38 protein-coding genes and 1 pseudogene (1 of these 39 running past the window's edge) are annotated in these 50659 nt (G+C 32.7%); 23 read left to right on the plus strand and 16 right to left on the minus strand.

The features are described from left to right. The 8 genes from AC1DCD_RS02320 to AC1DCD_RS02355 form a co-directional block, all read left to right on the plus strand. Positions 1-622 carry the final stretch of a ComEC/Rec2 family competence protein gene (locus AC1DCD_RS02320; RefSeq protein WP_353586894.1) on the plus strand. 950 nt of this gene lie to the left of the window's left edge, so the window shows 622 of its 1572 coding nt (coding positions 951-1572); its start codon lies off the left edge, out of view; its stop codon occupies positions 620-622. 22 nt (positions 623-644) lie between these two features. Then, the gene (gene truA, locus AC1DCD_RS02325; protein WP_353586892.1) at positions 645-1412 is read left to right on the plus strand and encodes a tRNA pseudouridine(38-40) synthase TruA; all 768 of its coding nucleotides are present in this window, start codon (positions 645-647) and stop codon (positions 1410-1412) included. Positions 1413-1436: 24 nt separating this feature from the next. Next, positions 1437-2375, plus strand: a complete 939-nt coding sequence (locus AC1DCD_RS02330; protein ID WP_353586890.1) for an EamA family transporter — start codon at positions 1437-1439, stop codon at positions 2373-2375. 55 nt (positions 2376-2430) lie between these two features. After that, positions 2431-3495, plus strand: a complete 1065-nt coding sequence (locus AC1DCD_RS02335; RefSeq protein WP_464639985.1) for a LacI family DNA-binding transcriptional regulator — start codon at positions 2431-2433, stop codon at positions 3493-3495. Between the two features lie 22 nt (positions 3496-3517). Then, complete coding sequence (locus tag AC1DCD_RS02340) at positions 3518-4810, plus strand: Na+/H+ antiporter NhaC family protein (RefSeq protein WP_052044959.1); 1293 nt, start codon at positions 3518-3520, stop codon at positions 4808-4810. Between the two features lie 31 nt (positions 4811-4841). Beyond that, on the plus strand, positions 4842-5693 hold the full coding sequence (locus tag AC1DCD_RS02345; protein ID WP_036854049.1) for a hypothetical protein: 852 nt from the start codon (positions 4842-4844) through the stop codon (positions 5691-5693). A gap of 119 nt (positions 5694-5812) precedes the next feature. Then, a complete protein-coding gene (locus tag AC1DCD_RS02350) occupies positions 5813-6520 on the plus strand; it encodes a glycoside hydrolase family 25 protein (RefSeq protein WP_308533017.1) in 708 nt (235 codons plus the stop codon). Positions 6521-6562: 42 nt separating this feature from the next. Next, positions 6563-7735: a zinc ribbon domain-containing protein gene (locus AC1DCD_RS02355; RefSeq protein ID WP_464639982.1), complete on the plus strand. Its 1173-nt coding sequence runs from the start codon at positions 6563-6565 to the stop codon at positions 7733-7735. A gap of 259 nt (positions 7736-7994) precedes the next feature. On the opposite strand, the gene AC1DCD_RS02360 is transcribed toward AC1DCD_RS02355, so the two are convergent. Then, complete coding sequence (locus AC1DCD_RS02360; RefSeq protein WP_464639980.1) at positions 7995-8957, minus strand: type I phosphomannose isomerase catalytic subunit; 963 nt, start codon at positions 8955-8957, stop codon at positions 7995-7997. Positions 8958-9194: 237 nt separating this feature from the next. Between AC1DCD_RS02360 and AC1DCD_RS02365 the strand changes: the two genes are divergently transcribed. Next, complete coding sequence (locus tag AC1DCD_RS02365) at positions 9195-10349, plus strand: redoxin family protein (protein WP_464639978.1); 1155 nt, start codon at positions 9195-9197, stop codon at positions 10347-10349. Positions 10350-10503: 154 nt separating this feature from the next. Here the strand turns inward: AC1DCD_RS02365 and AC1DCD_RS02370 are convergent, their stop codons facing one another. From AC1DCD_RS02370 to glyA, 6 genes are all read right to left on the minus strand, one after another. Next, complete coding sequence (locus AC1DCD_RS02370) at positions 10504-11793, minus strand: histidine-type phosphatase (RefSeq protein WP_008448734.1); 1290 nt, start codon at positions 11791-11793, stop codon at positions 10504-10506. Between the two features lie 82 nt (positions 11794-11875). Further along, on the minus strand, positions 11876-13030 hold the full coding sequence (locus tag AC1DCD_RS02375) for an OprO/OprP family phosphate-selective porin (RefSeq protein ID WP_464639976.1): 1155 nt from the start codon (positions 13028-13030) through the stop codon (positions 11876-11878). 44 nt (positions 13031-13074) lie between these two features. Continuing rightward, positions 13075-13863 carry an acid phosphatase gene (locus AC1DCD_RS02380; protein ID WP_036854058.1) on the minus strand — a complete coding sequence of 263 codons (789 nt, stop codon included), beginning with the start codon at positions 13861-13863 and terminating at the stop codon, positions 13075-13077. Positions 13864-14006: 143 nt separating this feature from the next. Beyond that, positions 14007-17057 carry a hypothetical protein gene (locus AC1DCD_RS02385; protein WP_464639974.1) on the minus strand — a complete coding sequence of 1017 codons (3051 nt, stop codon included), beginning with the start codon at positions 17055-17057 and terminating at the stop codon, positions 14007-14009. 209 nt (positions 17058-17266) lie between these two features. Continuing rightward, a complete protein-coding gene (locus AC1DCD_RS02390; RefSeq protein WP_464639972.1) occupies positions 17267-20125 on the minus strand; it encodes a putative LPS assembly protein LptD in 2859 nt (952 codons plus the stop codon). 616 nt (positions 20126-20741) lie between these two features. Beyond that, positions 20742-22022, minus strand: coding sequence for a serine hydroxymethyltransferase (glyA, locus tag AC1DCD_RS02395; RefSeq protein ID WP_464639970.1), 1281 nt, complete (start codon positions 22020-22022; stop codon positions 20742-20744). Between the two features lie 192 nt (positions 22023-22214). On the opposite strand from glyA, the gene AC1DCD_RS02400 reads away from it, so the two are divergent. From AC1DCD_RS02400 to AC1DCD_RS02425, 6 genes and pseudogenes are all read left to right on the plus strand, one after another. After that, positions 22215-23456 carry a BaiN/RdsA family NAD(P)/FAD-dependent oxidoreductase gene (locus AC1DCD_RS02400; protein WP_464639968.1) on the plus strand — a complete coding sequence of 414 codons (1242 nt, stop codon included), beginning with the start codon at positions 22215-22217 and terminating at the stop codon, positions 23454-23456. Between the two features lie 26 nt (positions 23457-23482). Continuing rightward, complete coding sequence (locus AC1DCD_RS02405; RefSeq protein WP_008448695.1) at positions 23483-24739, plus strand: Nramp family divalent metal transporter; 1257 nt, start codon at positions 23483-23485, stop codon at positions 24737-24739. A 44-nt stretch (positions 24740-24783) separates the two neighbouring features. Then, positions 24784-26277: an alkaline phosphatase family protein gene (locus AC1DCD_RS02410; RefSeq protein WP_464639966.1), complete on the plus strand. Its 1494-nt coding sequence runs from the start codon at positions 24784-24786 to the stop codon at positions 26275-26277. Between the two features lie 2 nt (positions 26278-26279). Continuing rightward, complete coding sequence (locus AC1DCD_RS02415; protein WP_464639964.1) at positions 26280-26894, plus strand: deoxynucleoside kinase; 615 nt, start codon at positions 26280-26282, stop codon at positions 26892-26894. Between the two features lie 32 nt (positions 26895-26926). Next, a pseudogene (locus AC1DCD_RS02420) lies at positions 26927-27560 on the plus strand (deoxynucleoside kinase). A gap of 340 nt (positions 27561-27900) precedes the next feature. Further along, positions 27901-30060: an FUSC family membrane protein gene (locus AC1DCD_RS02425; RefSeq protein WP_464639962.1), complete on the plus strand. Its 2160-nt coding sequence runs from the start codon at positions 27901-27903 to the stop codon at positions 30058-30060. Between the two features lie 121 nt (positions 30061-30181). On the opposite strand, the gene AC1DCD_RS02430 is transcribed toward AC1DCD_RS02425, so the two are convergent. Both AC1DCD_RS02430 and nth read right to left on the minus strand, forming a co-directional pair. Continuing rightward, positions 30182-30895 carry a DUF2461 domain-containing protein gene (locus AC1DCD_RS02430; RefSeq protein WP_464639960.1) on the minus strand — a complete coding sequence of 238 codons (714 nt, stop codon included), beginning with the start codon at positions 30893-30895 and terminating at the stop codon, positions 30182-30184. Positions 30896-30900: 5 nt separating this feature from the next. After that, a complete protein-coding gene (gene nth, locus AC1DCD_RS02435; RefSeq protein ID WP_464639958.1) occupies positions 30901-31551 on the minus strand; it encodes an endonuclease III in 651 nt (216 codons plus the stop codon). 124 nt (positions 31552-31675) lie between these two features. On the opposite strand from nth, the gene AC1DCD_RS02440 reads away from it, so the two are divergent. Further along, positions 31676-31897, plus strand: a complete 222-nt coding sequence (locus tag AC1DCD_RS02440; RefSeq protein ID WP_464639956.1) for a hypothetical protein — start codon at positions 31676-31678, stop codon at positions 31895-31897. Positions 31898-32027: 130 nt separating this feature from the next. Here the strand turns inward: AC1DCD_RS02440 and AC1DCD_RS02445 are convergent, their stop codons facing one another. The 6 genes from AC1DCD_RS02445 to AC1DCD_RS02470 form a co-directional block, all read right to left on the minus strand. Further along, positions 32028-32903, minus strand: coding sequence for a hypothetical protein (locus tag AC1DCD_RS02445; RefSeq protein WP_019036575.1), 876 nt, complete (start codon positions 32901-32903; stop codon positions 32028-32030). Position 32904: 1 nt separating this feature from the next. Further along, complete coding sequence (locus tag AC1DCD_RS02450; RefSeq protein WP_464639954.1) at positions 32905-33609, minus strand: HmuY family protein; 705 nt, start codon at positions 33607-33609, stop codon at positions 32905-32907. Continuing rightward, entirely contained in the window at positions 33606-35957 is a 2352-nt protein-coding gene (locus tag AC1DCD_RS02455) for a TonB-dependent receptor (RefSeq protein ID WP_464640044.1), read from the minus strand. The genes AC1DCD_RS02450 and AC1DCD_RS02455 overlap by 4 nt, the downstream gene beginning before the upstream one ends. An 81-nt stretch (positions 35958-36038) precedes the next feature. Next, positions 36039-36665, minus strand: a complete 627-nt coding sequence (locus tag AC1DCD_RS02460) for a DUF4903 family protein (protein ID WP_464639952.1) — start codon at positions 36663-36665, stop codon at positions 36039-36041. 30 nt (positions 36666-36695) lie between these two features. After that, complete coding sequence (locus AC1DCD_RS02465) at positions 36696-37157, minus strand: hypothetical protein (protein WP_464639950.1); 462 nt, start codon at positions 37155-37157, stop codon at positions 36696-36698. A 45-nt stretch (positions 37158-37202) separates the two neighbouring features. Continuing rightward, positions 37203-38615 carry a leucine-rich repeat domain-containing protein gene (locus AC1DCD_RS02470; protein ID WP_019036570.1) on the minus strand — a complete coding sequence of 471 codons (1413 nt, stop codon included), beginning with the start codon at positions 38613-38615 and terminating at the stop codon, positions 37203-37205. A 435-nt stretch (positions 38616-39050) separates the two neighbouring features. Here AC1DCD_RS02470 and AC1DCD_RS02475 point away from each other — a divergent pair, with 435 nt between their 5' ends. The 7 genes from AC1DCD_RS02475 to AC1DCD_RS02505 all read left to right on the plus strand — a co-directional run bounded on the left by AC1DCD_RS02475 (position 39051) and on the right by AC1DCD_RS02505 (position 50374). Then, on the plus strand, positions 39051-40025 hold the full coding sequence (locus tag AC1DCD_RS02475; RefSeq protein WP_060932666.1) for a glycoside hydrolase family 130 protein: 975 nt from the start codon (positions 39051-39053) through the stop codon (positions 40023-40025). Positions 40026-40129: 104 nt separating this feature from the next. Beyond that, a complete protein-coding gene (locus AC1DCD_RS02480) occupies positions 40130-42385 on the plus strand; it encodes a GH92 family glycosyl hydrolase (protein WP_464639947.1) in 2256 nt (751 codons plus the stop codon). Positions 42386-42618: 233 nt separating this feature from the next. Beyond that, positions 42619-44739, plus strand: a complete 2121-nt coding sequence (locus AC1DCD_RS02485; protein WP_464639945.1) for a beta-N-acetylhexosaminidase — start codon at positions 42619-42621, stop codon at positions 44737-44739. A 1-nt stretch (position 44740) separates the two neighbouring features. Next, on the plus strand, positions 44741-46399 hold the full coding sequence (locus AC1DCD_RS02490) for a BNR-repeat neuraminidase N-terminal domain-containing protein (protein WP_464639943.1): 1659 nt from the start codon (positions 44741-44743) through the stop codon (positions 46397-46399). 57 nt (positions 46400-46456) lie between these two features. Further along, positions 46457-48607, plus strand: a complete 2151-nt coding sequence (locus tag AC1DCD_RS02495) for a GH92 family glycosyl hydrolase (RefSeq protein WP_464639941.1) — start codon at positions 46457-46459, stop codon at positions 48605-48607. A gap of 16 nt (positions 48608-48623) precedes the next feature. Next, positions 48624-49712: a phosphotransferase enzyme family protein gene (locus AC1DCD_RS02500; RefSeq protein ID WP_019036565.1), complete on the plus strand. Its 1089-nt coding sequence runs from the start codon at positions 48624-48626 to the stop codon at positions 49710-49712. Beyond that, a complete protein-coding gene (locus tag AC1DCD_RS02505) occupies positions 49712-50374 on the plus strand; it encodes a carbohydrate-binding family 9-like protein (protein WP_464639939.1) in 663 nt (220 codons plus the stop codon). Before AC1DCD_RS02500 ends, AC1DCD_RS02505 begins: the two co-directional genes overlap by 1 nt. Positions 50375-50503: 129 nt before the next feature. On the opposite strand, the gene AC1DCD_RS02510 is transcribed toward AC1DCD_RS02505, so the two are convergent. Beyond that, positions 50504-50659 (minus strand): transposase (locus AC1DCD_RS02510; protein ID WP_464640042.1); only part of this gene is annotated, 156 nt, incomplete at its 5' end.

The following is a 50659-nucleotide window of genomic DNA, read 5'->3' on the forward strand; positions in this document are numbered from 1 at the left end:
TTCTATAGTACGTTCTGCTTTAATGTTGTCTATTTATTCTTTTATAGCTTTATTAGGGCGTAAAAAAGTATCTATAAACATTTTATCGGTAGTAGCATTTTGCATACTTCTTTATGATCCATTTGTTTTGTTTGATGTAAGTTTTCAATTGTCGTTTGCTGCTATAATTTCCATTCTTTTATATTATCCGCAAGTTAATAAATTATTAAACAAAGGCTTTTTATGTAAATATAAAATATTTACGAGAATATTCCAAATGTTTACAATAACATTGTCAGCTCAAATAGGCACAGCTCCATTAATAGCGTTCTATTTTTCTAAATTGCCTACTTATTTCTTTTTAAGTAGTTTTATTGCTATTCCATGTACTACTATAATACTTTATGCAGGTGTGTGTTTCTTTGTTTTTATATGGCTAACTCCTTTACAGTGGCTGTCAGGGCAAGTGCTTTATCTTACTACAACCTTTCTTAATAATTCTCTTCATTGGCTTTCATCGTTACCTATGGCTTCTATTTTTGTAGGAAACATAACAGCATATCAAGTAGTGTTAGTATATTTTATGCTTATTATTTTATTGTTAGTTATTAGTTTCTTTAATCGAGAAATAAGATTTAGATAAAAAGTAGTACCTTTGCATGTATATGCAGCGTTATTTTATTACATTATCTTACGATGGCAATAATTATCATGGTTGGCAAATACAGCCTAATGGCTCATCGGTACAAGAAACTTTGGAGAAGGCTTTAACAATTTTATTGCGTCAACCAATATCTATAATAGGAGCAGGACGTACAGATACAGGTGTGCATGCTCGTATGATGGTGGCTCATTTCGATATGAAAAGTAAGTTTGATAGTATTCAAATATCTTATCGTCTTAACCGACTTTTGCCTCATGATATATCAGTAAGCTCTATAATTCCTGTGTCTAATGATATGCATGCTCGATTTTCTGCTATTAAGCGCACGTACCATTATTACCTTCATATGCAAAAAGATATTTATAATAGACAATATTCTTGTTATGTGGGTTATAATCTCAATTTTGATTTAATGAATGAAGCTGCATTATATCTTATCGGCAAAAAAGATTTTAAGTGTTTTTGTAAGGCTGGTGCTGATGTTAAAACTACTATATGTAATATTACTGAAGCATATTGGAAACCTATTTATCCAGAGCTTTCTACATTATCATCGACAGACATAAAGCCTACGAACTGGTGTTTTATTATATCTGCCAATCGCTTTCTTCGTAACATGGTGCGTGCAATAGTAGGGACTTTAATAGCTGTAGGGCGTGGTAAGATGTCTATAACAAAGTTTAAGACCATTGTAGATACTGGCTCTCGTAGCGATGCTGGTGAAAGTATGCCTGGGAATGCATTATTTTTATGGGATATAGAGTATTAAGAGCTATAGGATATTAAGAAAATTATGTGGATTATTTTTGCTTTCATTTCTGCTACCTTATTAGGACTATATGATGCTTCAAAGAAAGTATCATTGCGCAATAATGATGTTATACCTGTTTTATTTTTAAATACTCTTTTTTGTTCATTAATATTTTTACCTTTAATTATTTTATCTTATTATTCTGAAATTCATAAAGATTCTATGTTCTATGTAACTATAGGTTCGTGGGAAGAGCATAGATGGATATTGCTTAAAAGCATTATAGTGTTACTATCATGGTTATTTGGTTATTTTGCAATGGCTCATTTGCCACTTACTATAGTAGGACCTATAAATGCCACTCGTCCAATAATTACCTTGATAGGTGCTATGATAGTATTTGGAGAAGCACTAAATTATTGGCAGTGGATAGGTGTTAGCTTGTCTATATTTTCTTTATTTTTATTGTCTCGTAGTGGAAAAAATGAAGGAATATATTTTAGGCATAATCGTTGGATATTATTTCTTATATTTTCAGCTTTGTTAGGTGCTTGTAGTGGGTTATTAGATAAGTATTTAATGGCAAAACCTGATGATGGTGGAGTGGGGCTTGAACGTATGTTTACGCAAAGTTGGTATAATTTATATCAATGTTTATTGATGGTCATTATTTGGATAATTTACAAAATCAAAAGATTAAAAAACGCATTAGCTTTTACTAAACAAAGAAATGCCTTTCATTGGAAATGGACTATTTTGTTTATTTCAGTATTTTTGTCAGTAGCTGACTTTGCTTATTTTTATGCTTTATCATTACCAGGGGCAATGATTTCTATTGTTTCAATGGTACGGCGTGGCTCTGTTATTGTATCTTTTGTATGTGGAGCTATTATTTTGAGAGAAAGAAATTTAAAAGCTAAAATAATAGATTTAGTTTTTATTTTAGCAGGAATGGTATTTCTTTGGATAGGTTCTTGTTAAGTATTTCTATTTTTTTGTTTACTTTTGTAGAGAGTTTAAAAGATGATTAAACATTATGACGGAAAAAATTAGGATAAAAGATATAGCAAAACGTGCAGGAGTTAGTGTAGGAACAGTAGATCGAGTTATTCATAAACGGCCTAATGTTTCCGTTGGTGCCCTTAAAAAGGTAAAAAAGGTTTTGAAAGAAATGAATTATCAACCTAATGTTTATGCTAGTGCCTTAGCATATAATAAGAGTTATACTTTTTATATACTTTTACCAAAACATGCGAGTGAGGCCTATTGGGACGAAATAGAAGAAGGGGCTATGAAAGCTGTTGAGATGCGTAGGGACTTTAATATTAGTTTGGAAATAATGTATTATAGTCGTCTTAATTCAGAGTCTTTTGTTGAAACTTTTCAAAGTTGTCTTTTAAAAAATCCAGATGGAGTTATTCTTGTACCTTATACATTAGACCTTACACAACAGTTTACTGACGTTCTTCATGAGAAAAATATCCCTTTTGTGCTTCTTGATTCATATATGCCTGATCTTAAACCATTATCCTTTTTTGGGCAAGACTCGTTTCAAAGTGGCTCATTTGCAGCTCACATGCTAATGCTTTTTACACAATCAGAAAAGTCGATTGCAATTATAAAGCAAACAATAGAAGGAAGAATGCCTTCTCGTCAGCAAGAATATAGAGAGAAAGGGCTACGAGCATATATGACAAATAATTATCCTGAAATTAATATTTATGAGGTTAATCTACCTTTAGATGAGGAAAGGAAGCAATATGAATATATTTTAGATGATTTTTTCATAGAGCATCCTGATGTACACCATTGTATTTCGCTTAACTCAAAAGCTCATCTTGTAGGAGAATATTTGTTAAAGAAAAGCAAGAAAGACATTCAAATCGTAGGTTATGATGTGGTATTAAAGAATGTTGAGTGTTTAAAAAAAGGAAGTATTTCTTTTTTAATTGCACAACATGCTTATCAGCAAGGTTTTGCCAGTATCGAAACGCTCTTTAGACATATAGTACTTAAGCGAAAGGTGCAAATTGTTAATTATATGCCAATAGAATTTTTAACTAAAGAAAATATTGACTTTTATCATAGAACACAAATTTAATAGTATTATTTTGAAAAAACAGATTCATACCATTTCTTCAAAGAGAGGATTTTTAGCACTTAGTCCATTAATAGCTTTTATTCTCTTATACTTAGTAACATCTATTATCTTTAATGATTTCTATAAAGTGCCTATAATTGTGGCTTTTATGTTTTCGAGTATATTTGCTATATCTATTTTTAAACATACTCCTCTTAGAGTTCGGATAAAAACGTTTAGTAAAGGTGCAGGCTCTGAAAACATGATGATGATGTTATGGATTTTTGTTCTTGCAGGTGCTTTTGCTAATTCGGCAAAGGTTATGGGTAGTGTCGATGCTATGGTGAACCTTACTCTTTCAGTTTTTCCAAGCAATATGCTTTTTATGGGCTTGTTTATAGCATCTTGTTTTATTTCTATTAGTATAGGAACCAGTGTTGGTACTATTGTAGCTTTAGCTCCTATAGCAGCAGGTATAGCTACTAACACAGGCTGTTCTCTTCCTTTTATTTTGGCTATTGTAGTAGGTGGTTCTTTCTTTGGAGATAATCTTTCTTTCATTAGTGATACAACAGTTATAGCTACTCGAACTCAAGGGTGTAATATGAGTGATAAGTTTAAGGTGAATTTATTTATTGTGGCTCCTGTAGCTTTTATATTATTAATATTATATGTTTTATTAGGTACTCAAACACATGTACCACCTTCTAATTATCCTATAGAATATCTAAAAGTTCTACCTTATATGACAGTATTAGTATGTGCTATTTGTGGGCTTAATGTTATGGTAGTGCTTACTATCGGACTATTTCTAACAGGATTAATAGGTGTTTTTAGTGGTATTTATGATATTTTCGGGTGGTTTTCTTGTGTAAGGGAAGGTATATTAGGTATGGGTGATCTTATAATAATAACTATGATGGCTGGAGGAATTCTTGAGATTATCCGTAAAAATGGAGGTATAGATTTTATTATACAGCATATAACAAAGCATATTAAAGGTAGGATAGGTGCTGAAATAACCATAGCCTTTTTAGTAAGTTTAGTAAATATTTGTACAGCCAATAATACTGTAGCTATTCTTACAGTTGGTGATATTGCTAAACAAATAGGCGATAAATATGGTGTAGATAAACGTAAGGTAGCAAGCATTTTAGATACTTTTTCGTGCTTCATACAAGGTTTGATACCCTATGGAGCGCAGATTTTAATGGCGGCAGGCTTAGCTAAAATAAATCCTATAAGCATTATTCCTTATTTGTATTATCCCATGCTATTAGGGTTAATAGCAACGCTATCGATTATATTTCAATATCCACGGAAATTTTCTAATTAGAATTTATTTAGTTTTTAAATAATCAATCTATATGAAAGTTGCAGACATAAATAATAGAACAATAATTGAGCGTAATTTTTTCAATATATTGAGATATGGTGCTTTTGGAACTCATTCTTTAATAGAGCCGATGTCTTCTTTTAAATGGAAACGACTTTTACAAATGGTAGAAGTGCAAGGTGTTGTGCCAACTTTTGTTTCTGGAATAAATAAGTATTTAAGCGAGGATAAGGTTTTTTTACCAAAAGAAATAAGAACAATAATAAGCAAAAAGACGAAACAGGCATCTATTTCTTCTTTAATAAATATACCTAAAGAAAATATAAGATTAAGTAATACCTTTCTTAATTATAGATTGCAAAATATTATCAAAAACGAGTTGCATTCCATTGATACATCTGTAGAAACTATTGATTTGCTTAAAATTATAATAGCTAATTCTAAGTCTATGCTTAATTGTGGCATGACTCTTGAAGGTATTATTAATTTAGGAAAATATCTTAGAACTCAGGGGAAAGGAGATCGTATAGATTTTGTTAAATTAGAGAAATGGCTTTCTTATATTTTTTTGCAATCAATGGCACAATTACAAGGTAATATATTAATATCTGTTTTTGATTTTGAACAAGATGAAATACCTTTTGTACGAGAGTATAAGATTAAAGCCTATAAATTAACTATGAAAAGTATTTCAGATCTTGCAAAAGACACAGCTCAAGATTGGCATTTTAGACAAAATTCTTTTGGGTTTGTTCAAAATAACAATGCCATTTTACGACGTAATTTGCGACGAAGTTTTAGATATATAAAATACTTTCCTGCTGAGACAATTAGCAATTTTATGAGTAATATTACTAAAAGTTTAAAAGAAATAGAAGAGTAGAGTTTGCTTATTTTACAATGCTTTATTAAAAACCTTTCAAAGATTAATACGCCTAAAAACTTCTTAATATATAGTTTTTCATCTTAATATTGTCATTAGAAAGTTGTATCTTTGCATGTATGAGATTTAAAATATTCTTTTTATTAATTATGATTACATGTGTTTTCGGAAATCTGAAAGCACAGTCGTATATACAATGTGAAGATACTTGTAGGCATATACATGGTATAGACATGAGTCATTACCAAGGTAGTGTATGGTGGGAAACTATTTCACAGAATAGCAATCATAAGATTAATTATGTCTACCTGAAGGCAACAGAAGGCGGAACCAATATAGATAAAACTTATTTGGAAAACATAGAGTCTGCTAAAAGGGTAGGAATGAATGTTGGGTCATATCATTTTTATCGCCCAAAAATTCCTCAAGAAATACAACTTAGAAATTTTATCACCCAGTGTCGCCCACAAGATCAAGACTTAATACCTATGGTAGATATTGAAACAACTGGTGGATTATATACTTATGAGCTGCAGGATAGTTTGCAAAAATTTCTTGTATTAATGACGAAAGCTTATGGTGTTCGTCCTTTAGTGTACACTTATACTAATTTTTATAATCGCTATCTTTTAGGCTCTATAGATGGATATAAACTATTTATAGCACAATATAATGGGCGAGAGCCTGAGCTTAAAGATGGTAGAGATATATTTGCTTGGCAGTATACAGGTAAAGGACATATCGGCGGGGTTAATGGATATATTGACAAGAGTAGATTGTTAGGAAGGCATAGCATACGTGAAATTAGATATAGAAGGCGGCATTAAGTCTACAAAAACGGAGTGTAAATTTAATATTAAAGTCACCTTATGATAATTAAGTGTCCAGAATGTGGTCATCAAGTGAGCGATAAAGCGCCTATTTGCCCAAATTGTGGCGTAGAAATAGCTGGGAACATTATAAAGTGTTTTCATTGTGGAAAGCTTTATATTAAAGAAGAAAAACAATGTCCTTTTTGTCATTATGTAAGAAAAGAAAAAGATTTACAGTCTTCCGTTAATGTCAATGATAAAGAGCAGGAAGATAATATTGAGGTAAAACCAAATATTAATTTAATAGTAAATAGGCGAGAATTAGATATACAGCGAAAAAGAAGTATATCAAAAGAAGTAACAAAAATAAAAAAAACAAAGAAAAATATTCATAAATCGCTTATAATAGCTATTATGATGACTATTATAACAAGTGTTATTTTGTTTTTTATATATACAAATATAAGTAAAACAGCAGATAAACAAGAATACGAGATAGCATTAAAAGAAAAAGATTCTACATTATTTAGGCAATTTCTTGGAAAATACCCAAAATCTTCTATTAAGCAAAAAGAAATAATAAATTCTTCATTCAATAAAGGAAAGTATATTGGTAATAATGAAAAATTAGAGGAGATTATTGACAATAGTACTCGCGAGGAATTATTGAAATATTTAGATGCACATCCTAAATCTCCATATAGAACAGCAATATTATCTAAAATAGATGAAATAGATTGGCAAAAGGCTATATTATTAAATACAAAAAGTGCTTATTTACATTATATGGCTCAGCATCCTAATGGTCTTTATAAATTAGAATCTCATGAGATATTAAATAGAGATTTCGTTAAAATAATTTCGGAAGAAGAAAAGAAGAAAGCATTTTCTTGTGTTAGACAGTTATTAGTAGGCATCAATACCCGTAATAAAAATAAAATTAATAGTGTGGTTGAGACTAAGTTAAAGTTTCAAGGAGCAGCAGGCTCTACTTCTAAAGATATTATTAAATATATGAATGATAAGCTATATCAGGCAGATGTAAAAACAATAAATTGGCATTTAAGTGATTTTAAAAATATAATCTTTAAAGAAGGAAACGATAGTTCTGTACAGCTTAAAATACCTGCAAAACTGATTATTGACAGAAAGGGAGGAAAAGGATTGAAAAGATATTTAATAAAAGCTACGGTAAAGTCGGGGAAGATAAGACAAATAAGCTGGAGTTGAACACATATAATTGTCGGTAGTATAAAGTATCAAATATAATAGCAATAAGAAAAGAGTAAGCACCTCACATCTATTACTTTTGTGTGATATAATTATTTCATTAATTTCGCCTAAAGAACTTACGTTTTCTTAGATAAAATATTCTTCAGATTTTCTTATATTTTTACTGTTATGAGGTGCTTACAAAGCATTTTATATAAAACATACATATATAAAAAATACTTTTACTTTTAAAAGAAAAGATTTTTATAATTTCTTTTTATACAAAAGTTTCTAAGAATTTTATGCTGCCTTCTATTTTAAGATTTTTTGTAGTAGCAGGAATAAGTATTGACTCTCCAGCAGAAAAGGAAACATGTTCGCCGATATCATCTGTAATAACTGCATTGCCATTTAAACCAACAAGAATAACAAAAGAGTCTAAATCGCTATAATCAAGCGTCATGGTATCTGTAAGGTCATAAACTGATGTAGTAAAATAAGGGCAGCGTACTATTTCTACCCCTTCATTTTTTTTAGGTATATAATGAGTTTTATAATCTGGATAAACAGTATAATCTATGCACTCAGCAGCCTGTTCCGTATGTAACTCTCGCATGTTTCCAAATTTATCTACACGTTTAAAATCATAAATGCGATAAGTTATATCGCTTGTTTCCTGTATTTCTGCAAGGAAGCATCCTTTACCTATAGAGTGAATACGACCAGCAGGTAGAAAGAAAACATCTCCTTCTTTAACCTTATATTCTGTTAACGCTTCGGTTATAGTATCATTTTCTACCATATCCTTATACTCTTTAGGTGTTATAGATTTAGTAAGTCCTGTACGTAAAGAAGCATATTCTTCACTCTTCATAACATACCACATCTCTGTTTTACCACGCAACTCACCTTTTTTATGTGCTTGTTCATCATTAGGATGCACTTGAATGGAAAGTTGCTCACGAGCATCAATGAATTTAACTAATAAAGGAAAATCATTAGCAAAGCGTGCATAGTTATCTTTTCCTACAAGGTCCGCTTTAAGAATTTTTACAAGCTCATTAAGTTTCTTACCAGCATACTTTCCGTTAGCAATAATACTCTCATTGCCACGAACTCCAGACACCTCCCAGCTTTCGCCTATTCCTTTAGGAGAATTATCTATTTTCTTGAAAGGAGCAATTTTGTTTCCACCCCAAATAGTTTGCTTTAAGAGTGGTTGAAATTTTAATAATGACATTTTTATTTAGGTTTTAACTAATTAATTATCTCTATACAAATTATAATGGTAATGCAAAATTACAAAAAAATAAACTATTTGCTATATATATTATCTTCTTTTAGAAAATGAAACATTCTATATAAGTTGCATAAAATAAGAAATATTATTATTTTTGCATAAACAAATATATTTTGATTATATATATAACTTTTGTTATTTAACAATAAAAACATTTATTTTACAATAAAAATAGAAATGAATAATCAATACTGGTTGAAAAAGAAATTACATATAACTCTGTTATTAATATTAATAAGTAATACTATTCTTGCACAGTATAATTTCAAATTATCAGGTACGTTTACAGATGTTAAAAATGGTACTCTAATATATGAATATATTATTAGAGGACAAAAACAAAAAATAATTACCGAAGAAGCTCCAATAAAAGATGGAAAATTTATATTATTTGCTAAATTAGAAAATGCTTGTGCAGCTACTTTACAAGTAAAAGATAGACAGTTTTATACTTTAAGTACTATCTTTGTACCAAACGAAGAGGCAATAGTATATGGTCCTATATCTGAAGATTATAAATTGGCATGGACAGGAACTACTTTCTATAGACAATACGGAAAAGCTAAAGACTTTATACGAGTATATGAAAATGAATTTTCACAAGCTGATCAACTTATGTACAAAGGTATAAAAGCTGGTGGAAATGTTAATAAACTCCGTAAACAAAACATGGAAGCTCGTCGAGAAATAAACTATGCAAAGGGGCTTGCAGCTGTAAAGTATATACGTGAACATATAAATGAAGAAGGAACTTTAGGTATTATGGCAAGTGCTAATATAGACAGTATACCTAAACTTCTGTCAATGTATCCTAAGGAAATATCTGAGGGGAGATTAAAAAAGGAAATAGCACTGGGATTGGAATATTATAATATTTTTGTAAAAGAACGTAATGCTGCTTATTATACTAAGAATCGTATAGAAATGAGCCGACCTGCATTAGAATTTAATTTGAAAGGTCTTAATGGTAATCTTGTAACACTTAATCAATATAAAGGTAAATTTCTTATAATAGATTTTTGGGGTTCATGGTGTACTTGGTGCATAAAAGGGTTCTCAAAGCTAAAAGCTTTTTATGCACAACATAAAGATCAGGTAGAAATTATAGGAGTGGCATGTAAAGATGATGATAAACAGTGGCGTCAAGCAATTATAAAATATGCACTTCCTTGGCAACATGTACGAAGTGAAGATGGAATAGCAGAGCAAATATATAAGGTATATGGCTACCCATATAAAGTTATAATAGATAAAAATGGAACTGTTATAAAATCTTTTGCAGGTAACGACAAAGAGTTTTATACTTATATGGATAGATTATTAAAGAAATGAAATTACAAAATTAAAACGATAAGGAGTTTTTATATATCATATAAGCAATAATATATTTTATGTTTTTAGGGTAGAGCACATACTAATAATATAAAAAAAATAGGTAAATATCTGCAATGTGCAGTATTTACCTATTTATATGAAAATATTTTATTTATTTGATATCATCGTATGCCCTAAGAGCTTCTTTAAAACGATTATTAACATCTTCGAAAGAATATAGTCCATCTGCATTTTGACTAATTCCTTTTAGTTTTAAAGAGAAAACTTGTGGAGCATGTTGTAAGTCTAATAGAGACATTTTTTGTAGTTGGTCTGTACTTTGATAAACTATATTTACTGCAATATACGCCTTTCCCGTAGCATCTACCCACTTTTCAAAAACTAGTTTAGAACCTATAGGAGTCTTTTTTTCAATAGAATTAGGCAAACTATATTCTTCTACGCCAAGGGCTGCATTAACACTGGCTATGTTTGAATCGTGTCCACAAAGGAAGGTAAATTTCCTTCCTACAGAGTTTAGCTCATCAAACATATATTGTAATAAAGGGTGTGCAACGTTTGCAGCTACAATAGGTGCAGTGAAAAGAACATCTCCATAAACATCTTTAATCTTTGCAATCTTAGTCCAGTCTTCACGACTTATTTTATGCCCAAAAGCAGCTTTCATAGCATCTGGCTCTTCATAATATTGAAGAATAAAGGCATCACTTGCAGAATTAGCATTTTTTAAAGATCCTTTCATACCAGGCTCTTTATTTAGATCAAGTGTAATCTTTGTATCATCATAAGTGAAATCTTTTATTTCACCTTTTTTATAATACTCACTCTGTTTCATATCTAACACCTTTGCAATTAGGGCATAACTTTCTTTTAATTGTTTGTTAATGCCAACTAATCCCTCTTTACCTCCCATAGCATTGATTTGTTTCATAGCTTGCATACGGAAAGCATCACTAGTTTTTGTTAGGCGTGGATTAAAAATTGGATCCATTTTAGAAGGTACAAAGCGGTGATTTACGCTTAAGTTAGCTACAGGCATAAAGCCACTTGAGAAATATTGAGCTGTAGCTATACAACGTTGCATAGAGTTAGCATATAGATTAACCTCATCAATGGTAGGTACATGATTCTCTTTAAATAGACCTGTTTCTACTGTCCATTTGCGGAAAAACTGTCCCATTTCTGTTTCTAAAACACCACCTCTAAGAGTTAATTCACTTGCTGCAGATGTCCAGTTAGTCCACTGATGTGGAGTCATTTTACTAAGTGTTGAGCCGTTAGTAGATAATGGTGAACGAATATTATGGCGAGAAAGGATTACTACTTCTTTTAATTGGTACCTACTCTTAAAGTCTTGTGTGCGCTGTAACTGTGCTAAAGATATTGATGGGCAAAGTAAAGAAAGCGCAAGTAAAAGTAAAAAGGAATTTAGTTTTTTCATTTTTCTTTAATTTGTTATTTGTTGTATTAAAGGAGTCTATATTTTCCATTAGACTCCTTTTTACATAGATAAATGTTAGATCTTAGAATTTGAACTGCAATCTAGTTTCAAGTATAGAGAATGTGTTATCTTTAAAGGCATCATTGTCTGTAGCACGAGTAATAGAGCCACGTACACGCCAAATCATATATTTATTAATGTAATAGTTGAATGTAAGTGAATAATCATTAACTTTACCTCCACGAATATTTGCTTTATTGTCTGTTAAGGTAGAGTAATTGTATCCTGCAACTAATTCCATAGAACCAGGATCAGGAGTAGCAATACCTGCATCAGATTTTGTATATGTATAACCATTACCTTTAACAAGGAAGCGGAGGTTAGTGTATGCACCATAGGCATGATAGTTTGGCATTTCTTTATCACGTGTAATGTTTACATAGAAATACTGTCCTTCAACACCAAAATTGCCATAAGCTGCTGTAAATTCTGGAGATATCTTCCATAAATTCTTAGCATTGCCGATAGTGGCTTTTTGTACTTCTACATTAGCAATACGAGTTGGGAATGATGCTTTAAGAGTATAACTTTTGTGATTTAATTTTTCATCAGAATTGTAACGAGGAGTTTCAAAAGCACCACTGACTCCTACATGAAATAATTTGCCTCTTTGGGTAAAAGGACGATAGACAAAACGAGTCATAACACCCCATGCTTCATTTCCTATTTTATCGGTAGAATTTTTCATAGCATCATTTTCTGCAAATAGAGAAGCTGTTGCATGTATTTTATCACCAGAATGTACAAACATAGCACCCAGCAAACGACTATTAAAGAAAGCTTGATTAGCTTCAGGTTCTTCCATAGATATTTTGAAACTTGAAGAAGTAGCACTCTGAAGACCAAACTGATGAACAAAGTAGCCTGCACGAACAAGGTTCTCTTTGTTGATATTATAATCAATGTTGATGTCTTTTAAAGAGAGCTTTTGACGTGCATAGCCGATATCTACTTTAGCTTTCCATTTGCCATATCTAGCACTAAAACCTACACGGGCATCAGGAATAGCTGCACCATTGTTTAGTTTTTTGTTTAACTCTTCATTGTTATTTTTCATAATGCCTGCATCTATAAGAATACGACCAGAAACTTTTGTTTCTAATTTCGGTTCTTTTTGAGCAAAAGTACTTGTACTAACGAGCAATCCACAGATTGCAATTGCAATATTTCTTTTCATATCTTAGATAAATATGTTGATTAATAATACTTTAAGTTTTATTTTTAATTAGAAGCTTTAAAAGTACTTTTAGTAACTTTTCCTTCTTTTACTAATTTTGCAAATTCTTTTTTAGCCTTTGCCATTTGAGCTTGAAAAGCAGGATTAGCATGCAGGCGAGCTACCACTGCAGCACTTACTATACGAGCAGCATCTACATCGCTTTGCCAGTGATATCCACAAATAACACGACTTTGTCCCATCTCATATCCACGTTTTAGAATTTCGTTTTGACGATCTACATTTATTTCTGAAAGTACAAGAGCTGTAGCCCAACCTATAGCAGTATGTCCAGAAGGATAGGAACCATTAGTAGAAAGCTCCTGCTGCTGTTCTGGGTTGCAGGTCATTTCTTTATAAAAAGCAAAAGGACGAATGCGCATATAATGATTTTTAGCTCCACGTGTAGCAAGGTCGCCAGCATCTTCGCGTATATTTAAAACAAGTTTATAAATTTCAGGTGTTGTTTCTTTACTAATATTTACACCAAAGGCCTCTGAAAAAGCCTGTGGAACACCATCACCACCCACACGAGCATCTTTTACAGCCTGATCGCCTCGTGGAGTATCACGTTGCATTTTTCCCCATTGGTATTGTGCTTCATCATAAAGAAACTGAACACTGCCTTGTTTTGGAGGAGCTGGAAGAAGATCTAAAGAGCTTGCTTGTTGCCCGTCTTGAAGAAAATACAAATCAGGTCTTGTTCTAACATCTTTAATCTTAGAAGAGTTTTGTGCAAATGTTGTTACTGAAAAAAATGTCAGTACACTAACAAAAAGAGTTTTGTTTACCATAAGTTTTAATTTTAATAGATTTTTAAAAATGTTTTTATGTGTTGCAAAGATAGTATAAGAGAATAAAAAAAATAGTTGCATTTGGTTATTTTTAAAAAATAATAAATTGCAACTATCTTAAAGTGCTTATTGTCAGTGCTTATCTATTCTACTATTTTTATTATATAATAAACTAAAGTATATGGATTAGTATCACAATAGGTTTTAAGAGATGTAATATTTTCTTTTATTTTGCTATGGTATATTCTGCTTATTACCGGATTTAAGTTGCCAAGAACACCTATCATTCCTGGTAGTAAGGTACGTTTTACTTTAGGGTTAGCTAAAAGAAGTAATAAGACCTTTATCTGTTGATTGTTATGACTATTGAAATGAAGAATATTTTCTATTACTTCTTTATCAGTTTTTAAAAAACTTTCATAAAGCAGAATGATGTTTGAAGCTATTCTACTTGTAATATCACGTGTAGCTGTGAATATGTTGTTAATTTGGCAGTGGTCAAACCGTCGTAGTCTTTGACTTTCATTCTCTTTCATTATAATATTATACTTATAAGTATATTCTTGCATAAGGTTTTGTAGTCTTATAAGTAAATTTATTTGCGTAAAATGATTATCTATATTACAAAGAGAGCGTAAAATAGTTATTCGGTCTTGTATTGTAACTTTTTTTTGGATATTCTCTAATTCGGCTATTAGAGTATCTATAACAAAAGGATAAACTTTTAAGGTTTGCAATTTTTGTTTTGTGTTGTTTATGTATTTTAGAATTTCATTCAAGGCTTTATCAGAAAAGATCTGCTCATATTCTTTTTTTATAATAGTAAAATCGTTATAAATTTCTGATAGAGGTTTACGATGGCTATTCTCTTCTATTTTATCTAACATTGTAGACATATTTTCATTTATACCATGTAAGGTAAGAATGCCTTCTGAAGAAATGCGAAGCATTTGAACATGTTCTACTAAATTGTGTACATTACATAGCCATTTTTCATTGCGATTACTTTGATAGATGATCAAATCGATATTATTTGAATTTTTAGCTTTTTCAGAATCGTTAATAAGTTGTTTCTGCTCTTGAAAATCTGTATTACGGATTTGCTCTATTTGTCTATCAATAACTTTTATCATTTGTAAAGCAGCATCACGATTTATATGCATTATACGTTCAGAAATATGTTTTATCTGCTCATTAGTTTTTGTTATATTTTTTCTATTAGTTTTTATTAGTTTTATACTATTATTTATATCTGTAATAGCATCTTTACCATTTTGTTCGAGATAGGCAAGCATAGTATTTAAGCTCTTTGACCGTTGTTGTAGGTCATTTATTCGTATTTGTAATTGTTTTTTCTGCAAACTATGGTATTTATATATTGAAAGTAAATATACTAAGATAATAAATATTAAGGCAGGTATTATAATTAGAAACAATAATAAGCTATTAACTTTATTATCAAAACTAATCCACTCTAATTTATTTTCTTGATAGGGAGATAAAATAGCCATTCCAATATTAGAGCCAAGGTAAAGCTTTTTTTTGCTTACAAAGCATGCAAGTGGATTAAAGCGAATATCTGCATATAACAGTCCACAGTCTTTAATCTTTTTATTTTTAATGATATATTTATGTATTCCTGCTTCAGGTATTGTATATATAATACTGTCATTTATGCTAAAAAGTCGTTTATTACCATTAACTTCTATGGAGTCTATCCCAAGATATAGTAGCTTATGATTAGTTAAAAAAAGAACATTTCGCTCATAACTATTGTTTACGAGTAAGTCATGTATGAAGGGATATTTTCCAGTGCCTTTAACAGGGAACACCTTTCCTCCAGAAAGGCAAAAAATGCCATCATTTAGAGTTGATATATATAGATCTTCACTATATAGAACATGAGATATTGATGTTATATATTTATTGTTCAATTGTTTAACGGTATCAATTTTACAAGTTTTAGAATCTATGCTCAGTAGGAAATCTTGAATACCGAGAAGAATTTTTTTATTTTTTGGCAAAACGGTCATAGATGTAATATGTGTATTAGTATGGTAAAGAAGCCGTGGGTGTACTAAAAGATAATTATATAAGTAAGAATCAGCTATATTGACATAGTATAGATTATTATTATTACAGTAATAAATAGTATTTCCAATAGCACAAAATGATGTAATGTTATTATCTTGAGGGAACTCATATATTTTATAAGCTGCCCCAGTACCAGCTTTTTGAAAAAACAATTCATTATAATCGTTAACGTAATAAAAATCTTTCCCATTGTAAAAAGCTGATAGTATAGGTGTATTACTATTAAGTACACCTAAATGGTGAGGAATTCTCCATACAGCATTATTAGTTATCATCAATGAGAAACCATTACCATTATTTGGTAAGATAAAATTATGTGATGTGTTAGGAATATTATAATATAATGGTATAGAAACAAACCTTTTTAGGTCATCAGAAAGATGAATGGAAGAAGGAGATATGAAATAGTAAACTTTCCCTATTTTGTAAAAAGCCAAAGCTGTGTTAGGGAGTGATATTTCTTTAATAAGTTTTCCTTCAAGAGTTTCTATAATCATTTGTCGATCAAGGAGAATGTATAATTTCCCATTATTTATGGATAAATAGTTAATATTGTGCCCTTTATGCCTAAAATAAATCTTTTTATTTTGTAAATTATAAAATATTAGCCCTTCATGAGTAGCTGCAAATAAATATTTTCCTTTACTAATACATAGTTGGGTAATAGGGAAAGGCATACCTTTATTTTTTATATTGTGCTTGTTTATAGGGTATATAGGTATCATTTGTGAGTTATCATGATTTTTTAAATCTATTTTATAAAGACCTTGTGAAGTAGCTGCAAAGATGTTGCTATCAGATATTTCAATATCGTAAGGAGAATAGCGATTTCCTTTATTCTTTATAGTGTATGTCTTCTTATGAACAAGTGTATTATTCTCTATCTTATAAAGCTGTATCCCTGCATTTCGTGATGCTATCCATAATTTAGAGGAGTCTTGGTTATCACGTGCTATATCATAGATGCGGTCTAGTCCTGTATTATATTTTTTATTATTTTGTTTTTCAATGTGATATATTATTCCTGTTTCGCTTCCTATCCAATAACCCTTATTGTCAGACGATAAGGAAGAAAGCTGTTCATTACAGAGGTATTCCATATCGAAGAGCAAATTAGCAGTTTCTTTATTATCGCAAGATGTAAATAAGAATAAGTTAGATAGGCATATAAAAATACATATATAATAGTAAGGATGTTTTTTTAACATATAATATCTCATGGTTATTTTATTGTTAGTGGCATGCCTCTATTTCAGACTATTTTATCTGATAAATATCACATTGTTATATAAAGAAGTATCATATTTTTCTAATACCATTGTACGCTTTGTGAAAAGCTGCTATGCTTGTCGTATTTTAAAGCATCGGTAAGAGTGGAAGCATTGGCACGGAAGGTAAAATTATAAGAAGTGTAAGGAGCTAGTACTACAGAGGCACTCATATTGAAGCAGTGAAGATCGCGTGAGAGGCTGGCAGTAGTCATGCTCAATTTATGATTATCAAAGTCATATCCTGAAGAGAAATTAATATTCCATCCATCACTAATACGTATGTTACCACTAAAATTAAGTGTTTGTGAAAATCTATATGCGTATCGCATCTTATCGTAAAGGAATTTTCCACCTATATCTTCACGCATAGTGATACCATACCCAAAAGTTAGTGACCATGGCATGTTAAAGGTCATATAACCATCTTCATCAGTTGCAGCAATGTTGCTTTCTTGTTTTTTTGCTTTATATTTGCCTTTTTCTAATTTGTCATCAATATTACTATCAATATCTGTATCTGTTTTTCTACGCTCGCTATTGTTATCTTCATCTTTGTTTTTTTGCTCATCGTGACTAAAAAGTTTCTTAATTTTGTCAGGATTAATCGTATATGAGATGTTTTGCGAAAAACCTTGGAAACGTGGCATACGACCAAATGATATTTCGGTATTATTGCTTTGATGTATAGCACCATTTTTATCTACTTCCCAAGCATAAGTGGCAAATTGAGCATTCATGGAGAATGTGTAGCTTTTAGAAAGTTTGAGACGTATACGGGTAGACAGATCTGACCATGGATGTATCTTTGCTGCGGCATTATATGACATGGAAAGTCCCAGTTCGTCAATGAGGCTAATTTTTTTATATCCAGTAGAGTCTTTCTCACTTCGTAGCTTCATTTCAATATTATTGCTAATATCCCATGATAACATTTCAGACTTAGTATTACCAGGAACTCCATAAAGCTCGTTTTTATATGGTGAATATTCAATAAAACTTACATTACCATCAGCATCTGTTTTTTGATAGCTATCCCAATAACCATATTTGCGTGCTCCAAAATTAGGTGAGTAAGAGAAAGATATATTTGGTGTTATGACATGACGAATAGCCATTATTTTAGATCCAAATATTTTTTTATTTGGGACATAAAAACCATATAATTTTGTTGTCATTCCTACGCTAAGACTCCAGTTATAGATATTATGAAAGCCATAAGTAGTATCTGCAGTTTCCTTTCTTAAAGAGTTATCCCATGAGCGTGTAACTTTATTGGTATACATGCGATCGGTAAACTGAAAGGACGGAGTTATATTAATGTAGTTAAAAAGGCTGAAGTTGCCTTGTATAGGAATGGTATGTTGAAAAGCATTTTTCCAATCTTTTATAATATTAGAATGTAAAAGGTTATTTTCTTTAGTGTTTATAGAATTAGAGAGTTGTCCTGTATAACTCATTGATATTTTCTCATACCAACGTTCTTTTCCTACAGCATGTTTACGTTTAAAAGGATAAAATCGAGATATAGACAAGTTTATATCAGGTAAAGTAAGAGCTATGGTAGAATCGATCATGTTTTGTGAAAGATTGGCAGTGGTATTTAATGTTAATCCTATGCTTGAAAATCTTGTACTATAGCTAATAGATGATGTTCGTGTACTTTGTGTAAGTGCCTGCGGATTGTACATACTATAAAGATTGTTACGTTCGTATGATGAAGAGGCAAAGTTTACACTTGCAGATAGAGAGTTAAAAGGATTTGCTTTTGAGTCCTGACGATGATTCCATTGTAGCTTGAAACTTTCTTGACGAGAGTAGTCAGGGAAGCCCTTATCTCCCAATCTTGTGTCTTGGTAGCTAAAGAGGAACGAACCTGAATATCTATACCTCTTGCGATAGTTAGAAGCAGCACTTATACCCCATGACCCTTGAGTATATATCTCGCCTAAGAGTTTTAAATCCCATTTATCATTGATGGCAAAATAATATCCTATATCACGTAGATAGAACCCGCGCGTATATTCTTCACCATAGCTGGGCATAATAAGTCCCGAAGAGTATTTTTTCGAAAACGGAAAAAAGCCATATGGTATTGCTAAAGGAAGTGGCACATCAGCTACTACAAGGTATGCAGGACCGAAGACAACATCTTTTCCCGGACGAACTTTAGCGCGAGAAAGTGCGATGTAGAAATCTGGGTGGGGTTTGTCGCAAGTTGTATAACGACCATGTTGCAGGTAAACTATACCTGTAGAGTCGCGCTTGCCCGTTTCTCCGCTTAAATATCCTTCTTCTTGATGAGTATAAATATCTTTTATTATTCCTTTCTTCGATTTAAAATTGAAGGCCATTGTGTCTGTTTTATACTCATCATTTCCCATGTTAAAGATAGGTTTACCTTTTATCCCTCCTTTAGAAGTAGAATCTACACTACCAGTAGCACGTACAAGTGAGTTGTTTAAATCCATAGAGATTTTATCACTTTGTAATTTCATGTTTTCATAGTCTACTTTTGAGTTGCCATAAAGATGAGCTATTCCTGTATTGGTATTGTATACTATAGAGTCATCTGCGGTATAGTAAACAGGGGCATCTATAGTTTTTGAACGTAATCGCATAATACTATCGGCACGAATAGAGTCGTCTACAGCTTTATTATGTAGGTAAATGGAATACTGCAAAGAGTCCATTTTTGTTGTATCTATTTTTGGATCTTCTTTCTTTGTTGATGATATATTATTATTTATACTTGTTTTAGGGTATAAAACACTATCTATGGGTACAATAATAGGTTTTGTCGTGTTAGAGATATTTCTAAGCGACAAAGGCATATTTATTTTTGCCATTGCTATGGCTATGGTAAAAATAAACAGAGTTATAATAGTCTTATTCCTCATGATCTTTAGCATGCAAATTTACATAAATCCTATTGAAAAATGAGGACGTTTCGCTGTTTTTAACGTTTTAAGATTTATTAAAGGATTATTATGTAAAGAAAAAGATTGCATTTTTATGTTGAATATTATTGCTGTTTGGTAAAACTCCAAAAAGTATAAATATCTTCCCCGAAGCCCCGTAAAAAAGGACTTCTGAGATAAATCTTTCAAATATAAGATCCCTAATCGAAAAGACTTGGTTCTGGCGGCGCTTTTTGCATCTCCTTTGCAAGGAAATTATTCCATGTTTTTCTCAAGATTTTCCATGAATGCAATAAAATCGATGTAGTATATGAGCATAATTAGTGCCATGGTAATAATCTGCGAGAAAGCACAGTATCTCTTGATGCTTCTTGACAGAATTGTTATCAGCAGATTCGCAATCAAGACCACATATATCTGTATTTGTATGGCATTGGCACTGTACCCATAGAAGAGAAATGAAGTGAGAAGTTCTGTTTAAGCTGTTTATACAACGACTCAATAGCACTATCTTAGTATAATAATATCTCTTAAAGATTATTAAATATATAATGGGCATTTGAAGTCAAATGCCCATTATACTTAAAATGTTTTTTTAATAAGCGAACAAAGGATACTTCTTCATGGTTTCATTTACTTTAGAACGAACATTTGTTATTGTTTGTTCATTTTCTGGATCAGAAAGTACTTTATCAATAAGTTCTGCTATAAGTACCATTAAGTCTTCTTTAGCACCACGAGTAGTAATAGCAGCAGTGCCAAGACGTATACCAGATGTTTGGAAAGCTGACCTTGTGTCGAAAGGCACCATGTTTTTATTAACTGTTATGTCAGCAGCAACAAGTGCATTCTCTGCGACCTTACCCGTAAGATCAGGATATTTTGTGCGGAGATCAAGTAGCATAGAATGATTATCAGTACCTCCAGAAACTATTCCATATCCACGCTTAATAAGCTCTTCTGCTAAGATAGCTGCATTTTTCTTTACCTGTAGAGCATAATTTTTCCAATTAGGTTCAAGAATTTCACCAAAGGCAACAGCCTTGGCTGCAATAACGTGCTCTAAAGGACCACCTTGATTACCTGGGAAGACAGCGGAGTCTAATAATTGAGACATCTTTTTTACTACACCTTTAGGAGTGGTATACCCCCATGGATTATCAAAGTCTTTCCCCATCATAATAACTCCTCCACGTGGTCCACGAAGGGTTTTATGTGTAGTAGTAGTAACAATATGGGCATATTTAACAGGATTTTCAAGCAAGCCAGCAGCTATTAAGCCGGCAGGGTGAGCCATATCAACCATAAAGATAGCCCCTATCTCATTAGCCACTTTGCGAATACGTGTATAATCCCACTCTCTACTATAAGCAGAAGCTCCTGCTATTATCAGCTTAGGCTTATGTTTATAAGCAAGAAGCTCAAGATTATCATAATCTACACGTCCAGTATCCTTATTAAGCTGATAACCTATATGGTGATAAAGGATTCCGGAGTTATTTACAGGACTACCATGTGAGAGATGTCCTCCATGGTTAAGGTCTAGACCCATAAAGCAGTCTCCTGGTTTTAAAACAGCTAAAAGAACAGCTTGATTAGCCTGTGCCCCAGAGTGAGGCTGTACATTTGCCCAACATGCACCGAACACTTTTTTAACACGTTCTATACAAAGTGTTTCAACTTCATCTACTACCTGACAGCCACCATAATAACGTTTTCCAGGATACCCTTCTGCGTATTTGTTGGTAAGACATGAACCCATAGCAGCCATTACTTCATCACTAACAAAATTTTCTGATGCGATAAGCTCAATACCTTTTAATTGGCGTTGATGTTCTTTTTCGATAAGATTAAAAATAGTAGTATCTTTTCTCATAAGTTATATAAAATGTTTAGATAAAAGCCATATATATAAAGGTTAACCTTAAACGGCTTTTATAGTTATAGATCTGCTGCAAATATACGAAAACTACTTTAAGTAAATACATACTTTTTGAAATAAAAAAATGAAATTTTATAGTTTTTTATACAAATTGATATTATCTTTGTGGAAGAAAAATGAATATAGATGAATAATTCTCTTAATATAGCTGTTGTCGGTGGTGGAGCCGCAGGCTTTTTTACTGCAATAACAGCTAAAAAAAACTTTCCAGAAGCTAATGTAACTATATTTGAGAAATGTAATAAGGTATTAGCAAAGGTAAAGGTTACTGGAGGGGGGCGTTGCAATCTTACTAATACTTTTATTCATGTTACAGACATGAAACAAGTATATCCACGAGGAAGTAAGATGATGAAGCACCTTTTCAAGTTGTTTGACAACAAAGCTTGTATGCATTGGTTTAGCAAACATGGCGTTCCTCTTATTATACAAGAGGATCAGCGAGTTTTTCCTAAATCTCAAGATTCTCGTACTATAATGGAAGTACTTTTAACAGAAGCAAATAAGTTAGGGATAAAAGTCGTTGTAAATAAACAAATAGTATCGTTAAAACAGAATAATGATGGATTATTTTGTCTTACATTTGTTGATCGTTCAGAGATTTTTTTTAATAGAGTAGCCATTACTACAGGTGGTGCTACAATATCACATCAGTTAGATTACCTAAAGATGTTGGGACATACTATTGAAAAGCCTATTCCGTCTCTTTTTTCTTTTAAAATAGAGGAAGAAAGATTCTTAAAACTTAAGGGTACTGTGGTTCCTCAGGTGGTGGTAAGCATACAAGGTAAAAAACTACATGCGGTGGGAGATTTGCTTATTACACATTGGGGAGTAAGTGGTCCTGTTATTTTAAAACTTTCGTCTTATGCTGCTAGGTTTTTAGAAGAAAATCATTATAAAGCACAAATAGCCATTAGTTGGGTAGGAGATAGGTCTCGCAAGGAAGTAGAAGCTACAATACATAAAATAATTAAAGATAATCTAAAAAAGCAATTAAATAGTATTCGCCCCTTTAATCTTACTTCTAAACTATGGCTATATATTATTAATAAAGTAGGGTTAGATCAAGTAAGGTTGTGGAGTGAATTAGGTAAGAAAGGTTTTAATAGGATAGTAGAAGTGTTATCTAACGATGTTTATACTATTATAGATAGAGGTACATATAAAGACGAATTTGTTACTTGTGGTGGTATAAGTTTAAAGTCGATAAATCAAAATACACTTGAGAGCAAGAGTTGTCCAGGTCTTTTTTTTGCAGGTGAAATCCTTGATGTAGATGGTGTTACAGGAGGATTTAATTTACAAGCAGCTTGGACAATGGGATATACTGTAGGGCAGTATATAGGAATAAAAAATAATAAATAATAATTACTTTGTATAAATTTGATAGTATGAATATATTTAAAGAATTAAGAAGAAAGAACCACCCACGAGTATTGGGAGCTATTGATATTTTTAAGTACATTGGCCCTGGTCTGCTTGTAACAGTAGGATTTATAGATCCTGGTAATTGGGCTAGTAACTTTGCAGCAGGCTCTGATTTTGGTTACACTTTATTATGGGTAGTAACACTATCTACTATAATGCTCATTATTTTACAACATAATGTAGCCCATTTAGGTATTGTAACAGGTTTATGCTTAAGTGAGGCAGCAGTGAAATATTCACCAAAATGGTTGGGAAAGCCTATTGTGGTAAGTGCTTTTTTTGCGAGTATATCTACTTCTTTAGCAGAAATTTTAGGTGGTGCAATAGCTTTACAAATGCTTTTTGGTATAAGTATTCCTAATGGGGCATTGTTAACTACAATAGCAGTACTTATAATGCTTTTTACTAATAGTTATAAGCGTATGGAAAAGGCTATTATAGGCTTTGTATCAATGATAGGTTTATCTTTTTTATATGAGCTTTTTTTAGTAGACATACCTTGGCCAGAAGCTCTTAAAGGTGCGTTCTTGCCTTCCGTTCCTCAGGGTTCTCTTATGATAATAATGAGTGTGTTAGGTGCTGTTGTAATGCCTCATAACTTGTTTTTACATTCAGAGATAGTACAGAGTCGTGAGATTAATATAAAAGGTGATGAGCGCATAGAACGTATGTTGAAATATGAGTTTTGCGATACTTTGTTTTCGATGATAGTGGGCTGGGCTATTAATTCTGCAATGATACTACTTGCTGCTAGTACTTTTTACACTCATGGTAGTCATATTAATGAGTTGGCACAAGCACAAGCACTTCTCACACCATTACTTGGTAATAATGCTGCAAATATTTTTGCTATAGCCTTGTTATTAGCAGGCGTATCAAGTACTATAACCAGTGGTATGGCAGGAGGTAGTATCTTTTCAGGATTATTTAGTGAACCATATAATGTAAAAGATATACATTCTATAATAGGTGTTTTACTTTCGTTAGGTATTGCTTTATTAATGATTTTCTTTATAGGTAATCCTTTTAAAGGACTGATAATATCACAGATGATTTTATCTATTCAGCTACCTTTTACAATGTTTTTACAGGTAAGTCTAACTTCGTCTAAGCATGTAATGGGAAAATATGTAAATGAAAAAAGTACTACTATATTATTATATTTTTTAGCAACACTTGTATCTGCTTTAAATATTTGGTTGCTAATAGAAGCTATATAACGAAAAAAATTAGTAAGTTTGCATCACAATTAATAACTAAAATTATGAAGAAAATATTTACTATTCTTTTGTTTGGACTAATTCTTCAGACAAATGTATTTGCCTCTAAAGTGCAACGACCAAAATTAGTGATAGGATTAGTAGTAGATCAAATGAGATGGGATTACCTTTATTACTATTACACCGACTATTGTAATAATGGCTTAAGACGATTATTAGATAATGGGTATAGCTTTGCAAACACACAGATAAGCTATTCTCCTGCAGTTACAGCAGTAGGGCATTCTTCTATATTTACAGGAACAGTACCTGCTATTCATGGTATAGCAGGTAATTACTTTTGGCAAAAAGACAAATTAGTATATTGCTGTGAAGATGACAATGTACAAGGTGTTGGTAGTACAGGTAAAGAAGGAAAGATGAGTCCTCGACGAATGCTAACCACTACTATAGGAGATGAGCTTCGTGTTTCTACTGATTTTCGTTCACGTGTTTTTGGTGTATCACTAAAAGATCGTGCAGCAATTTTACCAGCAGGACATTCTGCCAACGCTGCCTTTTGGTGGGGAACAAAAGCTGGGCATTTTATTTCATCTACTTATTATATGGGAAAATTACCAGAATGGCTTATAGCCTTTAATGCTACACATAGTAAGCCTTCAGGTTATGATATAAAGACATCTACAGAAGGGGTAACAATGACCTTTGATATGGCTAAAGCAGTTATTAATAATTATAGGTTAGGTAGTAATGGGGCTACAGATATGTTAACGGTTAGTGTTTCTTCTACTGATGCAATAGGACACAAATATTCTACACGAGGTAAAGAAAATAAGCAAGTTTATATGCAATTAGATAAAGATATTGCTGATTTTCTTACCTATTTAGATAAGAACATAGGGAGTGGTAATTATCTTATCTTTTTAACAGCTGATCATGGAGCAGCTCATAATTTTAATTATCTGCGAGAAAATAAGATACCAGCAGGTGGTTGGGATTGGGAAACATCAACTAAAAAACTTAACACACATCTTAAAACTAAGTTTGGTGTTGCACCTGTAATGGGGGAAGATAATTATCAGTTCTTTTTAAATGACTCTATAATAGCAAAAGCTGGATTGAAAAAAGAAGATGTTATAGATGAGTCGGTAGAGTTTTTAAAGCATGATTCACTTATTATGTATGCTTTTGATTATAATAAGTTGGCACAGATTACTATGCCTACAGTTTTGAAAGAACGTTTGGTTAATGGTTATTTCCGCGATCGTTCTGGTGAGATAGGTATTGTAACTCGTCCTCAGGTGTTTGGAGCTAAAGATGTACCATCTTATCGAGGTACACAGCATGGACAACCTTTCCCTTATGATACTCATATACCATTCCTTCTTTATGGATATAATATACCACAAGGAGAGGATACTGAAGCTATAGGTATAGAAGATATAGCACCTACAATTTGTGCTTTACTTCATATACAAATGCCTGATGGATGTTTAGGTAAACCACGAACATTAAAACATCAAAAAGCGATAAAATAAGCATGCATATTGCAATAGCAGGAAATATAGGAAGTGGGAAGACTACTCTTACAAAGATGTTAGCCAAAAAGTATAATTGGTTGCCTCGTTTTGAATCAGTGGATTATAATCCTTATCTTGAAGATTATTATAAAGATCTTAAAAGATGGTCATTCCCTATGGAAATTTTCTTTCTTAAAGAGCGTTTTAAGGACTTATTAGAGATAAGTAAGTGTGATAAGCATGTAGTACAAGATCGCTCTATATATGAAGGTGTATATGTTTTTACTGCAAACAATTATGCTATGGGGAATCTGGATGATAGAGATTTTGAAACATATATGGAACTGTTTAAAGATTTAATAGATGTAGTAAAAATACCAGATCTAATGATTTATCTACGCTCATCAGTGAGCCATCTCGTGGCAAATATAGAGAAGCGTGGCAGAAGTTATGAACAAAAAATGCCTTTGGGATATCTTGAAAATATAAATAAACGTTATGATGACTTTATAATGAAAAAATATAAGGGTAAGGTTTTAGTTATAGATGCTGATAAGTTAGATTATCAGCATAATCCAAAAGACTTTGGAGTGATTACAGATAAAATAGACAGAGAGCTTTTTGGCTTGTTTTAAAAAGTGATTGATATTAAATCAGATATATATAAATGCATATAGCTATCGCAGGAAATATTGGTGCAGGAAAGACAACACTCACCAAGATGCTCGCAAAACGTTATGGTTGGAAAGCTCATTTTGAGCCAGTAGATAATAATCCTTATCTTGAAGATTTATTATAAAGATATGAAACGCTGGGCTTTTAATCTTCAAATATACTTTCTGAACAAACGTTTTTGCGATGTCGTAGAAATATCTAAGAGCAATGATACTATTGTTCAGGATCGCACAATATTTGAAGATGCTCGCATCTTTATCTTTGCACCTAATCTTCATGAGATGGGGCTTATGAGTGATCGTGACTTCAATAATTACTCACATCTTTTCGATTTGATGATGTCTTTAGTGAAGATACCAGATTTACTTATTTATATACGCTGTTCCATTCCTCGCTTAATTGACCATATTCAGCAACGAGGGCGTGAATATGAGCAAGCTATGCGTATAGATTATCTAAAGGGATTAAACAGGCGTTATGAAGATTGGATAAAAGATTATAAAGGGCATTTAATTATAGTAGATGGTGATACAACAGACTTTCAGGATAATCCAAAGGATTTTAAGCGTATTACAGATATGATAGACGATCGCCTTTTTGGATTATTTCCAATAGATGGTAAGTAAATATTATTATATGGCATAAATATGATTAAAAGAATATTAATTAGTTATTATTTATAGGACTATTAAAATATTAAGTTATTTTCGTTTCTTTTGTGTATTAAATAAGTGAGGGCATGTAGGATATATCTTTATACTACTTAGCTTTCACTTTTATATAAATATTTAAAGAAAGTATATTTTTTTTTGTTAGATAGAAATATAATAAAGTTATCTCTAAGCTATCTTTAGTTTTTTTTACTTTCCTCATACTTATATACTATTGTTTTTGTGTAAATTTGCACAACAAGTAGGAATTATAAATATATAATTCTTTTATTATGCTTTAAAGATTGTATTATAAATGAAAGTTTTCAGATTATCTTATGCCAGTTTATTCCCTTTGATTAAGCAGGCAAAGCATCTGTGGGTATCTTACTTTTGGACTGTTCCAGACAGCCTTTGGGCTTTAAAGGTAACTGTGGCTATAGCTATAATGATTATTCCATGCTGCCTATTAGGCGACCCTTTTATAGGTTGTACATTAGGGTTAGGCTCTGTAGGAGCTGCTCTTGCTGAAAGCGATGATCACCCTCGTGGTAGGCGATATAGTTTGGTTATAACTATTATAAGTTTTGTTGTTATGAGTACAAGCGTAGAGCTTCTTCATAATTATCCATGGGTCTATGGTCCAACTATGGCTATTACTACGTTTATTCTTATTCTTTTAGGAGGATTAGGTTCACGTTTTCAAGGGGTTACTTTTGGAGCATTACTTGTTGGGGTATATGCTATGTTAGGTTTAGGTTTTCGTCCTTGGTATTATCAACCTATTCTTTTACCACTTGGTGGATTAATGTATGGCAGCATATCTTTACTACTTTTATCTTTTCGTCCCTATCGTTTACTTAAAGAGCAGCTTACTTCAGGATATTCAAGTCTTGGCGAATATTTATTATTAAAAGCCTCTCTTTTCCCATGTACAAAATATGACTATAAGTATATGCAGCCACGTTTAGCAAGTAAAAATATAGCTGTAGGCGAAGGAGTAGATAAGTTTAAGAATGTACTTTATAATTTTCTTAATGTTTTGGAGGGAAAGTCTTTAGACGGTGTTTCACCTTATTATAGACAGTGGATTATCCTTCAGCAGCTTCACGAACGTGCTACTTCTACTCATCAGCGTTATGATGTTTTGAGTAAACGTTGTAAGAATGTTCTACTTTTAGAAGGTTTTGGGCAATATATGAAAGTACAAGCACAGACTATAAAGCGTTTTGGGTCTAACGTGTTATTAGATAAAAACTTTGTTTTACCAACCTCATTGAGTTGGACACATGACATGGTTAAGATGCAATTAGAGCAGAGCAAGAGTGATCCTGAATATAATTCTCTATCACTACTTTATAACAACTTAGAACATATACAGTCTTTACTTATTTCTTTACAAGATACATCTATTGGTTATAAGATTCCACTTGACGACTTACAGTATAAGCCAGCCCCATTTATAGAAAGGTTGCGCTCATTGTTTAGTATAGACAATTTACGTTTCCGCCATGCTTTACGTTTATCGTTATGTATGCTTTTAGGTTATATTTTAATGGAAATATTCCATTTAGAGAAAGGGGTGTGGATTATTCTTACTACAGTTTTTGTATGCCAGCGCGACTATGTTGCCACTCGTAGACGTCTTCCTGAACGCATTTTTGGGACTTTTTTTGGGGTATTGTTAGGTGCGGTCTTTGCCAAACTTTTACCTTCTATTGAGGGACAAATTTTAGTTACATTAGGTTCTATCTTTACTTTTTTTTATTGGGTAAGAAAGCGATATACTATAGCAGTAATATTTATATCTACATTTGTCATAGGCTCTTTTAATCTGCAAGGTGGTTATCAGATAAGTTTGGCAGGGTATAGGTTGTTATATACTTTAATAGGATCTGTAATTTCTTTTATAAGTGTTCGCTTTTTATGGCCTGACTGGCAGTATAGACATATACCACAATATCTTGATGAAGCTCTCACGAAAACAGGTAGATATTTTTATACTATATATGCAACAAATGTGCAAGGTACAGTATATTACCATAATCGTCGTGCTGCACATTATGCTGATAATGCGCTTGCTATGGCATGGCAAGGAATGGGTGTAGAACCTAAGAAGAAGCGATTATTACAACAAAAGGCATATATTTTAACCTATCTTCACCACTCCTTATTATCATATGTATCGGCTTTAGGTGCCCATTACTATGATAAACAATTACCACAAGAAGATATAGATATATGTAAGCATATAACTGCTGTTATCGAGCAAGTAAGGAATAATTTACATACATCTGCTAATATACATACATCTGCTTTACAGTTTTCGGAAGCTAAAAAATGGAACGTATTATTAAAACAACGTGCAAAGCAAACTAATCAGCAAAATCTTACTATTCTTTATAATATCTCTCGTACTGTTACTGATTTGCTAAAGGAGAGTTTAGATGCTGATGTTAGATTAGATAAAGTATAGCAAAAGCAGCTAAAAAATATTTTGAGAGATAATAATATGTTATATTTTCTCTTTATATTTACAAAGACGTCATCTTAACATAAGATATAACGTTTTTAATGCTTTGCTTTTTTTATAAATATTATTCATAATCATCTACAACAGAATTAATCATGTCCATCATAGGTTTTCCTATTTTACATATATTTGCAAGCTGGTCTTCCCAATTAGGTTGTAAGAAGAAGTCGTCAGTTAGTTTTAGCCAACAGCAATAATCTTTCATGCGAAGATATTTTATGTATTGATAGTCTTTTGGGAACCCCTTAGGACATGTTTTTAAAAAATCTAAACCAAATCCTTTATCAGAAGCTGTATTTTTCCCGTCCCATTTTCCTTCTCCTACCTTACCAAAAGTAGAAATGAAATTGTTATTTTCTACGTTTTTTAGCCATTCTTCAATATTTACAATAATCTCATTACGACAAGATGTTAGTATGTTTGTAGGTAGATAATAACAGCCTACAGCAATGATATTATTACCCGGTTGGAGATGTAAATAGTAACCTCCACGTAGAGATTTTCGTCCTTTTGCGCAGATATATGCTCCTAAATGGCGTTTATAAGGACTTTTATCTGGTGAAAATCTTATATCTCTATAAAAACGATACGTGCAATCTTTAGGAACAAGGTGAGCTATTTCTAAATCAAATTTTGATATAGCAGTGATAAGTTTGAAAACACTTTGCTCAAAATCGGCTCTTACTATGTCGTACTCTGTTTTGTGTTCTTGGAACCATTCTCTATTATTATTAATATTAATACCATTAAGGAATGTTTGTATTCTTTTAATATCCATAGGGTTTATCTTAGTTTGCTGTTATCTAAAAGTTTTGGACAAAATATATCGAAAGGACATTTAGTGCATAATGGACGTATGCTTTTACAGATATATCTACCATGTAATAATATCCAATGGTGTGCGTTTGTAACCTCTTTTTTATCTATATGTTTCATAAGATAATCTTCTACTTTGCGTGGCGAGTTAGCGTCTTTTGGTACTAATCCTAAGCGATGACTTACTCTGTAGACATGGGTATCAACGGCTAAGGTAGGCTTTCCGAACCATACAGCTTGTACAACGTTAGCAGTTTTACGTCCTACGCCAGGCAGCTTAATTAGTTCGTTAGGGTCAGATGGCACTTCGCCATCATAGCTATTTGTTAGCATTTGAGCCATTTCTACTAGATGTTTAGCTTTAGCATTTGGGTATGATACACTTTTTATATATTCGTATATTTCTTCTATTTTTGCTTTAGCCATGATTTTTGCATTAGGATAATGTAAAAATAAAGCTGGCGTTATTGCATTTATACGTTTATCTGTGCATTGAGCAGATAATAGGGTAGCGCATAGAAGCTGGAAAGCAGATCCAAATATTAGCTCGGTAGTAACTTCTCCTACGTGTGAGCGGAAGTAGTCCATTACTATTTTATATCTTTCTTCGCGAGTCATTATTTATTAAGAGTAGTATCTTTATGCTTTATATTTATTGCAAAGATACTTAAAACTAATCGAAAATTTGGTGCTTATAAAAAGTTAATGTACTTTTGTATTAAAATAAAAAAACAAAAACGATATGATTACTCCTATATTTGGACTTGTTGCTTTACTCTTATTAGCTTTGATAGGGTGGGGGGTAGCAGAGTTGAAAAATAAAACAGTGAAGTTCTTTCATTCAGAAAAGGAAGCCGAAGGTGAAGAAGAAATGCTTGAAGCTTTTGAAGCTCATGGCGGTAAGGAAATGAGCTTAAAAGATATTTTAGCTAACAATAGTACAAAGGGCTTTAAGTCGATATAATATGTATTAGAATATTACTATCCTTTTTCTTGAGTTTTATAGGATAGTAATAAAACTACTAAAAGGGCTTATACTCTCTATATAATAGGTATAAGCCCTTACTTTTATTAAAAAAAAAATTATATAATAATTATTTATATTTCTTTCTTTGCTTGCTTTTTATCCAAAGGTAAACGCCAAGTGAAAGAAACACTATAAGGATAATTATCATTTGCCATACATATTTTTCAGGCTCTATCCAAAATTCTTTAAAGAAATTTATGCGTCCAAGAATTTCTACAGGAGTCCAAAACACTATTACTGTAGCAATAGCCATACGTATATTAGCTCCCCATGCAGCAATGTGTAGTTGGTGTCGCAGCATGAATATAGAGCCCACGAAACAACCTATACCTATAAGAAACGTTATAGGATTATGATCTCCTAAAAAGTTTTTATCATAGCAAAACATTAATAATAAATAAAGTCCCCATAAGATCATATTTATCTCCATAAAAGTTACTATGCTGGTATGTCGTGTCATAGGTTGCATGGCTATTACTTTTCTTTTGCTACGAAAAGCTATTTTCTGAATCCATGTAATAAAGTCGCAGCCATTTTTTGTACTAAATATGTACATTGTCATAACCATCATCCATAGTCCAAACGATGCAGGCATTATAAGATATTCAGGCTTAGTAACTACTACACCATTTTCTATTTCTGGCTGAACGCCATAACGTCTGGCGTAATATAGAAAAAGGAATTCTACCCAACCCGTCCAAAAGAGTAGTCCGCCAAATAGTCCCCATAAAGTTTGCCGTGTATCACCTTTTACAAATACACCTATTATTACTATAATTAGTCCTACTAATCCCATCATAAATCCAGCGATGTGCATAGATTCTTGACTCATAAATTTTTCCATTAAGATCATTAAAGCATGACCTAAAGGCATTGTAAAAAGCACTAAGAGGAAAGATGCAAATGTGCGCCACCAATATCTTTTTTGTTTTTTATGTTCCATTTTATTTTAATTCATCTAAGTAATAACTAATTTCTCCGCCGGTATCTCCTATTTCTGTATTTGTTTTATACCAACTAACTATTTGTAATTTAAAATAATGCTGTCCATCAGCTGTGCGTATAACATATGTATGGAAAGAGGGTGAATACACAGGTGGTGGACCTGTGAAAGTGAGAGCCTCTGCAAGAATGGGGTTTGCATCGGTTAGTGTTACCTTAGGGCCATTATTAGGATCAAACCAAGGGTTTTCTTTAAAGTCGAGTTTGTTCTTAATTAGATACTTGTTCCAATCGGTTTTTGACATTGTAATATATATAGAATGATCGTCCACAGCCCATTGTAAGTTTTTGGGCAGTTGGTTTACTGTTTCCCAAGTATTGTAACCACTATTACCAAGATCGGCTGCACCACCTTTACCGTTACCTGAAGTTCCGCTATTTGTTCGTAGACGGTAGCCGCAGAAAGCTATATCCCAATCTAATCTGTTTTTCTGTTCACCTTCTTTGATATCCTCATTAGGCTTATTTCTGTTAAAAATTTTTCCTGTGCGTAAATTGAAATACATCCAGTCGTTGGTTACTTCTGTTATATATCCTGTTACTCTCGGAAGGACATGCCCTGTAAATGGTTCAGCATCATATTTTACACAAGATGCAAAAAACATAGTATAGAGTATTGTGAGTATCTCTAAAATATATCGTTTCATATTTTACGTTTTAACGAGTTTATTATATCATCTACTAAAAATTCTAATTGTATATATCCTTTTGCTCCACTTGTAGCCGGGATATTAAACATTGTAACACCAGAACCTAATGTCTTTGGTATATAATTAAAAATATTATCCACTCCTATAGTAATTTTCACCTTATTATATAAAGTTTGCACTACAGATAAGTTGCACATAATATAGGAAGGTAGCTTACATCTAAAATAAGCATCATAGCTTTTTTTATGTTCTTCTACCCATACTCGGTCTTGAATATCAAAGTTTTTCTCACCCATAAAGGAAGCACTAAAAATAGTTTTTAAGCGATAATTAGGTCTGTTTAGTATATAATCAATACTTCCAGTAGCAGCATGTGGTGATGTTGTGTTTATATGTACACCTTCTTCTTTGCCTACATTAACATAGCTGTATGTAGCGTTTAAAGTAAATGCATTTAAGAAATGCCATTTTAAGATACCTTCTAATCCTATGATGTTTTGATTGTTAAGATTAGTATATTCAAAGTTATATTGCATATCATAAATACGCCAAACACCTTCTATTTTCTTTCTGAAAAAATTACCATATGTATTAATATTTATAAAAAAGTTGTTGTTACTATATTCAGCTCCTATTGAAACATAATGATTTTTTTCAGGTTTTAACTCTTCATTACCTCTAATTTGAAACATACCCAAGTGGTCCCAATTAAAAAATAGCTCTTTAATACTTGGAGCTCTATAACCTATAGAGTAGGTGGTACGTATAGCCCAATTATCATTAGGAGAATATTTTACAGCTATTTTAGGCATATACATAAATCCGAATGCTTTTGAAAAGTTAGTACGTATCCCTAATGATGACATCCATTTGTTGTTTATAGTCCATTCATCTTGCAGGAAATATTCTGTTTCTTTAAGTGCACGGGTGGTCATTTTTCTATTAACAAACCTGTCGCTAGTAAGCTCATCACTGGTATGTTCTATACCAAAGGTGATACTATGTTTGTCAAAATAATTCGATATAATGGATAATCGTGGCTGAAATATCTTGCTTTCGTACACTTTTTTGCGCATGTCTTTACGTTCGTGGCGTTTAAATCTGTCATAAAAGTCAGCGTGCAAACTTAGTTTTATAGTGAACCAATCCTTTACATCATATTTTAGTTTTACACCTGTCATATAATCACGACTTTGTGAAAAATTCATATCTTGTATCAAATCGTATGAATTCATAAAAAACATAGAGCCATAAATCTGTGCTGAAAAGTCTTTACATGGTTCGATATATATCTTTTGTGCTGCTGATATATGTTCAGTACCTTCAATACCCATAGGTGAGCGTTTAGCAATACTTGTTAAAATAATATCATGCGGCAAGAATGGATTTGCCTCTTTCGTATAGACTTTTTTATCTTTTTCTGCTTGATAAAGATAAAAAGCATCACTCTCACTATACCATACATCGGTTTGAGAGGTAAAAATACCTTTCTTAAATCCTGCTGATAGCCATCCTTGTAGATTTGGACGATCGGAATTTTTCTCAAACATATATAGAAAGTCTTTTGGGTGTGGCTTTTTATAATTACGTTCGTTCATTTGTGCCCAACGTAGTCCTGCTTGAATATCTAAAGGCTTATTAGTTTTTTTTGATATAAGATTAATTACAGCTCCTGAAGCTCTGCTACCATAAAGAGTAGAGCTTGCACCTTTTACTATCTCTATACGGTCTATAGCATGTAGATTAAAGCGTTCATAATCTAAATTGCCTGCCATGTCGCCTGTCATGCGTTCGCCATCTTGCAAAAAGAGAACATGCCGTGCATCTAAACCTTGCATTGATATTTCGTTACCAAACCCTACTTTCTGAATATTCAGTCCTGGTGTTTCTTGTTGCAAGGCATGTTGTAGATCGCTATATCCTGCATCTACGAGGTTCTTTCCTCCTAAGACCTGCGTTGTTATGGGAGAGAGCTTAATGGGGCGTTCTGTTCGTGAACCTGTTACAACAACATCATTTAGGTGTAACACGTCTTCACGCATAACTATATTTATATTGTTTTCTTGTGGTGCTGCGTAACCTTTTATAGGAATAAAGCCTGCAGCTAAGATGTTATAAAATACACCTTTTCCCTTTTCAGCTTTTAATATAGCATTGCCATCAATGTCTGTAACAGTTTGTAGGTAACCTTTAAGATCTTTTCTTATAGCATATTGTACGGTGGCTCCTACTAAAGGTTGCTGCGTATCCTTGTCAAGTATAGTTATCTTTACTTGCCGCTGTGCTTGTATTGATAGCATTATAAATAGGCAAAGGAAAGATAATAAAAGTCTTTTCTTATGCATCATATTCTTTTTTTTGTTAAAAAGGAAATGAAAGAACTTTAAAGCCTCTCATTTCCTTTTTTTATTTATATCAAAAAATACTTATTGCAAACCATGGTCTTTTTTGTAGGCTTTCAGATCTTCCTCGTATTTTTTAAACTCTGCCGTGTAGTTATTTATACGATTCTTATCTATAGTTTGTAAGAAACATTCTGAACGTACATTCATCATATTATAGTCTACAATGAAGTTTATCTCATGAGTTTTTACATTATAGTATCCTTTTACTAAACTTCCTTTTGCCGTTTCATTACTTTTACCATCATCGGCTATAACATAACCATTCTCGCCTTTAAATTTTATCCAGCTATTACCTTTATATTCATCTTTTTCAAAAGAATTAAGCTGCATTATTTCTGTATTGCAGGCAAAGGTTACGACAAAAGGCATTTTTCCAACAGTAAATTTATCTAACTTAATAGTAAGTATGTTCTTATCTGTTGAATCCCAACTAAAATGGAATTTTGTAGGGCACCCAGATGGGAGTAAAGTTTTATCTATTCCATTCATCGTAGCTTTGGTGCTTAGTACAAAATCGCCATTTAAAAAGCTCTTTGCTTCTGTCAACAGTTCTTCTTTTACAGGTTTCCTTTCAAGGCTCTCATCAGAATGACATGATGAGAGCAGAAAGAATACACTAAAAAAAAGTAAATATTTTATTTTTCCCAAAATATATTATATATAGTTTTAAATATTACTTTATTTTTCTTTATTTATTTTTACCCCTTGAAATTCTACAATTGCTGTGAACGAAAATCCCAAATAAAAAGCATTTAGACTTTCTATTTTATATGTAAGAACATTATTTTTTATATTTCCAGTAACAACAGCATTGAAATTACTAACTTTTCTTAATATTGTTAGCTTAATAGCATTGTAAACAGTCTGATTAAAACTACCATCTGGGTTTATCTTAATATTAGTTGCATCAAGCTCAATACTACCAGGCATCTTACCTAATTGGAAAGGCTCTATGTGAAGACTAATTAAAGAGTTTGGGTGTAATACATTAGTTATAACCGGATTATCAGGCACAGACTTTTCACCATTCATGTAAATGCGTGTAAATTTACCTAAGTAGTCCCCCTTTATATCCTGTTGTGCTGATATAGTCATTACCGTGCTTAGAAGCATTATGCAAATAAAAATGATCTTTTTCATAATTAATTTTGTTAAGTGTGTAAAATAAAGTAAAAAACGTTAGTTTTATTCTTCAATATCAGAAGGTTTTAACCAATTACCAGCATCAAATTCTTTTTGGTACGACATATATCCATCATTACAATATTTTCCATACTTTTTGATAAATTCTTTAAAAGAATCAGTATCAAGCATTTTCTTAGAAACTGTTACAGAAACTTTTTCTTGGTCTGTTGTTAATTCTTTTTTCTTATTTTCTGCGCTGCTGAAATAATTTTTAAGTTCAGGATATTTTATTTCTGTATTATCTAAGAATAATGCTATTTCTTCAGTAGCTTTAATCATACTTAAATCAACTTTTTTAAGTTTAGGTAAGTCTCCCAAAATGATGTTTGCAATACAGTCTGTTGATGGGTTAGGGAATATTATAGCTTCTAAGTTAGGGCAATGTGTAATATTTAAACAATTGGAAACAAAAACATCAAAATCTTTTATTTCTTGATTGCAAATCTTAGTCTGTGATAGATCAAGCGTTGTAATACTTGAGCATTTACTTATAGTTAGGTTGCCAAGATTTTTAGCTTTTGAAAGATCTATTCCTTCCTCTATTTCTGTATTGCTAAGCATTAAACCTTTTATATTTTCTCGTGGCATCAAATGACCTATCTTATAAGAGCCTTCTCCCATTGCTGCTACAACCATCTTTTGTAAATAAGGATTATTTACGAAATATTCAAAACCTTCTATAGATTCTAATCCTTTTATGTCATTAGGCATATAAAGCGTGATATTTTTTCCATTATCGCTAAGAGATGGTTGTTTAGAAAAGTCTATATTACTATCATCTATAAACATGCTTGGATATATTTTTTTTATATAACTCCTGAAAACAGGATCAGGAATATTTCTTATAGTGTTATATTTCTGTAATTTCCCATCAGCATCAGCTATCTGTATATCAGCTTCTTTGCCTTTTTCTTTATAGAAAGGCATTAAGTCTTCTACATTATATTTTGCTGTAGCAGGTAAATAAAGTTTTGTAAAATTGTGTAGAACAGTTGTTTTTAGCTCATCATTTTCCAATTTAGCATTTACCAAACCTTCAAAATCGTATATCTTGTTACCTGTCAAGTCTACAGAAGTAATTTGTTTTGGCAATTTGTTAAAGTCGAATACAGGACCATAACCATTATTAGATAACTTTACTTCTTTTAAGTTAGGAAAGATATCTAAACCACTAATATCCTTTAGCTTAGTGCCACTAAGGTCAAGAGAAGTGGTGTTGTTTGCTAAATCGTTTAGCTCTAACTTCCCATCTTTATCAAACTGATAGCCTTTTTGCTTCAGAATGTTCATCAACTCTGTGTTTTTTAGAGCGTTTGCACTGTATGTAGCCGCATCTTCATTGTTGCTACATGAGGTAAGTCCCATTACAAAAAATGCCATTACTGGCACAATTACATTTTTAAAACTTTTCATATTCAAAAATAAATTAACTTAATTTCTTGCAAAGTTAAAGCTAAGTTTTTAATCTGACAATACCTATTTGTTATGATTTTACTTTGTGTTATGCAATCCTCATTTATTATGATTTTTGCTTATTTTTCATTCATTATTTGTTTTATTCAAACTAAAATATATATTTTAGGGCGGTGAGAAGGTAGAAAAGATTGGTAGGCTTTTTAGATAATGAAAATATGAAAACTAACGAGATGACTTGTTTTTTTAGTGTTTTCTTAACATATACCCTTATATTAGCCCTCTACTATATATATATTAACAACAAATGTTAAGCCGAAGTGGCTGCTCTCAAAAATAAAGTAAAAAAGTACTCTTCTTTAGGCTAATTATAGCATATTCTTAGTAATTTTACACTCAAAATATACCAAAAACTTAAACTTAAAATACAGATTAATGACTAATTTAAAGAGTTTGCTTCCTTGGGAAGAACGTCCTACAGAGTGTAAAGATGTAATGTGGAGATATACTAAAAACCCAATTATTGATCGTTATCATATCCCTTCATCAAATAGTATTTTTAATAGTGCAGTAGTGCCTTTTAAAGATGGTTTTGCTGGAGTTTTTCGTTGCGATAACAAGTCGGTACAGATGAATATCTTTGCGGGTTTTAGTAAAGATGGCATCAATTGGGATATTAACCACGATCCTATAACTTTTGAGCAAGGAAACACACAGATGATAGAGTCGGAATATAAATACGACCCACGTGTAACATGGATAGAAGATCGTTATTGGATAACATGGTGTAATGGTTATCATGGTCCTACTATTGGAATAGGTTATACTTTCGATTTTAAAACTTTTTATCAGTGCGAAAATGCTTTTTTGCCTTTTAATCGTAATGGCGTGCTTTTCCCTGAGAAAATAAATGGTAAGTATGCTATGTTAAGCCGTCCAAGCGATAATGGTCATACACCTTTTGGCGATATATATATAAGTTTTTCTCCTGATATGAAGTATTGGGGCGAGCATCGTTGTGTAATGAAGGTAACACCTTTTCCTAAGAGTGCATGGCAGTGTACAAAGATAGGCGCAGGCTCTGTGCCTTTCTTAACAAAGGAAGGCTGGCTGTTGTTTTATCATGGAGTTATAAATACCTGTAATGGTTTCCGTTATTCTATGGGAGCTGCAATACTTCAGAAAGATGATCCCACTAAGGTTCTTTATCGCACACAGCCTTATTTACTTGCTCCTGCTGCACCTTATGAGCTGTCTGGCGATGTACCTAATGTTGTCTTTCCATGTGCAGCCTTACAAGACACAGAGCGTGTGGTAGTATATTATGGTGCTGCTGACACAGTAGTAGGGATTGCTTTTGGGTATATAGATGAGATTATAGAGTATACTAAGCGCAATTCTATTGTTTAAAATGTATAATCGGCATTAACACCTACGGGCATATATATATAATGTATCTTTAGGGTGTTAAATGTCGATTTTTGTTTTTTTTTATTTTCAAAAATATAACATAGATGTTAGGTAAATCGCGGAAATATATTTGCATCTTATTTACTTTCTTTTCTCTTATGGCTTTTTCAGAGAGTAAAAAAGATGTGGTAGACTATGTAAACCCTTTTATAGGAACGTCTAATTTTGGCACTACTAATCCTGGGGCAGTATGTCCTAACGGACTAATGTCGGTAGTACCTTTTAACGTAATGGGCAGTTCTAAAAACAAATATGATAAAGACTCACGCTGGTGGTCTACACCGTATGAATATCATAATGTTTTTTTTACAGGCTATTCTCATGTCAATTTAAGCGGAGTAGGCTGCCCTGAAGCGGGCTCTTTATTGCTTATGCCTACTACAGGAGCATTGCAAGTAGACTATAAACAGTATGGTAGCTGTTATAAAAACGAAAAAGCACTGCCAGGATATTACGCTAACATTCTTACCGATTATAATATTAAAACAGAGGTTACAGCTACTCTTCGCTCTTCTTTGGCACGTTTTACCTTTCCTAAAGGTAAAAGCCATATATTGTTAAATCTTGGTGAAGGGCTTACCAACGAGAGTGGGGCTTATATAAAGAAGGTAAGCGATACAGAGTTTGTTGGTATGAAGTTGTTAGGTACTTTTTGCTATAATCCACAAGCTGTTTTTCCTATTTATTTTGTTATGCGTACTAAGAAAAAGCCTCTTTCTTCAGGTTATTGGAAAAAGCAACGCCCTATGACAGGCGTAGAAAGTCAATGGGATAAGGATAATGGTAAATATAAATTGTATACCGATTATAAGAAAGACTTAGCAGGCGATGATATAGGGGTGTTCTTAAATTATGATACTGAGGAAAATGAGCAAATAGAAGTGCAAATGGGAGTATCATTCGTAAGTATAGAAAATGCCCGGCAAAACTTGGATATAGAGCAAAAAAATAAAACTTTTGAGCAGATATATACTGAAGCTCGGCAAGCATGGCAAGAAAATTTGTCTAAAATAACAGTAGAGGGTGGTAGCGAAAACGATAAAACTATTTTCTATACAGCTCTTTATCATACACTTATCCACCCTAACATATTACAAGACGTTAATGGAGAGTATCCTGCTATAGAAAGTGATAAAATAAAAACACTCGATAAAGGAAATAGATATACCGTGTTTTCTCTATGGGATACTTATCGTAATGTACACCAACTTTTAACATTGGTATATCCTGAAAAGCAACGGGACATGATTCGTACTATGATAAATATGTATGAAGAACATGGCTGGATGCCTAAATGGGAGCTTTTTTCTCGTGAGACTTATACTATGGAGGGCGATCCTGCTATTCCTGTTATCACCGATTCTTACCTTAAAGGCTTGCGAGGTTATGATATAAATAAAGCATATAAGGCTTTTTATAAATCGGCAACAACAGAAGGAAGAAAAAATCTTCTGCGACCCGATAATGACGACTATATGCAAAAAGGGTATGTACCACTTCGCGAGCAATATGATAATTCTGTTTCACATGCTTTGGAATACTATGTGGCTGACAATGCTTTAGCTCGTCTTGCTAAAGCTTTAGGTAAAGCGAAAGATGCTAAAATTTTTTATGCCCGATCGCTCAATTACCGCAAATATTATGATAAGCAATGCGGAACATTAAGACCTTTGCTACCTGATGGTACTTTCCTTACAAAGTTTAATCCTAAGCAAGGGGAGAACTTTGAGCCTTCTCCGGGCTTTCATGAGGGAAATGCTTGGAACTATACCTTCTTCGTTCCACACGATGTTTTGGGCTATGCAAGACTTATGGGAGGACAGAAAGCCTTTGTAAACAAGCTCCAAATGGTGTTTGATAAGCATTATTATGACCCTGCTAACGAACCTGATATTGCTTACGCTCATCTTTTTTCTTATTTTAAAGGAGAAGCATGGCGTACCCAAAAAGAAGTGAGAAAAATATTAAAGGAAAACTTTAAGAATCTTCCAGAAGGCATTCCTGGTAACGATGATACAGGGACAATGTCGGCATGGGCTGTGTTTAACATGATGGGATTTTATCCCGACTGTCCGGGTAACCCGTCTTATACTTTTACATCTCCTGTTTTTAGTAAGATAACTATAAAGTTAGATAAAAAGCAATGGGGACAGAAACAACTTGTTATAGAAACTATTAGTAACAATGATAAGGCAGAGATAATAAGAAAAATAGAAGTTGGTGGTAAGCCATATCATAGCTTTAGAATAACACATGAGCAACTTATAAAAGCCGGACATGTAAAGATTTATCTTCAGTAAATGAACTATTATAAAAAAATATATAAACTTTTAGCTTTTAAAAGATTATCTTTTATTCACTCAAAGATGACCTTTTACCCACTCAAAGACGACCTTTTACTCATAAAAAGATGATATTTTACAATATAACATTTTACCCAAATATGACTAATAAAACAAAATAAAAACGGCTATTTAACGTTAATACGTTTACAATAAAAGCAGTTTTGTAACAAAGCAAAAATAACATAAAGATGAAATATAATAAACGAATACTTTTTTCTGCTGTGCTTTTGTTAATGTTTTTCAATTTAACAATAGCACAAGATATGATACCTAAACCTAATAGCTATACTCCTTTAAAAGGTTCTTTTAGCTGGGATTCGGATGTGATAGTATATATAAATGCTGATCACAGTGATGCAAATAGGCTAAAACACTATATAAAAGAGGTTTTTGGATTTACCAAAATATTAAAACATTCTTCTAAACATTTACTTAGGTCATGTGCTAAAGGCTGTTTTGAAGATAATAAAAAAACATTAACTTTAACATGTACTAATAAGGCAAATCTACCTAAAGGCTATCTACCTACGCAGCAACAGCAGGGGTATAACATACAGATAGATGCAAAACATATATACGTTACAGCTCCAACAGCTTGTGGATTATTCTATGCTTTACAAACTCTTCGTCAGCTAACTACTAATGGTAAGATACAATGTGCTACTATAACAGACTCGCCACGCTTTATGTATCGCGGCTTACAGCTCGACTGCTCACGCCATTTTTGGACAAAAGATTTTATTAAAAAGCAGCTTGACGCTATGGCATATTTTAAGCTAAATGTTTTTCATTGGCATTTAGTAGATGGTGGGGGCTGGCGCCTACAAATAAAGAAATATCCTCGTTTGGTAAGAGAAACAGCCTATCGCACTTATTCTTCTTGGGATAAATGGCGTAAAGAAGATGAGCGAGGTTTTGCTCATAAGCAAGATTCTAATGCTTATGGAGGATATTATACTCAAGAAGATGTTAAAGAGATAGTGCGTTATGCCTCAGACAGACATATAGAGATAATACCAGAAATAGAGATGCCAGGACATAGTGAAGAGGTTACTTTTGCATATCCAGAGCTGTCATGCTCTAAGAAGAATAATTCTCATGAGGATCTTTGCCCGAGCGATGAACGCACTTATGTTTTTATGACAAATGTGTTAAAAGAAGTCATTAAGCTATTTCCTTCTAAGTATATACATATAGGTGGTGATGAGGCTATGCGCTCTACATGGGAAACATGCGAAAGGTGCCAGAAAAAGATGCGTGAGCTTCAGCTTACTTCTACGGCTCAATTGCAAAGCTATTTTACTCATCGTATAGAGCAATTTCTTAATAAAAATGGTCGTAAACTTATAGGTTGGGACGAGATAATGGAAGGAGAGTTAGCACCTAATGCTGCCGTAACTTCTTGGCGTGGCGAACAATATGGACTAAAAGCTGCAAAATTAGGACACAAAGTAGTAATGTCCCCAGTAGGGTATTGCTATATAGACATGTTTCAAGATGCCCCTAACACGCAGCCTAAGGCACAAGGCGGATATTTGCCACTACGTCGTATCTATAGTTATGATCCTGTTCCTAAACAATATAAAGGTACTCAAGTAGAAAGCAACATAATTGGTTTGCAAGCATGTTTATGGACAGAATATGTAGAAGACTCTGCACATGCGGAATATATGATTTATCCACGTGTCCTTGCTATAGCAGAAACAGGCTGGGCAGCTCAGAAAGAAGATTACAACAAGTTTCGTGTACGTGCAATAACTGCAGTAGATACTTTAAAGTCGTGGGGCTTTAATCCCTTTGATTTGGCTAACGAAAAAGGTATTCGCCCGCAAGCCCGTAGAATATACAAACATGATGCAAGAGAAAAGAAAATTATTTATAATGCCCCTTATGCTGAAAAATATCGTGCAGAAGGCGATTCTACTTTAGTTAATGGCAAAGCTGGCGATTGGGGATACATAGAAGGAGGTTGGCAAGGATTTATCAATGGTTTTGATGTAGTAATAGATTTTGGAAAAGATATAGATATTAGCTCTGTAAAAGCTGATTTTTTACATATTAATACAGTATGGATATTTACTCCAAACGAAATAGAATTGTCAGTTTCTTCAGATAATAAGATATTTACTACCATAGATAAAAGAGATCCTAACATAAAAAAAGAGCAAGTCTATTATATATATCCTTATAACTGGAAAGGACAGGCTAAAGGGCGTTACTTACGTTTAAAAGCAAAGGGTAATATTATAGGAGGTTGGATATTTACCGATGAGATAAGAGTTAATGAAGAAAAATATAAAAATAATTAATATGAAAAATATTTTCAGACAGATACCTTTACGTTTTCGTATGCTGGTAACTTTTTCTTGCATCATGTTTACTGCCTATGCACAAGATACACTATGGGTGCAACAGCAGATAGTACCCATATTAATAGAGCGGCAAGACAATGTCTTGATGTATCTACGTATTGATGCAAAAAACAGTAAAGAGTTGGATAATATAACTATCGCCTTGCCCATTTCGGAATCTTTAAGGCATATAAAAGCCGTAAAGCTATATTATGGTGGTACTGAGGCAAGACAAGATGTATCAAAGAAACGTTTTGCACCTGTATGTTATCTTACCAATTTTACACCTAACAGAACATTATTTGCTTTACCATCTTATTCTGTTAAGCGTGATGAAGTAGCCCCTAAAAACAATTTAGTAACACTTAAAGCAAAACAGAAGCTATTTCCTGGAGTGAACTTTTTTTGGATAAGTATAGAAATGAAACCATCTTCTACATTGAATGAAAAAATAAAAGTGGGATTAAAAGAAGCTATAATAGACAATTCTATGGCTATTTTAGCAGGTGATACTAAAGCAAATAAATGCTATAAAACAGCCATAGGTGTGCGTCATGCAGGTGATGATGGCGTGGCAGCTTATCGTATTCCAGGGCTTGTAACCAGTAATAGAGGAACGCTTTTAGCTACGTATGATGTAAGGCATAATAATAGCGTTGATTTACAGGAATATATAGAGGTTGGTTTAAGTAGAAGTACTGATAAGGGAGCCTCGTGGGAACCTATGCGTATACCGATGAGTTTTGGAGAAAATGCTGGGCTACCAAAGGCACAAAACGGTGTAGGCGATCCTGCTATATTGGTAGATGAGCAAAGAGGCACTATATGGATCATAGGAACATGGGCACATGGCATGGGAAATCAGCGAGCATGGTTTAGCTCACAGCCCGGAATGGATAAAGATCATACAGCACAATTAATGATAGTAAAGAGTGAAGATGACGGGAAAACATGGTCAGAACCTATTAATATAACAAAAGAAGTGAAAGAAGCTTCCTCCTTTTTTCTTTTAGAAGGTCCGGGTAGGGGCATAACAATGCACAATGGAACATTGGTATTCCCGATGCAGTTTATAGATAAAAACAGAATGCCTCATGCAGGGATAATATATAGCAAAGATCATGGAAAGACATGGAAAGCAAGTAATCCTGCAAAAGAAAACACTACAGAGGCACAGGTAGTGGAGCTAAAACAAGGCGAACTTATGTTAAATATGCGTGATAACCGTGGTGGGAGTAGGGCTATAATGACAACTAACGATATGGGAGAAACTTGGCAAGAGCATTCTTCTTCTCGCTCTGCTTTGATAGAACCAATATGTATGGCAAGCCTTATAAAAGTGAGGGCTAAAGATAACTGCTTAGGAAAAGATATATTATTATTTTCTAATCCCAATTCTACAAAAAGCAGAAACAACATTACTATTAAAGCAAGTCTTGATAATGGCTTAACATGGAAAGAAGCTAATCAGATGCTTTTAGACGAAGGTACAAGCTGGGGATACACTTGCCTAACAATGGTAGATAAAGAAACCGTAGGGATTTTATATGAGAGTAGTGCCGCACAAATAACCTTTGAAACAATTAAGTTAAACGATTTAGTGAAAGAAATTAAATAACTATCTAATAATAAACGTAATATAGTTATAGTAATAAGATAAAACAATTATAAAAACATGAAAAAAACATTCTTTTTTTTATTTCTTACTATCTTGGTCTTGGGTAATAGTTTTGCGCAAGATTATACACAATATGTCGATCCTTTTATAGGCACAGGTGGGCATGGTCATGTGTTTTTAGGAGCTAATGTCCCCTTTGGGTATGTTCAGGCAGGTCCTACTCAAAAGAAACAAGGTTGGGACTGGTGCTCAGGATACCATTATAGCGACTCTACGGTGATAGGTTTTGGACAGTTACATTTAAGTGGTACTGGCATAGGAGATTTAGGAGATATATCTTTATTACCAACTATAGGGAAAGATGAACGTGAAATAAAGTTTGCACATCGAGCAGAATATGTAACTCCGGGTTATTATTCTGTAATGTTAGCAAACGGTATAAGGGTAGAACTATCTGCTACCAAACGAGTTGCGTACCATCGTTATAGTTATCCTGCAAACATCAAAAAAGGATATATAGTATTAAATTTATGGCAAGGTATTGGTTGGGATAAAATGACATCTTGCCAAATGAAGCAAGAATCTGATAGAGTTATTAGTGGTGTGCGCAATTCTACCGGTTGGGCAAAGGATCAGAATGTTTATTTTGTAGCCGAGTTTAGCCAACCAATAAAGCAAATAAAAAATGAAAAAGATTCTATTTGGGTCTTTGAAACTATACCTACAGGGGTGCCTGTAGAGGTAAAGGTGGGGCTTTCTGCTGTTAGTATAGCAAATGCGCGTAAGAACATGAATGCAGAAATACCTGAATGGAATTTTACTAAAGTAGTAACTAATGCTCAGAACGATTGGAATAAAGAGTTGGGAAAGATAGCTATTTCTACTAAAGATGAGCATGCTCGTAGAATATTTTATACAGCAATGTATCATACAATGATAGCTCCTTCGGTGTTTTCTGACGTAAATGGAGAGTATCGTGGTGCTGATGCAAAGATACATAAGGGAAGTTTTACTAATTATACTACTTTTTCTCTTTGGGATACTTATCGTGCAGCTTTCCCATTGATGACTATAATACACCCAGAGATGCAAAAGGATTTAGCACAAACATTCTTACATATTTATAAAGAACAAGGCAAACTTCCTGTATGGCATTTAATGGGTAATGAGACAGATTGCATGGTAGGTAATCCTTGCGTTCCTGTGCTTTGTGATATAGCTTTAAAAGGTTTTGATGTGGATATGAAAAAGGTTCTTGAAGCTACAAAGAGTTCGCAATTGCTAAGTGAACGTGGATTAGGAAATATAAAAAAGTATGGATATGATCCTGTTGATAAGGATAAGGATAAAGAAACTGTAGCTAAAGGACTGGAATATGCTTTAGCTGACTGGTGTGTAGCGCAGGTAGCTTTAAAACTTGGCAAGAAAGATGACTATAAATATTTCTATAATAGAAGTCAGAGCTATCGCAAATTTTATTTTGATAAGAAAACTGGTTTTATGCGTGGTAGGCTATCAGATGGTACGTTTAGAGAGCCGTTTAATCCTTTTAATACCATACATAGGCAAGATGATTATACAGAGGGTAATGCATGGCAGTACACATGGTTAGTTCCTCATGACGTACATGGACTTGTAAAGGCTTTTGGCAGTGAAAAAAAGTTTGTGGAAAAGCTCGATTCACTCTTTATTGTTACAGGCGATATGGGCAAAGAGGCTTCTCCAGATATTAGTGGTTTGATAGGACAATATGCTCATGGTAACGAGCCAAGCCACCATATTATATATATGTACAATTATGTTGGGCAGCCTTATAAAGCAGCTCCTTTATTACGTAAAGTAATGAAAGATATGTATCATGATAATATAGATGGATTGAGTGGCAATGAGGATGTAGGTCAGATGAGTGCATGGTATATACTCTCTTCTTTAGGGTTATATCAGGTAGAGCCTGCAGGAGGTAAGTTTGTTTTTGGTTCACCTATCTTTGATAAGGCCAAAATAAATGTAGGTAATGGTAAAATATTTTCTATTACTACTAAGAATAATAGTGAGGTTAACAAATATATACAAAGCGTTAGGCTTAATGGCAAACCTTATACTCGTTCATATATTATGTTTAAAGATATTCAGAAGGGCGGAAATCTTGAATTTATAATGGGGGATAAGCCTTCTAAGTTTGGTACAAATAAAAAAGATCGTCCATAATAGAAGAAATAAAACTATGGAACAGAACAATTTATTTAATATAATAAAGCATTTCAACATTAAAGAAAAAATAACATTTATCAAACCATTAGGAAATGGTTTGATAAATGAAACTTTTGTGATAGGCACTGCTAACCAAAAACGTAAATATGTGTTGCAGCGCATTAATAATGCTATTTTTAAAGATGTAAACTTATTACAACATAACATAGAGATAGTTACTGGTCATATTAGAGGGAAACTCTTAAAAGCAGGTGAAGCAGATATAGAAAAGAAATGTTTAGAATTTCTTAAAACAGATAATGGTAAAACTTATACAAAGGATAATCAAAATAACTATTGGCGTATAAGTGTTTTTATAAACGATTCCTTTACTAAAACAGATATAAACACTATAACATCATATCAATGTGGACGAATGTTTGGCAATTTTCAGTTTCTGCTCTCTGATGTTAAGGAAAATCTTGGAGAAACAATACCACAATTTCATAATATTGAATTGCGCATACTACAATTACAAGAAGCTATAAAAGCAGATACAAAGGGTAGGGTAAGGGGAGTAATAGATATTGTTAATACCCTTTTATATGATGCTGATAAAATGTGCCTATCTGAAAAGTTATATAGAAAAGGAGCTTTAGTTAAACGTATATGCCACTGTGATACTAAAGTAAATAATATGCTTTTTGATGAACATGACAATCCGTTGTGTGTTATTGATTTAGATACTGTTATGCCAAGTTTTATATTTTCAGATTATGGCGATTTCCTTCGTACCAGTGCTAACTATGTGGAAGAGGATTCTCCTAAAATAAATGAAGTAGGATTAAAAGAAGATATATTTAAAAGTTTTACTGAAGGATATATAGAGATAGCAGGTAAATTCTTAACAGATGTAGAAATAAAACATCTTCCTTATGCAGCAGCATTATTTCCATACATGCAGTGTGTGCGTTTCTTAACCGATTATATAAATGGTGATACTTATTATAAAGTAAACTATTCTGAACATAATCTTATAAGAAGTAAAAATCAGTTAGCACTGTATAATGATATGATAGCTCATGAAAAAATGATGACAGAATATATAAATAAATTTATATAATGATAAACGAAATAAAGGTTAAACGATTAAGAAATAGTATTACCCAAGCAGTTAATATTCCATTACTGTTTAAGGTGGAAAATGTTGAGTATCAAAACATAAGCGTTGTTAATTGGAGTGAAACTTATCCATATCAGCCCAATGTAACGTTTGCTATAGCACATGATAGTAAAAACATTTATCTTCATTATAAAGTAAAAGAGAATTGTGTGCGAAGTGTAGAAGATACAGACCTTGGTAATGTTTGGGAAGACTCATGTTGCGAATTTTTTGTAATGCCCGATGATAAAAAGGGATATTATAATATAGAAGCAAATTGCATAGGATCGATATTATTATGCTATGGAAAGGAGCGAGAAAAAAGAGAAGCTGCTAATAGTAGTATATTATCTTGTATTGATCGTTGGGCTTCGTTAGGAAGGCGAGCCTTAGGAGTAATACATAATATGGAATCTGTTTGGGAGTTATCGTTAATAATACCTGCTTCATCTTTTTTTAAGCATAATATTAAGAGTCTTGATGGTTTAGTAATGAAAGCTAATTTCTATAAATGCGGTGATAAAACAGATAATCCTCATTTTCTATCATGGAAAAAGATAGAACTTCCAAAACCAGACTTCCACTGTCCTGAATTTTTTGGTACTTTAGTCTTTGAATATTAATTTAAGTATGATTATGGTAGATGGCGGGTAAGTAGAAATTCCATGTGGTATTATTTGCTATTTATCTTACATTTTTCTTGTTGAATAATAAGGGGTCAGTCCTAAAACCCAGTTGCAAGCCCTCTCCTCTCAGGCACATAATTTCATAAGTCTATATAAAAAGAAAGGAATATCTGTCACTCCTCTGAACTGTGCCCTAAATGCCTTAACTTTTGCGTTGAAGGATTCAGCATTGGCATTTGTGGCTCTGTTGACAAAGAAATTGAGTATGGTATCATAATGGTT

The sequence above is a fragment of the Prevotella sp. C0209C1 genome, from assembly GCF_056583855.1.

Excerpts from the sequence above, each read along its gene's own strand:
- truA (WP_353586892.1), top strand. The coding sequence starts at position 645 with ATGCAGCGTTATTTTATTACATTATCTTACGATGGCAATAATTATCAT.
- AC1DCD_RS02330 (WP_353586890.1), top strand. The coding sequence starts at position 1,437 with ATGTGGATTATTTTTGCTTTCATTTCTGCTACCTTATTAGGACTATAT.
- AC1DCD_RS02335 (WP_464639985.1), top strand. The coding sequence starts at position 2,431 with ATGACGGAAAAAATTAGGATAAAAGATATAGCAAAACGTGCAGGAGTT.
- AC1DCD_RS02345 (WP_036854049.1), top strand. The coding sequence starts at position 4,842 with ATGAAAGTTGCAGACATAAATAATAGAACAATAATTGAGCGTAATTTT.
- AC1DCD_RS02350 (WP_308533017.1), top strand. The coding sequence starts at position 5,813 with ATGAGATTTAAAATATTCTTTTTATTAATTATGATTACATGTGTTTTC.
- AC1DCD_RS02355 (WP_464639982.1), top strand. The coding sequence starts at position 6,563 with ATGATAATTAAGTGTCCAGAATGTGGTCATCAAGTGAGCGATAAAGCG.
- AC1DCD_RS02360 (WP_464639980.1), bottom strand. The coding sequence starts at position 8,957 with ATGTCATTATTAAAATTTCAACCACTCTTAAAGCAAACTATTTGGGGT.
- AC1DCD_RS02365 (WP_464639978.1), top strand. The coding sequence starts at position 9,195 with ATGAATAATCAATACTGGTTGAAAAAGAAATTACATATAACTCTGTTA.
- AC1DCD_RS02370 (WP_008448734.1), bottom strand. The coding sequence starts at position 11,793 with ATGAAAAAACTAAATTCCTTTTTACTTTTACTTGCGCTTTCTTTACTT.
- AC1DCD_RS02375 (WP_464639976.1), bottom strand. The coding sequence starts at position 13,030 with ATGAAAAGAAATATTGCAATTGCAATCTGTGGATTGCTCGTTAGTACA.
- AC1DCD_RS02380 (WP_036854058.1), bottom strand. The coding sequence starts at position 13,863 with ATGGTAAACAAAACTCTTTTTGTTAGTGTACTGACATTTTTTTCAGTA.
- AC1DCD_RS02385 (WP_464639974.1), bottom strand. The coding sequence starts at position 17,057 with ATGGAATACCTCTGTAATGAACAGCTTTCTTCCTTATCGTCTGACAAT.
- AC1DCD_RS02390 (WP_464639972.1), bottom strand. The coding sequence starts at position 20,125 with ATGAGGAATAAGACTATTATAACTCTGTTTATTTTTACCATAGCCATA.
- glyA (WP_464639970.1), bottom strand. The coding sequence starts at position 22,022 with ATGAGAAAAGATACTACTATTTTTAATCTTATCGAAAAAGAACATCAA.
- AC1DCD_RS02400 (WP_464639968.1), top strand. The coding sequence starts at position 22,215 with ATGAATAATTCTCTTAATATAGCTGTTGTCGGTGGTGGAGCCGCAGGC.
- AC1DCD_RS02405 (WP_008448695.1), top strand. The coding sequence starts at position 23,483 with ATGAATATATTTAAAGAATTAAGAAGAAAGAACCACCCACGAGTATTG.
- AC1DCD_RS02410 (WP_464639966.1), top strand. The coding sequence starts at position 24,784 with ATGAAGAAAATATTTACTATTCTTTTGTTTGGACTAATTCTTCAGACA.
- AC1DCD_RS02415 (WP_464639964.1), top strand. The coding sequence starts at position 26,280 with ATGCATATTGCAATAGCAGGAAATATAGGAAGTGGGAAGACTACTCTT.
- AC1DCD_RS02425 (WP_464639962.1), top strand. The coding sequence starts at position 27,901 with ATGAAAGTTTTCAGATTATCTTATGCCAGTTTATTCCCTTTGATTAAG.
- AC1DCD_RS02430 (WP_464639960.1), bottom strand. The coding sequence starts at position 30,895 with ATGGATATTAAAAGAATACAAACATTCCTTAATGGTATTAATATTAAT.
- nth (WP_464639958.1), bottom strand. The coding sequence starts at position 31,551 with ATGACTCGCGAAGAAAGATATAAAATAGTAATGGACTACTTCCGCTCA.
- AC1DCD_RS02440 (WP_464639956.1), top strand. The coding sequence starts at position 31,676 with ATGATTACTCCTATATTTGGACTTGTTGCTTTACTCTTATTAGCTTTG.
- AC1DCD_RS02445 (WP_019036575.1), bottom strand. The coding sequence starts at position 32,903 with ATGGAACATAAAAAACAAAAAAGATATTGGTGGCGCACATTTGCATCT.
- AC1DCD_RS02450 (WP_464639954.1), bottom strand. The coding sequence starts at position 33,609 with ATGAAACGATATATTTTAGAGATACTCACAATACTCTATACTATGTTT.
- AC1DCD_RS02455 (WP_464640044.1), bottom strand. The coding sequence starts at position 35,957 with ATGCATAAGAAAAGACTTTTATTATCTTTCCTTTGCCTATTTATAATG.
- AC1DCD_RS02465 (WP_464639950.1), bottom strand. The coding sequence starts at position 37,157 with ATGAAAAAGATCATTTTTATTTGCATAATGCTTCTAAGCACGGTAATG.
- AC1DCD_RS02470 (WP_019036570.1), bottom strand. The coding sequence starts at position 38,615 with ATGAAAAGTTTTAAAAATGTAATTGTGCCAGTAATGGCATTTTTTGTA.
- AC1DCD_RS02475 (WP_060932666.1), top strand. The coding sequence starts at position 39,051 with ATGACTAATTTAAAGAGTTTGCTTCCTTGGGAAGAACGTCCTACAGAG.
- AC1DCD_RS02480 (WP_464639947.1), top strand. The coding sequence starts at position 40,130 with ATGTTAGGTAAATCGCGGAAATATATTTGCATCTTATTTACTTTCTTT.
- AC1DCD_RS02485 (WP_464639945.1), top strand. The coding sequence starts at position 42,619 with ATGAAATATAATAAACGAATACTTTTTTCTGCTGTGCTTTTGTTAATG.
- AC1DCD_RS02490 (WP_464639943.1), top strand. The coding sequence starts at position 44,741 with ATGAAAAATATTTTCAGACAGATACCTTTACGTTTTCGTATGCTGGTA.
- AC1DCD_RS02495 (WP_464639941.1), top strand. The coding sequence starts at position 46,457 with ATGAAAAAAACATTCTTTTTTTTATTTCTTACTATCTTGGTCTTGGGT.
- AC1DCD_RS02500 (WP_019036565.1), top strand. The coding sequence starts at position 48,624 with ATGGAACAGAACAATTTATTTAATATAATAAAGCATTTCAACATTAAA.
- AC1DCD_RS02505 (WP_464639939.1), top strand. The coding sequence starts at position 49,712 with ATGATAAACGAAATAAAGGTTAAACGATTAAGAAATAGTATTACCCAA.